The organism is Pseudoalteromonas rubra (assembly GCF_000238295.3).
In the GTDB taxonomy this organism is placed as follows: Bacteria; Pseudomonadota; Gammaproteobacteria; order Enterobacterales; family Alteromonadaceae; genus Pseudoalteromonas; species Pseudoalteromonas rubra.
This window is the reverse complement of record NZ_AHCD03000044.1, coordinates 1,095,757-1,153,427: the sequence shown is the minus strand read 5'-3', so window position 1 is coordinate 1,153,427 and position 57,671 is coordinate 1,095,757. Positions and strand designations below refer to the sequence as shown.

The window sequence follows — 57,671 nt, the reverse complement described above, 5'->3', positions numbered from 1 at the left end:
CACTGGCTGCCAGCTCATTGGTGCCATTTCGCCAGAGAATTTCAGCGTGCGGGATCTCACCACTGCGAAAATCGTAGCGCTTGGTCGTTAGCTGATCAGAGCCCAGTACCAGCGTGCCTTCGCTACCCAGGCCGGCGTCTGCACCATTGTCGGTTTCACTTTGAGAATCGTGATAGTCCAGGCTCAGACTCAGAGCATCACTGGCTTGCCATTGAATATTAAAACCGACTGAGCGCTCTTTCACTTCGGTGGTTGAACGTGAGGCGCTGAAAGACCCGTCGTTACCGCTGATATCGGCATACACAACGGTGCCGTTCTCATCCAGTTCATAGCCGTTGATATTACCGCCGTAGTCGTTCCACATACCCCAGGAAATCGCATTCTTACCGGTAACAGACTTGGTCCCGGTATAATCCAGCGTCATCACTATGTCATCGTTGGGCGCATACTGGAAAACAACCTGACCATTGGTTCGCTCACGCTGTAAATCGCTTATTTGATAATTCATATCCCGAGGGAAAAAATAGTCACCTGCGGGCACCCCTTGATCGTTTAAAGGGCGATTGTCAGTGACGCTGTCTGCTTCGAGGTTAGTTGGTAAATCAACATTCGCCTGCCACCCCTGAATATTGGCACTTTGCTGCTGAAAATCACGGCGATGGTGGTTGACGGTAAAGCCAAACCCGACGGTGTCATCCAAAAAAGCATTGGAGTACAAGGCTGAGATCTCTGGCGTAACGTCATCGCCGGCGACATTTGAAGAATCGTGGATTGCTTTCGCTGAAAACGACATTTTCTCAGCACCACTATCCAGAGGACGAGCGGTGACAATATTCACCGTCGCACCTAACCCGCCTGTCGGATTGTCAGCGCGCGCTGTTTTATAGACTTCGAGCGCCGAAACCCCATCGGATGACAGGTTTTCAAAATTATAAGAACGGCTGTTACCCGTTCCCGGCATTTGTCTGCCATTAAGCGTTACCAGATTAAAGTCCGGGCCGAAGCCCCGTACTGTGATCTGACTGCCTTCACCATTGCTTCGACTCACTGCTACACCGGTAATGCGCTGCAGAGACTCCGCCAGGTTGGTGTCTGGGAATTTGCCCATTTCTTCTGCTGAAATCGCATCCACCACGCCTGACATATCTCGTTTGACGTTCATAGAGCGGATCAAACTGCCCTTGATACCACGAATCTCTATGACCTCGGGCGTTTCTTCAGCAACCTGCGACACGGCTTCCTCAGCCTGCACTATAGAAGTACCAAGTACCGCACCGATCAGAATCGCGACATGTGAGAGTTTATAATTTACTGTATTCATAATGACCTGCTTGAATAATTTTCGCTGTCTGGGCGTGACAATGCCACGCCATCGGTTTGGTTTTATTGCGCTGCTACCATCACATTATCGAGCCGATATACAGCTCCTTCGCCCTGCCCCCAGGCCGGGTAAATCATGATGATGTCAATGCCGCTGATATTCACCCCACCATCCTGCAGTGTCTGAAGTGGGAAAGTATAGGTCTGCCACTGGCCAACCTGGGGCGCCACAGCCTCCAGGCTGTCGGTCAGATTAAGCTCCAATGCAAAACTGGCATCCAGCGCTTCTATCTTAAACTTCCAGGGTGCGCTGCTATCATTGGGCGCTGTCACTACTTTAAGATCAAACTGAACCGAGCCCTTTTCCAGATAGGGTGATGCATCAAGATAATGCCCGTCTTCGGCAAACAGCCCCATCACAGTAGGCTCGGCGCCAACTTTAAATTCCGCTACCATGCCCTGAGTCATATCATCATTTTCAAGCGTAGGAGTAGAGCCACCACAGCAATCCCACAGCGACCATTTGGCTTTAACGTCATCGGCAAATAGCACTTCACCGACAAAGTCATCCGCCTGATTCGGATCGTAAATTTTCACGTTATCTATGCGGTATACTGCGCCAGCCCCCTGGCCCCAGCTGGGAAAAACCATTAAGACGTCAATCGCACTGATGTCCAGGCCAGCTGCTACCAAGTCCGTTAAAGTAAATGTATAGGTTTGCCACTGGCCGACCTCGGGAGCTGTTTGCTGGATACTCTTATCCAGGGTCAGTTCAGCAGCACTTTCTGCGCCCACTGATTCAGCTTTGAAGAACCAAGCTGCAGTGGCGTCTTGTGGTGCACTCACCACCTTCATATCAAACTCAATCACGCCGTTTGACAGGATAGAGGAGGCATCAAATGGTGCCGCGCTAACCCCTTCAGCTGAAATAAACTCTTGCCGTGAAATAAAGCCCATCACCGTTGCTGTATCAACGATCACAAACTCTGCAACATTGCCGTGCGCATCATCGTCCAGCTCAACCGTAGGTAAAGAACCGCCACAGCAATCCCACATTGGCCAGGCAGGATTTTCGCTCTCTTCAAATACCACCAATGCAGTGGCTGTGTCTGGTGTCATAATCGCAACATCTGTGACGCGATAAACTGCGCCTTCGCCACTGCCCCATGCCGGGAAAATAAGCAATGCATCAATACTACTGATGTCCAGCCCCTGCTCTGCCAACATCTGTAACGAGAACGTGAAGGTTTGCCATTGTCCAACCGCTGGCATTACCCCTTCTGCGCTTTCAGACAACGCAAGTTCAACTGCTTTTTCTCCGTTTGCGCTTTCTATTTTTAACATCCAGGGTGCCTCTGTATTCGCGGGCGCAGAAGTCACTTTCAAATCGAAACGCACAACGCCGGACTCAATCAACGAAGAGGCATCGAACGGGCTGGGACTACCACCAGCATCAGACGCCATCGGATCTCGAGAAATAAACCCATTGACCGTAGGCTCACTGCCCACGCTAAATTCGACCGCCATGCCAGCAGTGTCATCTTCGACTAAAGCAGGAACGCTGCCGCCACAACAATCCCACGCTGGCCAGTCTTTATTAAGCTCACCGTCAAAGATTTGCAGACTATCCCCTGAAGTCGCAGGCGGCGGTGGGCTGGGCGCTTTACCCTCAACCAGTGCATCATCCAGTGAATCCCATCCGGCGCGGATCGTTTCGCAGCCTTTGCCTGTTTGCGGGTTTTGCTGACACTGGTAAACCCGGACATAATCCACTTCGAAGGTTTGCCCGTTTGCAAAGGCTTCAGCATCGACGCCCGTTTCATTAACCGCTTCCGGCCAATTGCCACCAACAGCCAGGTTCAGGATAAGATAAAAGTTTTGATCAAATGGTGCACTGTCCCAGTGTGTTACCAGCTCACCACTTCCCTGATCATGGTACTCGGCGAACCACCCTCGGTGTTTCAGACTAAATACGTTGCCGCTACTGTCATACAGGGGCTCTGACTGGCGCTGCGTGGCATAAAGGTAATCATCAACATACCAGCGTATCTCTCCCTCTTGCCATTCCACCGCATAGGTATGAAAGTCATCGGCCGGGTTAACACCATCCGGTAAGCTATGCGCTTTACCAGAGTGAACGTTGTCAGGCCAATCCTTACCATAATGTAAGGTCCCGTAGACATGGGCCTCAGGCATACCATCCGCATCTTGTGCTTTGAGGTTCACCGCCTCAACGATGTCAATCTCACCAGATTTGGGCCAGCCACCATAGACTTCGTCAGTTGGCAACATCCAAAATGCCGGCCAGCTGCCCTGTCCGCTGGGTAGTTTTGCCCGCATTTCAAAGCGACCATATTTAAAATCCGCTTTGTGTTTTGTAATAAGGCGCGCAGATGTATAGGGCTGTTCAGCATCTTCCGCAGCGCGAAGCGCAACTATTTTTAGTGTTCCATCGCTAACATACGAATTGACTGCATCATCGGTGTAGCATTGACGCTCTTCATTTCCGCCACCCAGGCAGTTCACTTCATGCGTCCAGTTTTGAGTATTGATTTGTGTCTCATCAAACTCATCTTGCCAGACGAGTTGCCAGTCAGAGACCGGTGTCTGAGGATCCGTTTTGCTCAGATCAGTGTTGGTTTTAGCATCGCCGCCACAGCCAGTTAAACCAGCTATCGCAAGTAAGACACCAAGACAGGTGAAGGATTTTGCAACTTTTATCATAATGTGTGTTCCAACTAATCGAACCGATTGTTGTGTAGCGCGGACGTGTTCTTTTTACAGTCTGGCACAGAGCCGCTGTACTTGTTATTCGCAATCAATCGCACCCAGGTGCAGCCAGTTGCAATGTCCGTACTACAAAGAATGAGCAGCGAACCGGAGACCAATTCGGTCTGCTCCTGAGGCTATCCTGTTAAATTAACCTGAATGTTACAATGGAAACGCGCCATCACGGGCGGCTGTTGCGACACAAGAACGTGGGCCACAATAGTGCACGACAAGACGATACAAAAATAAGATGAAAGGTTAGCCTTTTGTTTTCCTTGGCTTTTGGAGGGTATCGGGTACATACATATTGCACCAAAACTTGTAGTCGTTGCACCAGAAGAGGTAATACTTCTGGCCGCCGACTGATGTTTCTTGTTTGTACTTACGCGAACTAACTAGCTCAACGTTTTCTTTTTAGCAACAAACTGATGCAATGCCTGACTATAATTACGACTGACTTTGAGTTCTACCTGCCCCTTAAGCGTCACCAGGCTTTCGTTATTTCGCATGGGTTTTATCGCAGTGACATAACTTAAGTTAACTATGGTCGATTTATGGATCCGGGCAAACAGGGTTTCATCCAGCAAAGTCTGCAACTTTTTCATGGTAATGCGCAGGACATGGGTTTCTGACTCAGTGTGCACGCACATGTAATCGCCGGCAGCGTCAATCCAGCGGATGATGTCCATCGGAACAAAGACCTGCTCATTATCACTGTTTTTAATAACCAGTTCCCTGTCCTGCATAGCCGGCAACGGGCTGTCTGTTTCCAGCCAGGATTCTAACTCAGCCACATCCAACCCGGAAGTTTTAGTCAATGCCTGTAACAGGCGGTATTTTTCCTGCTCGGCCTGACGAGGCTGTCGACGCTCCAGGATCCGGGTCACCGTTTTTTGCAACCGACCCAGGTTCGCGGGCTTCAAAACATAGTCAATGGCATTAAGCTCAAAGGCTTCGAGGGCGTAATCACTATAAGCACTGACAAAAACCACCATAGGCAAGACATCAGCCTGTATCGCCTGAACCACTTCAATGCCATTAAGCCCGGGCAACTGTAAGTCCAAAAACAGCACGTCCGGACTCAATTCATGGCACAAACGGATCGCATCATCGCCATTTTCGGCCTGACCAATCACTTCTATTTCAGGGATTTTAGCCAGCCTGAGACTCAGCCCCTCCAGCGCAAGGGGTTCATCATCCACTATGATGGCGCTCAGTGGTTTTGTCATGGTCATTCAACCTCGTATGGTAGCACTAAGGTCACGGTATTACCTCCGGCTGTATTTTTATTCAAAGACACGGTGAAATCACCGTTATACATCACATCCAGTCTGGTTTTAGCATTGTTTAGTCCTATGCCAAACCCTTTATCGGCGCCCTCATCCGAGCCAGTGCCGCAGTCTGAAATTTCTATAATGAGTTGCTGTAAATGCTGCTTTGCCGAGATGGTAACCTCTCCTCCCTGTTTACTTGGCTCAATAGCATACTTAATGGCATTCTCAACTACAGGCTGGCATAGCATGTTTGGCACCAATGCCCTCAGCGTTTGCGGTTCAATCTCATAGCGCACCGACAGGCGGTGTCCAAAACGGACTTTTTCTATCGCCAGATACAATTCAATCAACTGAATTTCTTCTTTTAACGGGATCCTGCTGCCTTGCGTGGCCTCAAGTGAGTGACGGAAAAAGTCACACAGCTTATCGAGCATTTCTGATGCCGCGTCGTTATCCTGTTTCAGGATCAGCGTTGAGATAGCATTCATCGTATTAAACATAAAGTGCGGATTAAGCTGATAACGCAGCATCTGTAGCTGTGCATCCTTTGCCTGGGTCTGCGCTCTTAACAGACGTTCATGCTCTTTTTGTAATCGACTGTTATACAGCATGATAAAAAATATCGAAGTCCAGACGAACATAGTGGTCAAAGAGAACAGCAGCCAGCCACCAAACTCAAGCATGGTCCAGGCCTCATTCCAGCGTTGATCATGTACGATAACTTTATAGCTGGCGAGTTTAATGATGTTATAAATGAGTCCCAGCAAGGCTGCAAAGAGAAAACTGATAATCAGAGTGCGCTGCAAAGGCTGATGAATGATTTTGCGAATAAAAAGCCACTGCAACAGGGAGAGCATGAAGCCGCTGAGACTTTCGACCCCCAGGTTTATGATCTGTCCTGGCAGATTAAAACCGGGCGCGTCAAACTGAGGCTGAATGATTGCCAGAAACACCACAGCTGCATAACCAAGCCACCCGGCAATTTGCAAACTCCAGAACTGTTTCGATAAATGTGGCAATGCTGATGATTCGGGTTCAAGCGGTGCCAATTCAGATTGTTGAGGTGAAAACACAGACAAAATGGTACTCAGAATAAGGGCCTAACCTCCGATACTCTAAGACTTTTTAAAATTATAGCAACCGAGCCTGTCAGTTTTCCCTGTTTAGAAACGCGAAAAAAGGGCCACAATGGCCCTTTCTTTAGTTTGACATGAGTCAGAATAAATTACGACGCGTACCGCTGCTCTAGATACGCAAAGGTCGCTCTGAGGCCAAGCCCTTCGCCGCCAACAGGTCGGCCAGGTAAGGCGCGTATGTTCCACGCCATCACATCAAAGTGCACCCAAGGAGTCTGTTCAGGCTCGACAAACTCTTTCAGATACAATGCTGCGGTGATTGACCCACCAAATGGTGTAGAACCACAGTTTGCCATATCTGCAACGTCGCTCTTAAACAGGGCTTTGTATTGATCGAACAAAGGCAGCTGCCAGATCGGATCCTGAAGCGCATTACCTTGAGCGATCATGCCATTGGCCACTTCCTGATCTGTACTATAGAAGCCCGGCAATTCTGTTCCCAGCGCTATCCGGCAAGCGCCTGTCAAAGTAGCGAAATCAATCAACAGATCCGGTCCATCCGCTTGTGCTTCTGCCAGTGCATCACACAACACAAGGCGACCCTCTGCATCTGTGTTGTCAATTTCAACTGTCAGACCCTTGCGCGTCTGGATAACATCACCCGGACGAAATGCATTACGCGACACGGCATTCTCAACCGCCGGGATCAATACCCGCAGACGTACAGGCAAACCGGCCGCCATAATCATATGCGCCAGGCCCAGCACGTGAGCAGCCCCACCCATGTCTTTTTTCATGTTACGCATGCCGGAGGCCGGTTTGAGATCCAGACCACCCGAGTCAAAACAGACACCTTTACCGACCAAAGTCAGTTTGGGTGCATGTTCATCACCCCAACTCAAATCCAGCAGGCGTGGCTTATTTTCACTTGCTCTGCCAACCATATGAATCGTTGGATAGTTGTGTTCCAGTAATTCATCACCGACGATTTGAGTAAGCTGTGCACCAAATTGCGCAGCCAGCTCTGTACAGATCTCTGCCATATGTTGCGGCATCATGTCCGCCGCAGGCGTGTTGACCAAATCTCTTACTAAATAGATGGCATCAGCTTGATCCTGCAATTTCTTCAACATCGTTTCTGACTCAATCGCCAATTTTGCACTCGGCGCAGATGCCTTCTTGTATGCATCAAACGTATAGGCACCTAACAGGTAACCAAGCGCAGCCTGTTCAACAAATGCCTCATCACCTTGCAGTTGATAAGTGCCTTGCGGTAACTGAGCAGGTAAATCGCCAGCCAGCCACATATCATCCAGTGAATCGACCAGGCTCAGTACGGCCTGAATGTCGCCATTTTGAAGGTCTGGGATAAGTAAAGTTTTTTGCGTTTTCTGTCTGGTGGCCAGCGTGATGCTTTTAGCTTGTGGCGCATTTTCCTCTAGCCATTCGCTAAGCTGGTTTTCCTTAATAAAATGTACCGGTATTCCTTGTGATGAGTGAACAAGTAAATTACTCATACGTGCCTCTTGAATTACATAAACCTGACAAGAGAATACCAAGGTGGGAAAAATATTTCACTCACTGGATGCACAAAGCACAGTAATAAAGTGGGAACAGCTATCTGCTGACTCTTAGTCAGCTGATTTGTCAGAATTTTTAGGCTTTTTGCCCAAAGAGAACGAACTGGGTAACACATCAACCCCTAACCACTGGCCGAGCTTCACAATCAGGGGAATGGTAATGGGCGCAAAAGGCAATAAAGCAAACACCCCGAGACCCAGTCCTTTTAAAATATCAAAAAACTGCTGATTTGCCGCTGCCAGCTCTTGCTTTGACACTCCCCCCTGAGGGTATCGCTTATAAATATCCAGCATCTCACGGGTTTCTTGCTTTTCCTGAGCCAACGCTATTTTCAATCCGACCAAAGCACGTCGAAGCCTGATTTGCTGACGCTTCTTGCTTATCCTTGCAACTCGTATGGGCGCTTTGTGTACTACTTTAATTAATCGCATTAACATACTTGGGAAATCTTAGTATTGCCAATACTAGCAGAAATAAAAACGAGGCGTTAGCCTACGTAAGTCTGACCTCCAATCTCTCACCAATTAGTCTAATACCCGCTTGGCAATAACAAATGAGCGAGTTAGATGAAGAATACAACAGTTCACATTTTAAACATCTCAACAAAAAAACGCGCTGGAGTGCGCAATAATGACATTTTGGTGAACATATTTCATGCTGAAATGTACCTTAAAAAACACCAAGAAAGACTGTTTTTTGTACCACAAACAAAAAGTTATTGAAAAATTTGACCTAGTAAAATTCACTGCTACCTTTAAAGGTGCAGTGAACATATTTGCAATTATCTTTAATAACTAGTACACATTAGGTTAATGCGAGATGTGCAACTTGTGTATATTGTAAGAAATGACAACATATAATAACTGGGGAAACAGGATGAAACTACAGACAAACGCGCTAAGTCGTGCGATTAAATTTGCATTAGCGTCAACAGCAACAATGGGGTTGGCGGTAACCAGCGTACAGGCAGAAGAGGCCGATGCTGGTGCCGAAAACAAAAAAATAGAAAAAATCGCGGTGGTGGGCTCACGTGCTGCACCACGCTCGGTTGGTGATTCTCCCGTGCCTATCGATATCATCGGTGGCGACGAGATAAGCAAAGCCGGTGGCGACGACATGCTGGAATTGTTGAAAGGGTCCGTTCCTTCTCTCAACGTTCACGCCAACCCTATCAGTGACGCAGCCAGCTTGGTTCGTCCAGCAAACCTGCGTGGCCTGCCAGCAGACTCAACTTTAATCTTACTCAACGGTAAGCGCCGTCACCGCTCTTCCGTTATCGCCTTCCTAGGCGGTGGTATTAATGATGGTGCACAGGGTCCGGATATTTCCGTAATCCCCAGCATTGCACTCAAACAAGTGGAAGTACTGCGTGATGGTGCTGCGGCACAATATGGTTCAGACGCCATTGCCGGTGTATTGAACTTTGTACTTAAGGATGCCTCTGAAGGTGGCAGTGTTTCCGTCAAGCAAGGCCAATATTATGAAGGCGACGGCGACACAACAACCATCGAAGGTAACATAGGTCTGCCCTTTACTGACCAAGGTTTCGCTAACCTAAGCTTCCAATATAAAGAAGCCGATCCAACCAGTCGTAGTGTTCAGCGCCCTGACGCGCAAGCATTTATAGATGCGGGTTTACAAGGTGTTAGAGACCCGGCTCAGGTTTGGGGTGCACCAGAAATCAAAGACGACATCACACTGTTTGGTAATGTCGGTCTTGAACTGACCAACGATTCTCAGTTTTACATGTTTGGTAACTACTCTGAACGCGATGTGAAGGGCGGGTTCTATTATCGTAATCCAACAACGCGTCCGGGTGTATACGGCGGTGTGATCCGTAATGTCGACGGTGCCCCTGCACGACGTCACCTGACAGACGAAGCGCAACAAGCAGCCTGGGATGCAGCAAACCCAACGGTACTAGTCGGTTCATTGGATGGCTATGACCAACAGCTGAACTGCCCAGTGGTTGAAATCCAGGCCAATGGTCTGCCGGATCAAGCGGCATTAGATTCACTTGCAGCTGCCAACTGTTTTGCATTTAATAACATCCTGCCAGCAGGCTTTACGCCGTTCTTTGGCGGCAACATAACTGATACTTCTTTGACCATTGGTACCAAAGGAGAATTCACTGATGGCTTCCTAAAAGGCGCATACTACGATTTCAGTGGCTCGGTTGGCCGCAATGAATCACGCTACTTTATTACTAACACGGTCAACGCGTCGTTGGGTCCGGACACACCCATGGAGTTTAGCCCGGGTAAGTATATTCAGCTCGAGAAGAACTTTAACGCCGACTTCTCTAAAGGGTATGACTTTGACCTGGCCTACGATGTTAACGTCGCGGTTGGTTTTGAATGGCACGAAGAAACCTTTGAAGTGATCCCGGGTGATGAAGCCTCATTCATCGCAGGACCATTAACGACCCAAGGGTTTGGTATCGGTTCAAATGGTTTCCCTGGCTTCCAGCCTTCAGCTGGTGGGGAATTCTCGCGTCGTAACTACGCCGCTTATGTCGACATTGAAACGCCATTCACCGAAGAGTTTTTAATGGGTTGGGCACTGCGCTTCGAAGATTATGACTCATTTGGCTCTACCACCAATTACAAAGTGACCTGGCAATATCATGTTACTGAAGACATTGCATTACGTGGCTCTGTTAGCTCGGGCTTCCGTGCACCAACAGTCGGCCAGGCAAACGTGAGTAACGTACAAACCAACCTGAGTAGTGGTGTATTGGTTGACTCGGCGCTGCTGCCACCTACTAACCCAGTTTCCCAGATCCTGGGTGGTACCGAACTTCAGCCTGAAGAGTCGCAAAGTTACACATTCGGTGGTGTTTATCAATCAGGTGACTGGTTCCTGACGATTGACTACTACAACATTCAGGTAGAGGACCGTCTGAGTCAATCGAATAAGATTGATTTGACCCAGGCACAAAAAGAAGCTTTGAAAGCAGATGGTGTACCTAACGTCGACAGCATTGCGCAGGTATCCTTCTTTACCAATGACTTCGATACCACAACTCAGGGTGTTGACGTTGTTGCTAACTACTCTATGGACCTGCTAGGCGGCTTTGCCACTTTCAGTGCTGCGTATAACTGGAATGAAACTGAAGTTGACGAGTTTTCTGTCATCACAGGTGATTTCAAGGTAGCCCGTCTTGAGAAAGACTTGCCACAGCACCGAGCAACCTATACCTGGACGCAACAATGGGAAGAATTCTCAGGCTTCCTGCGCTACAACTACTATGGCGAATATCAGGGTGTACACGTCGACTATGATGCTACCGCTATCATGGCTGACCCAACATTCACATTCGATGCCGAGTTAACTTACTTTGCAACTGAAAATATCAGCCTGACGGTCGGTGCTAACAACATCTTCGACCAGGATGCTGAGAAAGTGGTCGACTTCCTGGAAGATGGCAACACAGAGCTTACGCCGTCAAACACTTGGGGCGGTATCTACTACGAAACGTCTCCATTTGGCATCAACGGTGGCTTCTACTACGTAAAAGCAACATACACCTTTTAACGACTTACTGTAACCCAGAAACAAAGGGGGAAGTAGCTATAGCTATTTCCCCTTTTTATTTCTATCATGTATAAAAAACTATTTATAACCACATGTTACTGCTAGAAAGAGCCTCTGAATTACTCGAAGAAAACCGGCTTCGCGAAGCCGAATTTATGTTCAAACAAGTGCTTAAACAGAATCCAAAAAACGGCAAGGCCCTGTTTGGTCTTGGCAGGATCTGTATGCGGCTCGAACAATACGATAACGCCATCTACTATCTGAAACGCGCCTGCGAACACTTGCCTAAAATGCTCGACCCGCTCTATGCACTGGCTGATGCGTTTGTCGCGGTTGGCTCACCCGTTGATGCAAAAACAGTACTCGAATACACCCTGAGTGTTGCCAGGCATAATGCCCAGGCTCACTATCATTTAGGGCAGTTTTATCTCGACTATGGATTTATCGACAATGCACGAAATGTGTTTGATGCTGGCCTATCTTGCCCTCATTCCGCCATTACGGTTTTTATGCTCCACGAGTTAATCAAACTCACAGAAGGCGAAAAACTAACCGAGTATTTAGCACTGCTCGATACACTCGATGCAGACCTGGATAACCCCAGAATACACATTGTGATTCATTACGCTAAAGCACATGCTTATGAAAAGCTGACAGACATTGATGCGGCTTTTGCACATTACCAGCAAGCCAATGCGGCCCAGCATGCACTCTGTGACTTTCACACCTCAGCCATGCAGCCCTTTTTTGAGTATTTAAAAAGCAGTTTTGATGAGGCTTTTTTTTCAAGACCGCCAGATAAAGTCAGGGCCACGTTTACCCCCGTCTTTATTGTTGGCCTACCTCGCACGGGCTCCACTTTGCTGGAGCAGATGCTGATCCAGCACTCTCAGGTAGGCTCTATGGGTGAAAGTACGGTCATTAGTGACGATATTGTGCCTTACCTGAGCATGCGCAACGAAGCGCCCTTTCCGGATTGCACCAAAACACTGAGTACCTCGATGCTCGACCATTGCCGTAATTTATACGTCGATGAAATAAAACGCCATCGAGTAGCAGAAGAAGCCGTGATCAACAAATTGCCTGCCAATTTCCAGAATATTGGCCTGATCTACAAAATGTTCCCGGATGCCCGCTTTATCCACATGACCCGGGACTTTATGCCAAATGCCTGGTCAGTGTATAGCAATCATTTTGCAGAAGATGAGCCTTACTTCTGCTCTTTACAAGAGTATCAGTTATACAGCGATTTGACCGATGACGTGATGACGCACTTTAAGACGATGCTCCCACGCAACATCCACACTATGAGCTACGAAAAGCTGCTTGAGGAACCAGAGCGGGAGATCCGCAAAGCACTTAACTTTATGTATCAAAAGTACGAGCCTGAATGCATGGAGTTCTATAAAAGCCACAAGGTCGTGTCAACACTGAGTAAAGCTCAGGTGCGCAAGCCGCTGAATACGGCGCCCCTGGTGAACTGGAAAAAGTTCGAGGCACAGATGAAGAAAGAACTGGCTCTGCCCGACCCGCACTAATCAGGTCTGTCCGTAACGTTCGAACCAGGCCAGTAGATCGGAGAACTGGTCGTGGCGCGCGGCGCTGTGCGTTAGCATATTGATATGATCGTAATCATGCTGATGACCATAGCGCCGGCCATATACAGTTATTTCCATAATGCCTGTGCCCGACTCAGCCATAAACTGCCTGATGTCTACCGGCTGTGCCAGTGCTTTGTCTTTGACCCCCGCGATATGTAAAGTCGGTGGCAGTGCCTTGTTTTTTAATGCCGCAGCGTAATCAAAGCCGTCGTCGCTGTCTACCCAGGGTCGGCGTTTCGCCCACTGCACACTCTGTGCATGAGATTTACGCGTTTCATTATCAGAGCCCCATTTAAGCTGACGAGCAGGCAGGTAGCCATGCTTCCTCACCTGCCAGAATGCGAGCGTATACCAGATCAGATTGGCCTTTAGCAGCTTTTCCGGGTGTCGATTATAGAGGCTCCTTTTTGTGCCAAAGTAAACACACGCATTGATATGTTCAATCTCTTCAGGAAACCTGGCCAGAACACTATTCAATAACACCCCACCCCAGGAATGCGCTACCCAGAACTGAGGCCGTTTACCGGTCATTGCCGTGATGTGCGCCAGAATTGCGGGAATATCTTCAACAATTGATTCCGTCTGACCGTGTTTATCCCCTTTGCTGATGGCAGGTTTACTTCCCCCTCTGCCTCGTAAATCCGCCACAAAACACTGATAGCCCTGTTCGGCCAGAAAGGGGGCAAGGCCTTTATTGCTCTGAGTATAAAAGATTTTACCATTTTCAACTGCACCATGGATAAGCAGCACTGCAGGGCCCATTTTCTGTTGCTGATAAATATGGCGAAGATGCAGCTGATACCCTTCCCCAACTGGCACATAAAGCGAGTTTTGTATGATCATGTCAGATTTTTACGTCATTTTTTAAACTCATCGTACCAACGGCATTTTAACATCGCAAGCGGGCTCATTCGGTCTTTGCAGGGAAAGAGGCAGCGCAAAACACATAATTTCGATATAATGGTGTATCAATAAAGTAAGAAAACAATTATTTAATGCACCCCAGAAATAAACACCAACAGGGCTATGACTTCGCCCGTCTTTGCCAGGTCAATCCGGCACTCACGCAACACCTGCGCAACAACCCGCATGGTGACAACACCATAGACTTTAGCGATCGCATTGCAGTGGTTGCATTGAATCAGGCACTGCTTGCCAGCGACTATGGGGTCAAACTCTGGCAACTGCCAGAACCTTTTTTGTGCCCGCCCGTCCCAGGCCGGGCTGATTATATTCATGCGCTGGCAGATCTACTGGCCGATGACAATCAGGGCGAAATCCCAACAGGGAAGCAGATCCGCTGTCTCGATATTGGTACTGGTGCGAACCTGATTTACCCGCTGATTGGTCAGGCTGAATATGGCTGGCAGTTTACCGGCTCTGACATCAACCCTATGGCCGTTTCGGTGGCACAAACCATCGCGAAAGCGAATGGACTGGGGATTAAAATAAAGCAGCAAAAAGATCAGCAGGCCATTTTTCACGGGATCATTAACGCGAAAGAAACCTACCATCTGACGATGTGCAATCCGCCCTTCCATGAAAGTGAGCAGGCAGCCCAAGCAGGAACAGCGCGAAAATGGCGTAATCTGGGCAAATCTCAAAAACCCGGGCAACTGAATTTTGGTGGCCATGCACCAGAGCTATGGTGTCCGGGCGGTGAACTGACGTTCATTAAGTCCATGATCCACGAAAGTCAGGATTTTGCAGATCAGGTTGGCTGGTTCACTTCACTCGTATCGAAAAAAGACAATCTGCCGGCCTTGAAAAAAGCCCTGCAAGCGGTCAAAGCAAGTGAAGTAAAAGTCATTGATATGCAACAGGGTCAAAAAGTCAGCCGCTTTATCGCCTGGTGTTTTTAACTAAGTGTGAGCTCAAAGTCTATTGAGCTCAGCCTTATAGTGCTTTCTACAGACCGACACATAACGGTCATTTCCGCCAATCTCAACCTGGGCACCATCAGCAATTGCATTTCCAGCCGCATCCAGTCGCAGAACGTGGTTCGCCTTGCGACCACAATGGCAGACCGTTTTCAGTTCGATCAGTTTGTCTGCCCAGGCCAGCAAATACTGGGCACCTTCGAACAGCTCTCCACGGAAATCGGTTCTGAGCCCGTAGCACAAGACCGGGATCCCCAGTAAATCAACCACATCGGTTAACTGAGAGACTTGCTGTTTATTCAAAAACTGGCTCTCGTCGACCAAAATACAATCCAGCGCTTGCTTATCATGCGACTGATTGATTAGGTGCAACAGATCCGTTGCTGGCTCGTAAGTATGTGCATCTGCTTCAAGCCCGATACGAGAGGCAACCTTGCCAACGCCAGCACGGTCATCGAGTGCGGCAGTCAGGATAAACGGATTCATACCCCGCTCACGATAATTAAATGCAGATTGCAATAATGTGGTGGATTTTCCGGCGTTCATCGCCGAATAATAAAAATAGAGTTGCGCCATATGCTCGTATCTGCCGCTAAAAAATTCGCGATAGTCTACCCAAACTCTGACAATTAAGCCAGCCTAGTCAAATACCTGCCATGGTACTTTTGTGGGGGTTCGACTGCTGTCCTGCGTATCACCTGGATAGCTTTGGCGATTAATGTAAGCAATGTAGATATGGTGCAGTTCAGAGGTACTCAACGTAGACCATAACGCTTGCGCTGTTGGCGCATGCAGCGCTTTAAATTGCTTCGAAAACGTCAGATAACCAAAGCTAATATCGAGCGGCGGATAAACCGCAGCTAGCTGCTTTCGATAAGGAAAGGCTTCGACCGCTTTACCATCGACCTGACACAAGCCAAATGTGCCATGTACCTTGCCCTTGAGTACTAATTCAAACGCATCGCTTTGTGAATCTGTGTTCAGGATAGTGTATTTATCGCTACCGACAGCGTCAGCAACTGAATACCCTCTTGGCACAGCCAGATTGATGGGGTAACTACGTTCGTGAATGGCGGTTTTTAGTTGTGTCATGCCGACCAGACAAGTACCGAGTCGGCTGATAGAGCTCAGTGTGTCGGGGGAGCCGTCCTCATTAAGTGGATAGGACAAAAAGGCTTGCCGCGCTTGTCGGTAACTGGCAATCACAGCATCAACGCGATTACGTTTTATCTCGTACAAACATCGTTGCCAGGGCTTGCGTACAAACTGAAACTGTACGCCATCCACTTGGGTTTCAAGGTGTCTGAGTATCTCAATGGTTGCGCCCGGGTTTTCCTGCGGCACGTCAAACCCGTTACCCAGAAAAAATGGCGGAATATGTTTATCTTCGTAACACAGTCTGATGGATACTTTCGCAGCGGCCTGGCAGCAAACAAACAAAAATATCAACGACATTACAGTCAATCGCATTAAAACAGGACTTTAGGTCGGGCTTTCTCTTAGTATATAACTCACCTTAAAGCTTGGCTATGAACAGTCTACATTACTGGGTAATTTTTATCCCTTCGTGGGCTAAAAGCCAGGATTTACGTTCCAATCCGCCAGCATATCCGGTCAACTTGCCGTTTGCACCAATAATGCGATGACACGGAACGATAATGCTGATTGGGTTTTTACCATTGGCTGCCCCAACAGCGCGGACCGCTTTTGGATTGTCCAGCCTGTTTGCCATCCAACCATAGGTATTTGTTTCGCCATAAGGGATTTGTCGCAGCAGTTGCCACACCGCTTGTTGAAAAGGCGTGCCCTGGGTGTCCAGAGCAACATCAAACTCACTCCGTTGCCCTACAAAATACTCGGTTAACTGAGTGCAGGCGCGTTTAAGATGCTCATTGGTCCCCTCTGAGTACACAGATTTAGGCGCGAAGCCAACATAACTCAGCCCCTTATCAGTTGCCTGTAAAGTAATATCGCCAACCGGACTGGCCAGATAGGTTTGAATAGTCATAAATTACTCCCTGAACAAACGTGTCGTTATACCAATTTACTTAATTAAGTGTTTTATTTTGAGGCGAGAAAATAGGGTCGATAACCAGGCAAAAATTTCGCTATTTAGTTATTCTAAATGAGAAATTTTTAACGCAGTTAGCGTCATATTTGCTCCTTCAAATAGAACATGTATTAAGTGAAATTGGTATTATTTTATTTGCTGCCATAGCTGAAAAGTCAGATAGCTTCTAAATGGGGCACAGCCAGGCTCATCTATCTGCCCGACCTTATCGATGGCTTTTTGCACTCCGAGATCCCCGCCCAAATAAATATCCGGCGCACTCAGCCCCCGCATGCTTGCATAGTCCACAGTCCAGGGACCTATTCCTTTAATTGCCAGCCAGGATTCTGGTGTGCATTCTGGATCGTCCACATGATGCTGCGCCAAGGCTATTATTGCCTGCTTACGGCGTTCAGGCATTTTAAAAAATGACAGGTCAGATGACGCAATAACGTTTGCTGAGGGAAATTGATACGTGCCATTTTTCTGCTTTTCTCCCAGCTGTTCAACTAACTGGATCATTAGGTTTCTGGCAGCCGTAACACTAATTTGCTGCCCTAAAACAGCGCGTATTCCCGCTTCGAAAGGAGTCCAGATCCCGGGTAATCTCAGCCCGTCCTGAAGCGTAATGTCACTACAATGTTGCTGTAAATGCGTGTTGATAAACGCGGAGTCCGCATCTAAATCCAATACCCGGCGGATATTATTCACCACCAAAGGTAACCCTTTAAGATCGCTGATCTCAATCGTTACTCTGAAGCGGTTCTGAGACTCCTCATAATGCGCAGTAAAGCAACCTTGATAATCGCCCAATCTAAAATTACGTCCGTAAGATGTGTCATCTAACCACTCCAGAGGCGTTACCAAACGATGCGCCAAAAATTCGCACATCGCCTGCCAATTGTAAGGGGGACGAAAGGCCATCATTAATTCAATCTGCTGACTCACTTCAGCACCGTGACGTAAGCTCGATGGCGTAATCTGATAGAGCCGACTAAATGCGTCGTTAAAGCGACGCTGAGAATTAAACCCGCAAGCATACGCGACCTGAGTAACCGGTAAGGCTGTTTGCTGCAACAGCTGCTTTGCCAAGTCACACTGTTTAAACAGCGCATATTTTTTTGGCGCTATACCATAATATTGTTGAAACAGTTTGGTCAGATATCGTGTCGTGATCCCCAATTTGTCTGCCAATTGAGTTACACTTGCACTGCCCAGAAAACCACCATCAATTAACCTTTTCGCTCTGACTGCCGTGGTTTGAGTACCCAGCCAGGCATAACTACCAGGCGCACTGTCTGGTCGACAACGAATGCAAGGTCTAAAACCGGCTTGTGCAGCACAATGCGCATGCTGATAATACTGCACATTATGCTCTTTTGCCGCCGGCGCCGGACATATCGGACGACAATATATACCTGTGCTCTTCACCGCAACATAAAATAAACCATCAAACCGAGGATCCCGGCTCTGTCGTGCTCTGGCACAAACTTCTGAGGAAAACATATATCAACTCTTCTGTGTGACTCAGACTCAGTGTAAAACCAGTGTTGCAAAGGTACTGGCCATTTTCGGAACCCTATAAAAAATACCTGCGGGCTATACCTCTATTATGCGCGCATTAGCGTCACATGAGTAGAGATGACCGGATACAAAATCTCCCAGCCCTGTTACGAAAACTCACTATGGCACGACCAGCCCACTGGGCTATTGCACCTGATTGCTATTTAAAGTCCAAAAACTGAACTGAAATGAGAATAATAATCAGTTGTTAATATGTTGATTTATATAGATTTTTTATTGACATGAAATTATATACACGTACACTGGCGTCAATTTAGAACGAATTGAGGTGACACTTATGCAAGGCAAGCAACAGGTAATTGATGCATTTAACGCACTACTGGCTAATGAGCTCGCAGCCATTGATCAGTACTTTATTCATTCCCGCATGTATGACGACTGGGGTTTGAACAAACTTTATGAGCGTCTTAATCACGAAATGGAAGAAGAAACCACACACGCAGACTGGTTAATCAAGCGTATCTTGTTCCTTGAAGGTGTCCCTAACATGACTAAACGCCGCGATCTGCTTATAGGTAGCGACGTAAAATCCATGATGGAAAACGATCTTAAGCTAGAACTGGAAGTAGTAGAAAGCGTTAAACAGGCCATTAAGATCTGTGAACAGGAGCAGGACTACCAATCACGTGCTGTCCTCGAAAAGCTGCTGTTTGATACCGAAGAAGACCATGTTTACTGGCTAGAACAGCAAATCGGTCTTATCGACAAAATCGGTATCCAAAACTATCTGCAATCTCAGCTGGCGTAAGGAATCATTATGAAAGGCGACAAAGCGGTAATAACGGCACTGAACACCGTACTTGCAAATGAGCTGGTTGGTATTAACCAGTATTTCCTGCATGCCCGTATGTTTAAGGATTTTGGTTTTACCCAGCTGGATAAGGCGGATTACAAAACCTCTATCCAAAAAATGAAGAATGCGGATCGCCTGATTGAGCGAATTCTGTTTCTGGAAGGTTTGCCTAACCTCCAGGACCTGGGGCGACTCAAAATTGGTGAAAACAGCGAGGAAATGATTGCGGCCAATATGGCATTTGAGCAAGCGTCCTTGGGAGATCTGGTTGACGCGATTGCATTGTGTGAAGAAAAACAGGACTACATTAGTCGTGAAGCGCTCGACAATATCCTCAATGAACAGGAAGAACAAATCGACTGGCTTGAGACCCAGCAACACCTTATCAAAGTCACCGGTATCGAAAACTACCTGCAGACGCAGATGTAATACTAAAAAAGGGCTTTAAAGCCCTTTTTTGAGAAAATGGTTTGAACGAAAATTTGATCAGGCAACTTGCTCAGTCACATCCACGATGTCGATTAGCTTTTCGTTCAGTATTTTCTTAGCGCAGTTACAACACTTACCACACTGAGATCCCACACCTAACTCTTTGCTCAAATCGCGCATAGACCTTGCGCCATCATCTATAGATTCGGCGATTTTTTTGTCCGTCACACCGTGGCAAATGCAGATATACATAACTGAAAACCATTCTCAATAACCTTAACTGCGGATAAGTTTAATCTAAACAAAAATGGTTATCAACAACAAAAACAGAAATAATGAGAATAATTCGTAGTTGCATTGATTGTGTTTTTGATACACCTTTTAGTTCAACGGCTTAGGTTTTACCTAAACTAGCGTTTTTTACCTAAAAATTGGCCAGCTGAGTCATTTTTACGAATTCTCGTTCAGCTCAGCCTATAACTTGGTATAATTAGCATAATCTGAGCAATGTATGCCTCAGCGAATATGACAGCACAAAAGCGTAAAAGGACTGTTCACTGTTGTGCGCCTGGGAACGTGTGAATGAACAACTGGCTACAAGCAGCTTTATTGTCTTTTTTAATGATATATCACCACCTGGTGATTGCAGATCCTTATTATGCAAATCAGATCAGCCGCTTGTCGACACAGGAAGGACTTTCTCAGTCGAGTGTCACCGCGTTGGTACAGGACAAGCAGGGATACATCTGGATCGCGACCCATCAGGGCTTAAATCGACATGACGGTAACCAATTTAGTCCCTTCAAGGGACAGGCACTGTTCTCAGGCAGTGACATTTTGCTGCTCCAACTGCTAGACAATGATCAACTATTTATATCAACAGTACAATCAGGCGCATTTCTGCTAAACACCCGTACTTTATCGCTGGTGAAATTGTTTGACCAGGGAGGACGTCAGGGCATAGCGCCAGATGCTGCGGTGAATGCCATTGTGCAGTATCAAGATCAATACGTGATTGCAATTGAAAACGTACTATACAGCGTCGATGCACAGACACTTGCGTCGGAACGTTTGCTCACTCTGCCACGTAATGCCTATGTCCGCACCATGCTGGCGTGGCAGGATACTTTGCTCATTGGTTCTGAGTCTGGACTGTTTCAATTCAAAAATGAGCAACTCAGCTCACTAAATCACCAGGGCTCAGTAGACAAATCTGCACTCAATAATAATGTAAAACTGCTCAAACCAGACCCGGCGTTGGGGCTACTGGTGGGCACAGTAGAAGGCTTGTTTGTCATTCCAGGTGATGCCAGTCAGCTATCGGACCTGCAGGCTTATGAACTAGTTTCTCAACTCAATATCTGGGCCCATGAAATCGGGCCATATGGAGAATACCTGGCCACTGATTCGGGTCTATATCTGCTCGACCGCCGTAATCATAGCGCCAGTAAGCTATTTTCATTCAGCGAAAGCCGCTATTTGACACCGCAAAATACCATTCCTGTCATGTTATTAGACAAGCATGCAAACCTGTGGATGGGGTCCAATAATAATGGGACATTTGTTTGGCCAACTTCAGCGTACCGATTTAAACTGCTGGCCTCCCATAACAATAACTTTAATAACAATATCTGGGCTGTGCATCAAAAAAACGATGGCACACTTTGGCTTGGCAGCGATGATGGATTACACCGTTTTTCTGCCGGCCAAAAGGCAACCCTTCAACAGAGTTATTTTCGTAACCAAAGCCACAAACCGGCGTATGGCAGCCACGCTGTCTATAACATCTATAGCTCCCCCTATCTGACTGACAATATGCTCCTGCTTGATACCAAAGCCGGGCTAAAACAGTTTGACATCTCAACCGGAGAAGCCTCTGAGCTCAAAGTCACCAACGCGACCGTTGCCATGACGGGCGAAGACCATTTAGTCGGCTCTATGCTGGTAGATCAGCGCACCCTCTTGTTCCATACGCACCATAATATTTACCTTTATGACATTGCCTTACAAACGGTTACCACATTAAGTGAGCTGGAAACACAGCTAAATGACCTGCAAGCTCTATTATTTCTGCAAGCCAGACCTGAAAAGCCCAATGAGTTATTATTCAGCACCGCCAACGCGCTTGTGAGTTACGATCGCCTGAGCCACCAGGTCAATATTTTGTGGCAAGCAGAAGCCGCCCCTGATAGCGCCTACCCTATCGTGAATGACTGGATGAAGGATGGCCAGGGCCGACTTTGGCTGGCAACCAACACAATGGGGCTCATTGCACTCGAAACACACAGTTTCCAGCGCATCATACATATCACAAAGGAGCAGGGACTTGGCACCAACACCCTTTACGAACTGGAACGTGATCTACATAACCATCTTTGGATAAGTAGCCAAAATGGCCTTTATAAACTCAGTTTAGAAACACTACAGCTCGATCATTATGATCATCGCAATGGGTTGGTTACCAACGAATTTAACCTCGGAGCCAGTCAGCCTTTGCATTCAGGGGAAATACTGTTTGGTACCCCCAACGGCGCGATAAAGTTTGACCCAAGTGCCTTTACTGTGCCAGCAGAAACAGAGCAACTTGCCTTCTCCGGTGTGCAATTAATGTCCAGGCCCATACTCGCCTCACCTGCTCAACTCGAAGCACAGACTTTGCAGTTTGAATATGACGACATGGGGTTTCGCTTTGAATTTAGTCAGTTCAACATTTTTAATGTGCGGCGTAATTTTATCACGGCTCAACTGTCGGGCCCGACTTCTCTCGAAGTCAAAGATGTTAAGAATAACTATCTGTTTTTTAATACCTTAAAGCCGGGAAAATATACTCTGACGCTGTCTGAGTTTCGACCTGGTGGCGCTGCAAAACACGCACAAAGTCTGCTGCATTTTGAGGTCAAGCATGCCTGGTGGAATACACCGTTGGCTATCACCAGTTACCTGTTGCTGATTGCTGGATTTCTGGCCATGCTCTATCGCAGGCATCAGAGCAAGCAACTTGCTCTGCAACAAACCTATGACCAGCTAGTACATGCAAAAGCCCAGACCGATTTGGCACTGACGAAAACACAAAGCGGGCTGTGGAGCATGGATATGCAGACTCAGCAATTTACCTTGCTCAGCAATACCCAGGACACCAGCCAAAGTAAACAGCTCAGTCTGACTGTTTTTTTTGACAAAGTGCATCCACAAGATCAGGAAATGGTGCAGCGTCAATGGGCGCGCTTTATTGCCTCACCCGACAGTCAGCTCTCGATCACCTACCGGATTTATTCAAAGCAACAAGGCTGGCTCTGGTATCACGATATTGCCAAGGTCAGTGAATGGGATGCCAAAGGTGCGCCACTAAAGGCATCGGGTATCTACAGTAACATCACTGAGCAAAAAGCAAACCAACTGAATGCTGCGATGTTTGCCCAGGCCCTGTCTCAGATCCAGGACTGGTTATTGATCCTCGACAGCAACCTACAGCTTTTATCTGTCAACCAAAGTTTGTCTTCATCTTTGGGGTTGGACCCATACGAGCCTCAAAAACAACTGACACTCAGCGAACTCAAACAGCGACTTGGCCGACAACAGCTAATAAAACTACTTAACGCGCTGCGTAACATCCTGCCCAAAGAGAACATAAAACTAGAAATTGATGTGACATTTGATGATCAGCGCCAAAGTGCAGTTCAGCTCAGTATCAATGCCATCACAGATGAACAAGGTGAAATAGAATTTTTAGTCATCGTTGGTTCCGACTTATCTCAGCAAAAGCAAGCACAAAGTGAGTTACGTTATCTCGCAAACTTTGATGCCCTGACCGATTTACCTAATCGCAACTTAATGCTGCAACATATTGAATTTGCAATTTATAATGCCACTAAAAGTCATTCCGGATGCGCATTGTTGTTTATCGATCTGGACAAATTCAAACCAATCAATGACGCCTACGGCCACTCTGCAGGGGACCAGCTCCTGATTGCCGTAACGAAAAGGATAAACAGCACCTTAAACGCGCACTGCATTCTGGGCCGTCAGAGTGGAGATGAGTTCATTGTTCTGATAAAAACTTTCGAAGATGTCGCCCAGGTCACAGAGCTGGTGCAACAGATGATCACCTCGTTATGCAATAAATACGAAATAGATGGTATCTCTATGAGCATCTCTGCCAGCGTGGGCGTCGCGATTTTTCCATTTGACGAACAAACAGCGGAAGGCTTGTTGCGAAATGCAGATATCGCAATGCTGCATGCCAAACAAAGCGGCAGAAATAACTTTAAGTTTTTTACCAGTGAAATGAATGCGCACCTGAGCAGAAAGCTCAGCTTAGAAGCGGCGCTAAAGGAAGCGGTAGCTGACAATCAGTTTTACAATCATTATCAGCCTATTGTGAACACCACCAACCACACTTTAACAGGTGTAGAGCTGCTAATGCGCTGGCAGTTGGGAGCAAAACCTGTATCACCTGCAGAGTTTATCCCAATTGCTGAAGAAGTCGGCTTGATAGAGCAAATGACTACGCAGGCTTTACGTAATGCTCTTGAGGAACTTACGCCATTTTTCCATCAACAGGCCTCATTTTATTTGTCATTGAATCTCTCACCTCAACATATTATGCGTGATAACCTCGCTCCCTCTTTGGACAGTATCGTGGCGGAGTTTGGTTTGAGCAATCATCAGCTTAAGCTGGAAATCACCGAAACCAGCTTCCTGGCAGACCGGCATAAAGCCAGTAAAACACTGGCCCAGCTTAAGAAATTTGGCTTTACACTGTTGCTGGATGATTTTGGTACAGGCTACTCTTCGCTCACGTATCTAAGTCACTTCCCTATCGACATTATCAAAATTGATCAGAGCTTTATCCGCACATTGGAAACGCACCCCCATAATCGCTCCATCGTAAAGACCATCTATATGCTGGCACAAAACCTCAATATGGCATGCATCGCTGAAGGGGTAGAAACCGCCCAGCAGCTTAGTTTTCTTCGCGATCTGGGCTGCGAATACATGCAGGGATATTATTTTTCTAAACCTTTAAGTGCAGCGGGCTTGTTTGAGCAATACCCACCTGATGTGGCCAACGTGAGCTAATTACTTATTCGCTACGCCATCGTGCCAGACATTGATACAATGCGTCAGGCTCGATGGGCTTAGAGACAAAGTCATCCATTCCCACCTGCAAACATTTCACTTTATCCTCGTTAAAGGCATTTGCTGTGATAGCAATGATGTAGGGCGTACCGTATAAGTCAGGGTTTTGCCGGATCCGACGAGTACAATCAAACCCATCCATATTCGGCATCTGACAATCCATCAGGATAACGGGCATATGGCTGCCCTCTAAGACAGACAACGCATCCAGGCCATCATTTGCTTTAGTCAGATTGCAACCTGTGTGCTCCATTAATTTCGCCGCTACAATCTGATTGATTGGGTTATCTTCAACCAGCAAAACATTCACACCACTCAGGTCCGGTGCGCTAACATGCTGTTTCTCTTCTTGCTGTGCTTCGCCCTGAGTAGCAGGCAAAATCACCGTAAACGTGCTGCCCTTGCCGGCCTCACTCTCTAAACTAATTGTCCCACCCATTGCCTCTGCCAGACGTTTACATATTGTCAGGCCAAGCCCTGTTCCACCATATTTACGTGTTGTGGAGACATCTGCCTGAATAAACTCTCCGAACAGCTGCTTCTGTTTCTCTTTCGCAATCCCTACTCCGGTGTCCGAAATATCAATGTGCAGGGCTTCGTCGACGTAGCAGGCACTGAGCTTAATACTACCCTGCTCGGTAAACTTGCCAGCATTACTGAGCAAGTTGTTAATGATCTGCGTCACCCTCAACTCATCCAGCTTAAGGTACTCAGGGATCGTGTCGTTAACCTCATAGCTAAAAGTCACACCGGCCTTCACGCCGGTTTTGCAAAAGGACGTGGTCAGCGAATGTAGCATCTGACGAAAGGCAACATCGTGCCTGTCCAGCTCCAGAGCACCCGCTTCTATTTTGGAATAATCAAGAATGTCATTCAGTATCAGCAGAAGGTTATGCGCAGACTGGTAAATGATCTGCAAAGACTCAGCAACGTCTGTATCGTGGGTGTGCCGCTGCATATCCGCGGTCATGCCAATTATCCCATTGAGCGGAGTACGTATTTCATGACTCATATTGGCCAGAAACAAACTTTTTGCTGAACTCGCTTTATTTGCCCTGTCGAGCGCATCAATTAACTCTTCTGTTTTCTCCTGTACCTGGCTCTCTAATTGGGCATTAAAATTGGTGAGCTGAGCATTAAGCGACTGATTTTCCTGATTAGCTTTTTGCAACTTCTTGAAGCTCATGGACAGCTTAAACGCCAGCTGAGTAAACTGTTGCTGTAACGTAATTACTTCAAGAAAGGTGGCTTCTTCGCGAGGGGATAAATCATCATGACGACTGGCCGGGTCAAACCCATTCAGCCGACTACTAAGGTCATGCATTGGGTTGATCAGCATACGGGTTAGTTTGCTGACCAAAACACTGCTCAGTGCGATAATAAACAGGGCGAGGAAAAAAGACTGTCCCCATGCCGATGCGACCGCCATATTGACATACTTGCGCTCCACCAGACTGATGACCTGCCAGCTAAATTCCTCTGAACGCACACTGCGGCGGTAAAACACCTCTTCGGTCTTACCAACATACAGGTTTAAATCGTCGTTGGTCAGCGAATTTAACGTCGCTTCATCCAGCTCATCAAGTGTATTAAAGTCGGACTTAAGAGAACTAAATACCACTTTGTTTTCACTATCCAAGATCATCAGGTGCCCAAGGTGCGACAAAATGCGAGGAATAAATTGCTCAAATGTATTGAAAAATACAGATCCTTCCACAATCCCGGCAAAGTTGCCCCTATCATAGATAGGCGCCGAAATAGCCACTATCGAATCATCACCAAATCCCCTGCCCCGGAAAATGCCCGACACAAACCCATTCGGATAATACGGTGCCTGAATAAAATACTGACGATCTGAGACCGCCGGGACTTCGCCGGCCAGACTGGTTCTGAGCGTATCGGGGTAAAAGTGGGTAACCAGCCCGGATTCATCCGCGGTTATGGCAGTACGAATATTTGGATAAGATTCGACCAAACGTGTGATTGTATGCTGCTGATCCAATCCCGCTTCAATGTTGTGCGCAGCATCTGCCAAAGCACGGCGGTGATTGCCAAGAAAGCTGTCTATCCGTTGCGCCGTTGTGTTCGCAACATCACTCAGCTGTGCTCTCACCTCGTATTCTATGCGTTCATAGTGGCTATTCGTCAGCATAATGGTTGTCACCAGTACCACCAGAATAATGAGGTGACTGATCATATAATTCAAAATTCGATACAGTGGCTTGGCCTGCCACAATTGCTTGAATAAAAATAACGACAGCAAGTCGACAATAACCAGACAAATAGCCGCATTGATAAAGTACTTGGCCAGCGCGGTCATAATAACCAGTAAGTTGAGGTCAAGGGCAAACTTGCCGAACAGGAAGAGCAAGGGGATCCCAAACAACACCCAAAATGCCAGGCCCCGCATGAATAAAGGCTTGTTAGGTCTGACACAAAAGATCTGTAACCAGACTATCTCTAACAAAAACACCGTAGATGGCCAGCAATGGCCCCAGCGGTAAAATATAAAGGCCGCCCCAATCGCCACACACAACAAAGCATAGCGCCAACCCAGCGACATCAAAGCAAGAATAACGAACAGCTGACCAAGCAGAAACTCGGAACTATCCAGGAACCATAGGGGCAGAAGGTTAGCAAAACCACCTAACAACCCGAGCACAACCGCAATCGCGATCTTAGGTAATGCTGTTATTTTCCCGAACAATACTCAGGCTCCTCTTGAACTCAACACCCACAGGATCCTGCCCCTCATCTTATGAGTACTACGCAGGTCCTGAGTTTCGCACAGCTATGCAAGTTATTTCCGGCAACACGCAAACCTGTGTTGCTCATTTTGAATAGCTTGCAATTTTTTTACTGATACTGTTAAAAAGTAAAGGAAAAACTGACTTTTGCCAAGTTTAGTGATCCGGACAATCGTGGCTTTCTATTTGTAAAACGCATTGTTTAACCGCATAGGTGTTCATTAAAGCACGTTCTACTTCCAGACGACACGCTTCGTCGTGCATTTCAATCGTGCAGTGATGTTTAAGCACAATATGCGCCCCGACGGTTAACTGATTATCCAACATAGTGACGGTAATGTTGTGAACACTCTCAACGTGTTCAGTCGACAGGATCAGCTGTTCCAGTTTTTCGACAGCCGGTAGCATTTGCGTTTTTTCCGTCAGTCCCTGGATACACGCATAGATCACCTTAACACCGGTGAACAACACGAACACCGATATAAGCATGCTCGAGACAATATCAATAACCTGCCAGTTGGTCAGATGGATCAGTACACCTGCAACAAAGGTAGAAATGGTCGAAAGCAAATCGAAAAAGGAGTGCAGAAATACCGCATAAACATTGATGCTATCTTTGCGGCCCTTATATAACACCCAGGCCGAGGCACCATGAAACAAGAACCCAACAGCGGCTATGCTCGACATCGCAAAGGCATTCACATTTAGGTCATGCCCTTGTGCATGATGTCCAAGCCGATCGCCGCCTTCAAGCAAGATAATTGCAGCGATGGATAAATACAGCAGCCCATTAAACAGACCACCGGTATACTCCGCCTTTTTATATCCATCGTTATAGGTTTTCGCCAGCTTGATTGCGACTGACGAGGCGATTAGCGCAATGAGCAAAGAGCTATTGTGTACAAATAAATGCCCGGCATCGGCTAGCACAGCCAATGAATTGGCATAATACGCACCGACAACCTGAATAATCATAAAGGTACATGTGAGTGCAAGTGCGATAAGGAGTCGATTACGAGACGCTTGGTGTGTTGTCAGATCGGTCATTCGAGCAGTTTAATGCCTTATAAAATACAGCAGGGGAAATGATAAAGAGTCGCAATTGTACCCTGATTTCAACGCCCGCGCATCAAAAATGTCAGTAGTAATATCAATCTGAATAATTAATTGGCATCACCTGGCCTTGCAAACCTCGGTGACAACAGGGCTAAGATTGAGGAAATTCGACTTGATGTGCGATTTACAATCAAAATGATGTGTATTGGTGGCAGTGAACAACCCGCTTATTCATTCGCAAAAGTCCATACATCGGTGAGATTGCACAGATTTTCATTCACGCACTCAATCGCTTGTGGCGTTGTCCATAGCTTAACACAGCCTGCTCAAATAAACTGACTTGCTCATGGCTAAACTGACACCGGGTATACCTGAGTATATCCAGCGACACCTCACTGACCTTACAGCAATCTGTCGGCCGGGTTGGGCTAAACTCTGCATCATCGGGAAACACCGCCAGCCAGCGTACACCGAATGGCGTATTTAACACCCCGGCCAGTGTAGCAGCTCGTTGTGCCGCAGCTGTAAGCGGATTTGCCAGGTAATGGGTCTTGTTCTTGTACCGGCAGGGCCAAACCTGACTGTCCGTTTCGACCGCAATCAACCCACTTTGCTCAACTACCACCACCACAAAAACACCAAATGGTGACAACACAACACAATCTAAAGACAACGCCTCCAGCGGCTCCGGATACAGGTGACGCGTGAGGATGGTATAGTGTTTTGCGTCAAGCGATGTCGTCAGGCTGCGATAAACCTGCCATTTCAGCTTTTCAGCCTGTGTTTTATCGGCATCACGTTTACGCATATAAAGGTAACGCGCAGCAGTCCATACAAGATACACCAAAAAACACAATGCAATCAGGTTAAGCGCGGTGAACTGAGACTGAGATTGCACATCCGGTTGTGTCATAGCCAGATCCGACGCAGCATTGGTTATCTGTACACCAGCGCCTTTATCTGGCACTTTGCCAAAGGCTGGCTCCGCGCCCATCACATTGGCACTGACGATAAACAAGCAAACCAAAATCCATCTAACCATGCCGCCACCTTCTTTTTAGCGTTGAGCTAATGCGTTAAGCGTCCAGGCCTCTAAAATCCCGTCACTACTTAATGTCAGGAGGGTATGTCTGTCCGCCGCATACATATCCACTATGGTCGCCCCATCGTGAACAAAGTTAATTTGCCAGGTACCCAGCTCCTCGCCATTTTTCGCATTCCATATACTCAAATGCGATTTTGATGAGGATGTTGCGAGCAGCTCGCTGCCTTTGATAAACAGCGCTTTACGAAAGACTTTAAAACGTGACATATACTGAAGTTCACTAATGCTCTGCCCATCGGTCAATGAGGTAACAACCTGTTCATTCAAAGCATCAGACGCAAACAAGGCTGAAAAGTCATCACGCACTGCAACACTGGTAACCCGGTGATCAAACTCTTTCATAAAAATAGGCTCTGCCGAGCCAAATTTCCACAGCGCCAGCTTGCCATCCTGAGCACCAGTCACGAATAGTTCACCCTTGTCATCCCAAAACACATGCTGAACCGGCCGCGAGTGCGGTGCAAATCGGTTATTTATCTGGGTATGTAAATCGGCCATATTGATGGTGCCATCCGCCATTGCCACAATGGCTTTGTCATTTTTGGGCGATATAGCCATAGCTGTGATCACCGCACCGGGTGTCACACCACCAAATGCGACCTTGGTCACTAACTTACCTTTACTCAGTGACCAAAAAGCCAATTCTGACTCGCTGGCAATCACCAACATCTTTAAATCTTCAGACAAGGCTACATCTCGAACAAACTCAGGCGTCTTTTCTTTGGGCACTGTGAACTCAACCTGTTGAGTAGCCACATTCCAAACCTGAATTTGTTTTTGATTATCAAATGTGACGAGCTTAGTGCCATCCTTTGAGAAGTGCCCTATCGCAATACCACTGTCATTCAGTCTGCCAACATTCCCCTGACTTAGCTGGATTTCCTCATTGCATGCACTCAACATCACCACACACAATGCCGCCAGCAATACCTTTAACCACATAACTTTACTCGTGACACCACTAAAACCGCCATTATACGTGCATTAACTGAGAGTAAAAAGTACACCTGAAAACGTGTACCACTTTTAACAGCACAGATAGTAGACGAAACCTGTTCCTGTTACTATTACATCTCAATAACACAACACCTGCGCTATCACAGCAAGAAGCACACCAGCCCTCACTCACGATTTAGTAAGCTACTGATCTGCCACAACTCAACAAAACCGTCACTGCTGAGTGTGAGCAGTTCACCTTGCGAGTTAGTATACATATCTAGCACAGTGGCATCGCGACTCTGGGCCTGGATAGCATAAGCGCCAATTTCCTGACCGTTTTGAGCATCCCACAAAGTCCACCAGGCTTTTGACGACCCCGTTGCCAAATAACGTTGATCTGCACTAAACGCAGCTGCCCGAAACCATCTGAAACGCTCCGGGTAGCGCAAGTTAACGTCATAGTCAGCATCTGCGTACACGGAGAATATACGCTGCTCATTGAGTGCATCGGATGCAAACAGCTGGGTCTGATCAGCACTGTGCGCGATGCTGGTAATGCGGCGCCCAAAATCAAATCGCCGCTTAGTCATCATTGTACGTGCGTCGTATAATAGTACCTGGCCATCATGCCCTGCGCTCAGCACACTTTGGCCTTGTCCACTCATCGCCACATGCATCACTTTACTGTCGTGAAACCTCGCTGTTTTTACCAACTGGTTGTCCAAATCCAATAAGTTGACGGTGCCGTCATTTAACCCGACGAGCAACAAGTTAGGACGGCTATACAAGCGCAATACCGAAACCTTTGCCAGCTCAGATGAAGGGTGTACCGCAACCGAACCCAACTTTAGCCCACGCTCGATGTCCCATAGCTCCACTGATTTTTGGTAACCTATAGCAAGTCGCTTATTGTCTTCACTAAGGCTGAACGCCAGTATTTTGCCCCTGGCATTATCGAGCCTGGTTATGGGGTCCGCAACGGCAAATAAAAGGGTCTGAGTATCGATATGGAATACCGCAAGTTTATCACCCGGATTGTGTAACACGGCAAAGTGGCCATCCACAGAAAACTGGCCCTGAACCGCGTTTTGTTGCAGGCTAATTATTTGAGTTTCATTATTTTGAATTGGCGCATCACATCCGACTAGCCCCACAGCAGCCATTAGAATCAAACCGACTAAGAAATGCTTTGCCAATTGCGTCACCCGTGCCACCGCCTGTTTTCGTGTAATACAGTGTAATGTACAATTATCACCCAAATGTATACCTTTTGACCTGCTCGCCGTAAACTGGTTCATTAGGCAGCGTCTCTTATTTCCCCTGGCAGCGGAGTATGCTGCCAGTCTTCTCTATCTGGCGCTATACTTAACGTGAGGGGTTCGTTGGGGGAGGTTACTATGCCCAGTCCACCAAAACGCGCGGCCAAAGGTCATGTTTCAGACCATGGCGCGGCATTAAATAAAGCGCTAAGTCCTGAAAAGCGCAAAAAATTCGCAGAGAAAGCAAATCAGGCCTATGAGAAAAGGCATCCGGAAGGGACCAATATAAAAAAGGACATAGCCAAAAACAAAGCAGACAGGGAGACTCGTTCCGTCGTTTATAAGCTGGAGCTGGTATTGTTTGTTATCGTCATTGGCGCCATTATCGTGCGTGTTGCTTTTATGGACTAAGTGCTTTATCGCGCTTCGAAAGGTGGTCAATGTAAGAAGTTAAGTTGGCACCTCTGATGGTATTTGTTGGCTCTGTGAGCATATCAATACGTTTGCATCACCCGTATCACGGCTGACGCTTCGATGAATTAAAAATGTGAGGGCTACTGGGCTTTAGCAGCTCTCACATTCATTTGGGCCATCATATAGCGATATTAACTAACATCGTTATCGGCCCTCACCTGCTCGACGAGGCCTCTACTCTTCCAACAATTGATACAAGCGGCTGGTTACCCCATTCGTCCAGCCAAACCCTTGCTGCACCGTGTACTCCCCGCCTCCGGCACGCACACCCGGTTCAACCACATTGTATTTTTCGAGTAAGCAGCCTCGCTGCTCAAAATCACGCTCCAGCATCACTAACCAACGTCTGGCAACACTAGTTGCCAGCTTGCAATAACCGTAGTTCAGCATACCCTTAACGGCAAACCATTGTAACGGTGCCCAGCCATTTGGACTATCCCACTGCTGTGCGGTGTCGGTCAGCGTCGTCACTAACCCACCTGCGCGCAAAAAGTCTTGCTCCAGACGTTGTACCATAGCTTCAGCCTGGAACTGACTTGCCAGGCTAAGAAACATAGGCACGACACCGGCCAAAGACATCACCTGACTGCGCGTTTGCAAAGCAATGTGGTAATCCATAAACCAGCCTTGTTCTTTGTCCCACAGATAGGCCTGGATCAGGCGTTTTCTCTGCTGAACAAGATTCAGATAATGCGCACTTTGCTGACTATCTCCAAGCGCCGCATAGCATTCGCTAAGCTGCCACTCAAGCTGCTGCAACAGAGCATTTAAGTCAACAGGGATACGCTGTACCGTATTAATGCTGCACAACTGCGCAGGATCATCCAGCCAGCGACTACTGAAGTCCCAGCCTGACTCACAGGCCGCACGAATATTTCGATAAAACACTGCACGATGCTCTGGCTCCAGCATGCTGGCGGCCTCAATGTCTTCTTTATAGGATTCAGGACGCGGCTCTGCACTGTCATCCCAGAAACGGTTCATTACGCCACCACAGGGCATGCGCACAACACGCCGGCTTTCAGTCAGCTCATCATTCAGTTTTTCGCAATCCGCCATCCAGAATGCATGTTCTTTTTGCAGTGCATCAGTCACTTTGCTCAACCATGCCCGATCCTGGTGGTGCGTCTGCCATAACAAAGATACCATCAGTGCTGTTACAGGAGGTTGAGAACGGCTGGTATAATAACTGCGGTTGCCATTTGGAACATGGCCGATACGCGCTATCAGGCTCACAAAGTTATCAAGCATATTTGACACTTGTTCAGTGTGACCGGCGTCAAGCAAGCCTAGCGCGGTAAAATAGCTATCCCAGTAGTAAATTTCATTAAAACGCCCGCCTGGCACAGTATAGCTGGCTGGCAAATCCAACAGCGAGGAAGCATTTCCTGTTTGAGGCGCTCGCTCAAGACGCAACCACAGCTGGCTGATGTAGTCTTTGACCGACGTTGCACTCAGCGCCGCAAGTTCAGGTTGCGGTGCAAATTCAAAGTGCCGGGCAACGAAAGCGGCTAAGTCCTGTGGCGATTCATGATCATATAACGCGCAAGCCTGATCCCAGCTAATTTTTGGGATCGCATCCGCAAACTGTTTGCTGTCAGAAAAAATGCCCTGCGTTTGCACCGCTTTAAACAAGTTTGATTGTTCAAACTGCATCAATAACTCCTAAAGTGCGCAAGCGCTGGCCTGTGCCTGAGCGCGTCGCTTAAACAAAAATAACGTCATGGCAATGCCGCACATGGGGATCAAAGAGAGGTAAAACGCCTGTTGACCACCAATATATTCAAATACAAACCCTGTGATCAGTGAGCCTGTGGTTCCGCCCAGGGCAGAAAACACGACTATCAGGCCTGTCATAGGTGCGTGCTGTCGCTCATCCAGACTGCTCAGCATCACTGAGTTAATCACCGGATAAATCGGCGCCATCATCAGTCCAATCAGAGGCATTAAATAAGCAGCCAACGGCGCATCAAACAAGCTGTTTACTTGCTTGGGCTGCAGGTTTTCAGTCATAGGGAGCGTCAGTAGCACCAATGCCGCCATGCCAATCAGGCAGGCATTCAGTAAGCTGTACCAGTGAATATGCTTAAGCAATTGCCCTGCTAACAGACGACCTATTGCCAGACTGGCTGCGAAAATACTGGTTAGCTGAACCGCAATATCGACTGGCAGATTCAGCACCTGGTTGTTAAACGTTGGCAGCCAGGTGCCTACGCCTTGCTCAATCAGTACATATAAAAATGCAGACAATACAAACACCAGCACCAAAGGCTGATAAGCCAGTTTTAGCATGCCGAGAAACTCATCTTTTAGCGGCTGCTCTTTGCTGTAGTGTGGCTTTTTCATTGGTGCACTGACAACCAACAATGCCGTCACCAGCGTCAGCGCGCCCAGCAAATAGTAGACATTTAACCAGGCCAACGAATCAGCCTGCTCACCAATAAATGCCGCAAAGATCCAATACCCACTCAGTACCCCAACCATAAACAAACCTTCAATGGTGTTAAGCAAGCTTGAGTGTCCTTTCGCATCTTCGGTAACCTGGCCTATGAGGGCGTAAACAGTGACTTTAACGATCGCAAACGCGCAACCGACACTGGCAAACAAAGCTTTTAGCGCCCAGAAAGCCCCAAGCATGGGTGTCAGCAAGCACATGACTGCAATCAGGAACAACGCTCCCAGCAACGCTAGTCGATAACCAATGCGCGGGATAAAAGAGGCGACAAGAAAAGACACGATGGCGATAGGAATGTCTTTAAACCCTTCGAGACTGGCAGCCTGCGCTTTCGATACAGCAAAGGAGTTAATCGCCTGTAATATCACAGTGCCAACACTGTTAAGTAAGATCGCAAACAAAAAGTAGCAGGCCGCCATGGCCAGCACGACTCTGGTGTGCTTCATAAGGATACTCTGTAACCATTCAATAACAGTCAGTCTAGCCGCGACCATTTATTTTTGCAATCGTTTGCAATTCTAAAATTAAAAATTTGTGTGGTTTGTTTACAGAGCCGGAACGCACGTTGCAATAAATATGACTGAGATTAATTCGGCCTTAGTGACAATCTTTAGCTCGATTGACGCACAACCAGTTCCACGTCAAGGTGCGTGGAATCAGGCTTGTCACCTTTCAATTGCGCTAAAAGTTTATCAACCAGTACCTGCCCGGCCAGGCGGGTGTTCTGCTGTATGGAGGTCAACGACGGTGAGCTGATGTCCGCCATTGCAATATCATCAAATCCGACCATACGAACGTCGTTTGGGATACTGACATAACGCTCTTTGAGCGCCTTCATTGCCCCCAGAGCAACCATATCACTACATGCAAAGATACCATCAAAGCTGAGCCCTTCTTTCAATAAAGTCTGGTTGATAACCTCATAGGCAGCCTGGCTGGTGATGTCGATTTTCAATAAAGAAGCGCTTGCCTGTGGCTCTTTACTTACCTGTTCGCAAAAGCCCCGATACCGCTCTGCCAGCTCGGCATGCGCAGGATCGCCCATAAACAGCAAGCGACGAGCGCCCTGCTCCAGTAAATGCCGGGTTGCCATGCACCCGGCCAGATAGTTGTCACTTCCGACAATCGGGTAGTCACCATCCGTTTTTGGATCTCCCCACACCACCAACGGCGTGCCGGCACTGGCTGCGCGCTCAATACGCGCCTGCTGTTTACCCTGACCAACCACAATCACCCCATCGGCCCGGCGACCATCGATAAAGTAACCGTGCCAGTCATCACCTGCCATGTAAGAATTAGAGAGCAGCAGTTCATACCCCTGGCGATTAACCGCCAGATTAATATCGCTCACCACTTTGAGCAAAAACGGGTCATCGATGGATTGCTCGGTCTCAGCGTCGAAGTTAATCAGTACCGCTATCACATTGGTTTTTTGCAATCGTAATCGGCTGGCAGCGGCATTCAGGCTGAAATTGTGCTTTTTCGCCAGCGCCTGCAATTTTTTACGGGTTTCTTCCTTAATCAGCGGATTGTTATTCAGTGCCCGGGATGCGGTTGACGTAGATACGCCTGCTAATTTTGCCAGATCCGCGAGTTTCATTTTTTTTGACTGCATGTATAACGCACCACCAAAGAACCATTGTAACGAGTTGAATATATTAATTTTAAAGGCAATATCAATGCCCATTAACCGCATTATAGCGCAGCGTTTGCTAACCTGTCTTACCTTTTCTCTTTTTGATTTTTCACTCATCGGTCCAGTTACAGGTTTGCCATCAAGTGCCAAAAAAGTTGCAAACCGGCTATTGCAAACGTTTGCATAACGTTCTATTTTAAAATGACGCCGCGTGCAACCTGAGCGCTGATAAGTTCGAAAGAGCCATTATGAGCACAACAGAGCGGCGCATAACAATAGCAATGAGCACAGCCAAAGCTGTGCAGACACAGACAACACATATGACAACCAAGGGGGCAGTTCCTGTGAACCTAGGCAACAAATACTCTTTAATCGCATCCGCGGTGGCCGCAGCCATGGCCGTATCGGGCGCTGCACAGGCTGAACAACAAGCCACTAAACAAGACAAAAAAGTAGAAACCATCATTGTATCCGGTACTCCGGGTGGCGCTGGTATTCGTAAACTAGACGCCAGTTTCGCAGTAACCAACGTAGATGCAGTCCAAATTGAGCGTTTAGCGCCAAAGAGCACCGCAGATTTGCTTAAATCTGTACCTGGTATCTGGGTAGAGAGCTCAGGCGGCGAGTCCGGTGCTAACGTTTTTGTTCGCGGTTTTCCGGGCGGTGGAGATGCACCATTCCTGACCGTTAGCCTGCAAGGTTCACCCATTTACCCTGCTCCCACTTTATCGTTCCTGGAAAACTCTTCTATTTTCCGTCTTGATGAGACCATTGCCCGTATGGAAGGCCTTCGTGGCGGTCCTAACCCGGTGGTTTCGAACGGCCAACCGGGTTTGACAACCAACTTTCATCTAAAGCGCGGCTCAGAAGAGACCGAAGGCACAGTTAAATACACCACTTCAGATTATGGCTTACAGCGCATCGATGGCGTGCTGAGCGGTGAGCTGAGCGACGACTTCTATTATATGATTGGTGGCTATGCAAAACGCTCATCCGGGATCCGCGATGCAGGCTTCACCTCTGAAAAGGGCCACCAGTTCACCATAAATCTGACCAAAGAATTTGATAACGGTGAGTTCAATGTCTATACGCGCCAAACAGACGACACTGGCGCCTGGTACCTGCCGACCCCACTTAATGTAGACGGTGTCGACGCTGGTTTTACGCAATTAGGCACCTTAAATCGTCAGGCCGTGATCCATGTTGCTGGACAGGATATGGAAATTGATTTGGGAGAAGGCCGGGGCTGGAAAGGCCATGTCTCAGGCGGTAGTCTGAAACTCGAATTACCTAACGGCTGGCAGTTAATTGACCGTTTTAGCCTGACCAACGGTGACGCAAACACCTATGGTTTGGTGCCTGATGGCACAGCAAAAACCCTGGCAAGCGTAGCTGACAATGGCATCAGTGCAACAGGCGCTGTGACAGGTACAGTTTACGACGCTGATACCATGGTACAAAACTACGGCCGTTGGGTCGTACTTAAAGAAATTGAAGCCTTTACCAATGATTTAGCCATCAGCAAAGAGTTCTCGTCGGTGAACAGCGCCTTTGGTGTTTATACAGCCACCACCTCTGCAAAAGACTGGTGGAGCCTGGGCAACTCGGCCTATCACGTGCTCGCCGCAGGCGGTGAAATGCTCACAGGTGTCGAGTGTAACAACAGCGAAGACGGCTGTGGCTTTAATTTCGACATAAACAGTACCGGCGATGCAACCACATTGGCGTTCTATACTACGCATAGCTATCGCGCCACCGACGCGCTAACGTTAGATCTCGGCCTGCGTAGTGAAAAACACGAAGTAGACTATTCAGTTGATGAAGGCCTGGATGGCATCATCGACAAGTTTGTCACCTACGACGAGCGCAAGACGTCCTGGACTCTGGGAGCTGACTTTAAACTGGATGACCAAAGCGGTGTGTTCGCACGTATGAATAAAGGCTACAAAATGCCTTATTTCGACGATTTCCGCGACAATTACGGCGCCTACCAGAAAGGCGACCGCCTGCTCAAAGAAGTCACTCAAGCTGAGATTGGCTACAAATACATGGGTGAAAGCAGCGATGTATTCGCCACGCTCTTTGCCAATGAAGTGAAAGGTGATACTTTCGTTCCTAAACCGAACGACCCCGCTGAAATCCTGACCAACGAAGCCATGGGTATCGAAGTTGATTACAACTTTAACCACAGCTCTGGCTTTAGTGTCAATATGAATGCCACGTGGCAAAAAACAGAAATCACAGAAAGCCCCGAAAACAAAGGTAAAGAAGCCCAACGTCAGCCCAGCTGGCAGGTACGGGTGACGCCGAGTTACGAATTTGAACTCGGCGATATGTTTGCGACAGTATACGGCACAATTTCAGCCGTTGACGACCGTTTTGGCAACAATGCGAACACGGTAGTACTGGATGGCTACGAGAAGTTTGATCTGGGCTTTACCCTGGAGCCAACTGAGCAGGTGAAGCTAATGGTATCTGTGGATAACCTCACTGATGAGCAAGGCATTACCGAAGGTGATCCGCGTAATCCAGACGCGCCAAACGGACGCTACATTATGCCACGCAGCGTCAAGTTCAGTGTAAGCTACAGTTTCTAACTCCACTCCCTGAAAATAAGACAGCCCGGGCACTTTGCTTGGGCTTTTTCATTTTTATCACTAAACTCATTAATACAACAATATGATGATGACTCTTTGCGCCGTTTCACTAACAAATGGGGGAAATATCATGAATATTGAAGACGTCCGTGACGGAGAGTGGGTGGAGTATCACAAGCACCCGGTCGAAGTACTGAGTGTAGACAGGCAGCACAACATGGTATTGATTTACGATGCGCGCTCGCAAAGCAAAGTTGAAGTTCACATTGATGAGCTAAAAGACGACCCGCAGTGTCACTGCGACTCATATTTGTATTTTTAATTAACAGTATCCAGAGTGAGGCCTGCCATACACAGTCTTTGGCAGAGCCTGTTTTCTCGAATCAATGAGAACAGATAGCTAACCACAGCCACCATCTCCGCCACCGCCCTCTGCGCCGACACTAAAACCACTATCACTGTATGTGCTGCCAGCATATACAAGCAATGACTCAAAATTAAACCTAGGCCAGTCGTGAAAACAATGCCTGCCCACATCCGCTCGCAATTCAGCATAGCTCAGACCAGTCTGGAGTGCGTCAAAATCAGTCTGAGAACAAAACATTGCATACGCATAGGCCTGATTATGGTCGTGGCTAAAGACCTGACTAAAGATTTCTGAGACTTGCTCAACAGAGTAGTATTCTTGTCTGGTGAAGGACTCAACCAGTCGCAAAGGCAGCTGGCGTGCAATGGACTTAACCGAATTCTTCTTTTGCCAAAATGAAAACATCTGTGTACTCCTTATGATGTTCCTATTATGGACAGAGTATCAGAGAAATAGCAAAGAGTCGCCTTTATGGTGCCTGCTTACCAGGCACCATAAACGTCACAAGCCTGTATTACCTAGCGATATTCAATCGTCCACTTCGCGTTATTGTTGTTGGCTTTGCCATAACGGTTCAGGTGTAACTGTTGTGAGCTGGTGTCAAGCCAGACATACTGATCCCAGCGCGTGTTCTTGAGATTCCACACACCGCCTTGGTCTATCAGCGAGAACCCTGAATCCTGGGCAGAATCCCACAATTTTACGTAACCACTAAAGGAAGCACTGTAACTGAGGAACAGTTCAGCATTATATCGGCTACGAAAATACACTTGCTGGTCTTTACCTGTTACACCCACAAATGCCAAAGGGTGTGCACCGCTGGCTTTGAGCCTTGCGTTATTTTCTAACCCTGACTCACTCGATACAGCAAGGCCAGTTTCGGCGCTTTTCAGGATCATCGCCTGGCCGGCATCTGCTGGTAAATCTGGCGCTGTCCAACCATCTGGAGCCGTTTTCCAAAATGGCGACTTCCATTTCCAGTTGTATGGCATATCCATCAGCGGATCGTTAAGGTCTTCGTAACCTTCGACTGCCTCCACATTGTACAGACACTGGCGACGCTCTTCGTCTAACTGGGCAACACGCTCAAGCTGACTAACCGTACCAACATTCAGCTCGGCCATACATTGCTCCAGGCTCTTGCCCTTACCAGATTCACCAGGTGCCAGCACATACGTGTGATCACGGCGGCTTTCATCGTCATACCATTGACGCATGGCCGTTTCATCGAAAGATAGCCAGGCGTTAACCAGCATTTGTGCCTGTGCTCGTGCATAGCTTTCTCTTTGCTCAACCGGGGTCGCCATAGTGCGAATAAACGCAGCCCACAGATCTTTACTGGCTTCCAGGGCCACCAGCGCAACCGGCTTCATATTGCTTGGGCGATATCCCTCCCAGCTGCCATCTGTGCGCGTACCCGGATGCCAAATCACGTCGCCACTTTCATAGCTAATTGCATCGCCAGTCGCATGGGTGTGCTGCTCCGCGCCTTCAGAGCATAAATAAGCCTTTACCTGCCAGACTGTTTCATAGTTATCTTCAGGCAACCGTACGGTGTGCTCCGGACTGAATGAGTCCTGGAACAGATGTACTGCACGGCCAAACAAGAAATAGTTATGGTCTACGGTGACAGCACTGGCGTACCCGCCACCATCCCACACTTTGATCTGCTTACTTTGTGCCATTGCAGCATTAACAAAATGATCAATAAAACGTGCCTGTCCACGCTTAGCCGCATCGACGCCACCCTCGCCTCCTACATCATCATAACGACGCATAAAGTGATCCTGCTGTAAGTCGGCAGGCTCCTGAGCCACGGCATTAAAACAATTTGGGCCGGTTGGATCTATGCTGGCATTAGTGACGTTAAAACCGGCGATATCAACCCAGCGCTCACCGACAATGGCTGCGAAAATTGCATCATATTCGGAATAGTAGGTGTTGTCATTGCGACGGTTGGCGAGAATTTTAGCAACTTCCGTTTGGGCAATATTCAATTCCGTTGATTTCGCGAGGCCCTGACCCCAGCTCAGACGAGGATCATTCGCATCTTCTACCTTAGTGTCTTGTGACAACAGCTCAAGGGCCGAGGTTCTGGTGAGCCATTCGTGACCAATGGGCATAACACCACTGCCGCCTAACTGGGTAAATGCGCTGACTTGAGTATTTGCTGCCATTGCAACAACACAGGCAAGATGTTTTAACTTCATAATTACTCCTTAACTAATTTTGCCCCAGCATTGTCACATAACTGAAATATGAAATCTTTAATAAAAGCATAAAAAATTCATAAAAATTAAGTGATTTAGAATGTTAAATGAGCAACCTTAGTTTAATTAGTATATAAATCCGACAGGCGGCGGTTTGATAAGCACCTAAAGCTTAAAATTTATAAACCAGGTAGATACCACTTTGCCGGAAGTTGCAAAGTTCAGCGGTTTACTGTCGGGGAGAGTAGTAAAAGAGGTAAAAACAACACAATGAAAGGGAAACACGGTTCCCTTTCCACCTGACTCAATGGGCAGTTTCAGTTATGTTGTGTCAGCGTAAATCCGCCGGTGTCGGGTAATCCGGGTGTTCAACATTACGATGCGACCAGACAGCGGGGATGGGTGATTCGCGCTTCTCTTCAATCATAGTGACCAAAGTTGGCAAGTCATGCTCCGGTTCACCATAATACTCCAGCCAGCCCGCGGGCACGTCCTGAGGATCTGCAGCCTTAATCACATGGGCCATCCATTGTTTTCTGAGTTCGGCCCATTGCGCTGTTTGCATAGCACTTTCGGCTATACCCTCAACCGGCCGCAGTTCAATGTAAATTGTGCGACGCGGGCCTTCACTTCTTTTTGGCTCAGAGCTGTGCAGTATCATCATATCCTGCACCAAAATATCACCCGCTTTGGCTGGTTGCTGCACAACACCCGGAATATCCCAGCCGTACTGGCTGGATAGCTCATAAATATCTAAAACCTCATGCTGAGTATCCGGCACATACCTTAAGCAACCATCGTCCAGATCGGCATCGTCCAGATACACTCCAACATTTAAATAGGGGTAGTTGCGCGGATGTGGCGCACCATGATGCCAGGCAATATGGGGATGTGGATGCGGATACTTGTACACCAAATCAAGCTGCATAGGCACACAGCCTAACCCCACCATCTGTTCGCAGATGGCCATCATGGTCGGGCTGGCCAGCAGTGCCAATACCAGCTCAGGGTCATCAAACAGCAGATCATTGTAGCGAAACAGCTTTGGTTCGTCAGACTCCGTCGACAAAAAATACTGATTGCGCAGCGCACCGTTTGCCAGATCCGCCTTTGCCGAGTCTTCTAACCTGACCGATAAGTCTCTCAGGCGCGCTAACAAATCTTGCGACAATGCCTGTTCAAAGCGCACAAACCCATTTTGCTCATAAAAGCTCAGCTTTTCCTTTTTTATTGATACCATAACCAAACTCTTTCTTTATTAATAACCAATAAGTTAGATTGGCTCAATATAATAAAAATAGCAATTACGCGTTGTTACGCAACAGGGCCTGTACCGCTATTTTAACGACGCTTCCAAAGCGGATTGTACGTGGATGCGAGTCGTATCATAAACCGGTATGTCCGTATCTGAGTCACGAATGAGTAAGGCTATTTCGGTGCACCCCAGAATCACTGCCTCGGCCCCAGACTCCTGCAATGAAGCAATGATCCGTAAATAATCTTCACGAGATTTATCCAGTACTTTACCCAGACATAACTCCTGATAAATCACGTCATGCACCTTTTGCTGATCAGACTCGTTGGGTAAGCACACTTCAAGGCCAAATTTTTCCTCCAGACGGGTTCGATAAAAGGCTTCCTGCATCGTAAAGCGTGTCCCGAGCAGCCCCACTTTTTTGACCTTGTCCCGCACCAGCACCTGACCAGTCGCATCCGCAATGTGCAAAAGTGGAATACTGATGGCCTGTTGTACTTCATCTGCTACTTTATGCATGGTATTGGTGCAGATCAGCACAAACTCCGCGCCCGCCGCTTCAACAGATTGCGCTGCACTTGCCAGCAAGTCGGCAGCAGCTTGCCAGTCGCCTCTGTGCTGCTGCGCCTCAACCTCTGCAAAATCAACACTAACCAAAACAATTTTCGCAGAGTGCAATCCTCCCAGCTGAGCTTTGACTCCTTCATTCAGTAAGGAATAATAACTTACAGTTGACTCCCAACTCATGCCACCGATCAGGCCGATTGTCTTCATTTTTTCTGTCCTGCTGTTCTCATACTTGTTACCTCAGACTCTCACAAGTAGCGGATAAATTGCAGCTTTTTTATTACCTAAATCAGCATATTCAAACAGGCGACAACAACCAACGGACAGTGTCATCATTTCGTTATTGTACCCGTTTAGATTAGTCCTCGCAGTTTTCATGCTTAACCAGCCAGAACCCGCTGGCCTTCCCCGCGTGCTCTGGCCACAATAATTAGAAAGGATCGAACAATGAAATGTGGTACTAAAAGTCTGCTGGCATTATCTGTGATATTCGCTCTGACAGCCTGTGATGGCGATGACGGGAAAGACGGACAGGCAGGGACCAATGGCACAGACGGCCTAAATGGCAGCACCGGACAAACAGGTAGCAAAGGAGCAGATGGTGCTAATGGGCTGACCAGTCTGGTGAACCAGGCAAACTTATCTATGGGCAATGAACACTGCTATTTTGGCGGCGTTGCGCTGCAATCAGGTATCGATAAGGACAATAATGGCGCGCTGAGCGAGTCTGAGATCAGCCAGACCAACTACGTATGCCAACCCTCTCCTGTGACAAGTCAGGGGTCACCACTGCCCTATACAGCAATGCGCAGCGACCTGCAAAATGGTGATATTGCAGGCAGCATCTTTGAAGTACGCAACGGCGGCTATGGGTCTGACATGGTTGCTCACCCCACCAATAATACGCAATTCTATGCACTCACCGATCGTGGCCCCAATGCCACATACACAGGCGACTACGGCAAAGGTAAAAAGTTTCCGACTCCAGACTACACGCCTCGTATCGGCTTATTTGAGCTACAAAACAATGGCCAGATAGTGAGACTAAAAGAGATCCTGCTCAAACGTCCAGATGGCACGCCAATCACAGGCCTGCCAAACAGCTCAGATCTCGGCGGTACTGGTGAAACCCCTTACGATGCAGAAGGTGCCCCCATTTTGGTTGATAACTCACAACCTTATGATGCACAAAACAACCCGCTCAAACTCGACGACTATGGGCTGGATGGCGAAGGTCTGGTCGCCTTAAAGGATGGTAGTTTCTGGATCAGTGATGAATATGGCCCACATATCGTCCATTACGATGCCAACGGTGTTGAACTATCTCGTATTAATGCATTTGCAGAAGATGACCGCGTAGCGCTGCACCTGCCTGCTGAGTTTGCCAATCGCCGTGCAAACCGGGGCATGGAAGGTCTGGCCATTACACCTGACGAAAAAACCCTGGTCGGTGTGATGCAATCGACTTTATATAATCCGTCAAAAGCCGTGAAAGACCTGGATATTGTTCGTATTGTGACGATTAACCTGGAAACCAAAGCGGTAGGACAATACCTATATAAGCAGGAAAAGAATCAAAACTCAAATTCAGGGATCGTCGCCCTGTCAGCGACGGAGTTTCTGGTCATTGAGCGTGATGGCGCATTTTACAACACAACGCCAGACGCGATGAAGCGCATTTATAAAATCAACCTGAGCGATGCCACTAACCTGGAAGAGGTCGTCTCCTCACCACAAATGGTGCAGGATGAACAGCTCGGGTTAGTGATGAACGGCAAGACACTGGAAGAAGTGGTCATGGAACAAGGCTGGGACGCTTTAAACGACGCTGGGATCGTGCCCGTGAGCAAATCTCTGGTGCTCGATCTGGTTGAGCAGGTTAGCTATCCGCACGATAAGCTTGAAGGTATGTGGTTAATTGATCACACAAGACTGGGCGTACTGAACGATGATGATTTTGCCACCTGGTCCACCAATGGCATGCTTGAGCAGAAATATCTGGATGCAGGCAAAACACAAGTAGACAGTAATCGGCTGTATTTATTCGAAAACCTGATCCTGACTAACTAACTTTATACCAGGGTTAAATCACCGCAATCGGGTTAAAAGCCAGGGGTCTCCTGGCTTTTTATTGTTACGGCTTGACCCAGTCAGGTGCCTGGGTCGGAGCAGTTTACAAACTCACAGACATAGCACTGACCATGGATCGAACAACAATAATAAACCGCCGCAGTACAATGCGGTTGCATAGTTGGGCCAGACAAAAACACCAAACCAGTCGGATAGTAGTCCGCTACTTTTGGTGTCATATTGTTTGGCAACGACTTGTTGTCAGCTTCAGGGCTAATTGTCCTTATCCTGCGAACTGAGTTTATGCCGGAACCCGACAGTTACGATCTCCATACGCGGTATAGCACTCACCGTTAGTTGGACAGCCTTTTTGTATGTCGGTATTACAAGCTGGGTCTATAGTGGGAAAGCATAGGATAGGATGGTTCGTATACGCACCACCCGCAACCTGAGGTGTCATTGCACCTGGCAAGACCTTACTGTCAGCCGTCAGGCCTTTAAGCTTTTTCTTGTTAAGTGTCAGTTTCATTGTAATGTTCCTTATATAAAAACTTATTGTTAACACAGTTATAATAACTGGTCAACAAAACACTATACAATAACCCAGTGCCTGAAGGCTATTGTGCTTTGAGCGCTTCAATTAGGGTATCTATGTCTGCACGACTAACACCCAGATGAGTGACCAGTCTCATACCCTGATAGCCAGGTGTGATCTGGATCCCCTGTTCGAGTAAGTTCTTGGCCACCCGCTGCATATCGACTTCTTGGCCAACATCCACATACACCAGGTTAGTTTGAACCGGGTAAGCAGACGCATCAAATCCGTTCACTTCGTTGAGCCGCTGTGCCAGATAGCGCGCATTGTCATGATCTTCACGCAAGCGCTCGACGTTGTTTTCCAATGCATACTGGCCCGCAGCCGCCAGAATACCTGCCTGACGCATGCCACCACCGAGCATTTTTCTCAGCCGTCTTGCCTTGCTAATCAGTGTCTTGCTACCCAATAGCAAGGAACCAATGGGGGCGCCCAAGCCTTTAGATAAGCAAATCGTCATCGAATCAAAATGCGCTGCAATAGCCCGAATGTCGACTTCCAGTGCCACTGCCGCGTTATAGACCCGGGCACCATCAAGATGCAGCTGCAAACTGTGCTGATCGCAAAATGCGCGTGCCTGAGCCAAATAGTCCAAACTTAACACTTTGCCACCAATGGTGTTTTCCAGGCTCAACAACCGAGTGCGAGCAAAGTGAAAGTCATCGGGCTTGATATAAGTGGCCAGCTTTTGCAAATCCAGACTGCCGTCGGGTTCATTCTCTACCGGCTGCGGCTGAACCGAGCCCAGGACTGCCGCACCACCGGCCTCATACCGATAGTTATGTGCATTTTGCCCGCATAAATACTCATCTCCACGCTCGCAATGCGCCAGTATCGCCAGTAAATTAGCTTGAGTGCCTGAGCTGACAAACACCGCCGCCTCAAACCCATGACGCTGCGCCGCAAACTGCTCCAAATGGTTAACCGTAGGGTCATCCCCGTAGACATCATCGCCTACTTCTGCCTCAACCATAGCCTGAAGCATGGATTTACACGGTTTGGTAACGGTATCGGATCTGAAATCTATCATTGTTGTTCTTCCTGTTTACGGCGATATTGAACCGCCAGTAGAAAACATTTTTTGCTTTTACACAAGCAAGATACGGCGACTTGTGTTACTCACCTGCATAACGCTTTTCTACCCGCCAGGGCGGGTTAAGGCGATTCTCACCGGCCCAGTATAACTTGATTTTGTTACCGGACGGATCGGCCACCACGGCCTCTCGCCACAGGTAAGGTTCGTCAGTTGGCGCTTGTAATAAACGGATGCCGCGCGATTCTATCATCGCAATCCAGTCCTCCAGCGCTTCATGCTCAAAATAAATCGTCGTGTTGTGAAGAATATCGTCCTCACACAGAGACAGTGAAAAAGTCGCCTCTCCTTGCGGGCAAACAAAACGTGCATAGTGGGGCGTATCGACTATTTGGGTAAAGCCCAGTTTAAGATAAAACTCGACGGCCTGCTCCATATTATGGACGCTCATCGTTACCTGATTTAAATTCATGTTCTCTCCTTTTTGGTCGTTACAACGCGATATCGCGCTGAGTGAAAACCGAAGATAAAACCTCAATATAACTTTAGGTCAACACTTTGATATAAACTTTTGAATGAAGGCATTACCTGACCAGCGCCATGCCGAAAGATGAGCTTCTTTTCACCCCGGCCACCGATCCCGTATCGCGCATTGAATGGCGGAGTTAGAGAGCTACCTGTATTAAAGATGCGGAATGAAAAGATGGCTGATAGGTTCTGCTTATCAGCCATATAAAGGAGTTCTATTGCCGTGTACCCCAAAACACAGCTTCAGGGCGTCTGGTCGGTCTAAGTCTTGGCCTGTAACTCATTCAGATGATGTTGAGCCGCCAAACCTCTGTCTTCGAGGATCACATACAGACACGGCAAGATAAACAGCACCAGAAAAGATGACGCTGCAATACCAAACAGCAAACTCACCACCAGAGGCTGTAAGATCTGTGCCTGCAAACTGGTTTCAAGCAGTAGTGGCAACATACCCGCAACGGTCGTCGCTGTGGTAATAAACACCGCCCTAAAACGTTCCCGCGCCGCCTGCACCGCAGCCTGGTGCGCATCCAGTCCTTGTTTTTGGTGTTCCTTGATATAAGTCACCAGCAAGATGGAATCATTAACCACGATCCCTGCCAGCGAGACAAACCCCATCATGCTTGGAATGGTAAAGTCATATCCCAGCAATACATGTCCCCAGAGTGCCCCAATCAACGCCAGTGGTATAGCCAGCATAACCATCACAGGCTCCATGTAACTTCTGAACTGAAAACTCAGAATAATAAAGACCCCCACCAGCCCCATTAGAAACTTTTTACCAATTGACGCCCCTGTGCTGCCGCCCTCTTTCACTTCGCCTTCGTAACTCACAGATAGTGAAGGGTACTCAATCAGCAACGGGGCAACCACAGCTTTGTCGACCGCCGCAATGATCTCTCCGGTATTGGCAATCGCAGCATCCACATCGCCAATAATGGTGACTGATCGCTGACCATCGACCCGGTTAATGCGGGCATAGCCTCGCGCCGGAATAAGCTCCGCGACGGCTGATAATGGCAGTTGTCTGCCATCAGCGAGGGTGATGGGGTAATTCTGTAACTGCCACCAGGATGATTTATCTTCTTTTCTGAGTCTTACGTCCAGTTCTATGGTTTCATCACCGCGCTGAAACTCATCCGCTTTTTGACCAAAAAAAGCGGTTCTTAATTGATTGGCTATGGTTGCGCCATCTACGCCCAGCGACATTGCTCCGGGTAGCAGACGCACCAGCCATTCCTCTTTACCCGGACGCAGATCATCCATCAGGTTCTGTACACCGTCATATTCGGCCAGTGCCTGCTGAATAGCGAACGACGCGCTCGATAACATGGCCAGATCATTGCCGTACAGACGAATTTCAATGGCTCGACCGGCAGGACCCACAGCTGGTTGCTTAAATGCCAGTGCCAACGCGCCGGGGATCTCGCCAACCGCATTGCGCCAGCGGTCCTGTAACTCAAGCAGGCTGGTATTACGGGTTTCGGCCGTAAGCAAATCAGCTCGCACGGTGGCAACATGTGTTCCCTCTTCACCGGCATCCTGGTTGCTGTTGTATTCAACTATGACGTTTTGAACCAGCGCCTGTTGTTGTGGCTGTGCAGGTGTAAACTCCTGGTTTAATTCGTTCAGTTCATGCACTGCACGGGTAACCAGCTGCTCTGTTTCATACAATGGAGTGCCCTGCGGCATCAGCAGCCGCATTTCAAGAATATCTCCTTCCAATTCAGGAAATGCCTTAAACTTCAGAAAACCACCGGCCATCAATGAGATGCTCAGGAAAAACACGGCCAGCACCGCTCCGACTGTGGCATAGCGATAAGTGACGGCCCGCTCAACCCATTCAACCAGCACCTCAGTGCGAAAACGTTCAAACCTCTGGTTAAAGCGCACTTTGAAGCCAGAGGCCATTTCCTCCTGCTTGTTGTGCAGAGAATGTAACAGGTGATTAGGCAGAATAAGGAAAGCTTCGACCAGACTCACAACCAATACAGCCAGTAACATCTGTGGGAACACTTTCATGATTTGGCCAATATCACCCGCAATAAATGCCAGGCCGACGAACACCGAGGCCGTAGTTAAAAAGGAAGACAAAACACCCGGCGCAACCTGCTTAACACCTTTAATAACCCCCTCATCAATGTCTTCCCCTCGTTCAACATGACTGGCAATGCTCTCAGCAATCACGATCGCATCATCCATCAATATCCCGATGGCCATCAACATACCAACCATAGAGATCATATTGATGCTGACGCCGAGCACTGTCATCAGCCAAAATGCACCAAGAAAAGAAATAGGCAGTCCCATCGATACCCAGAATGAATAACGCCAGGTAAAGAACAGCCACATTACGGCGAACACCAGCAAAAAGCCCTGCCATGAGTTGGTGCTGAGCATAGTCAAACGATCAGAGACAATTTTGGCCTGATCTGAGGTCAGTGCCATCTCAATCCCGGCAGGAATTTGCTGCCGTTCCCGCTCAACAAACTGATAAACCTGCTCCACCAAATCGAGCGCATCCTGCGCTTTGGTTTTCTTGATTTTAAGCAACGCTGCGGGTTTGCCATTAAACTCAACTTTCGCCTCGTCCAGTTCAAAACGCTCTATCACTTGTCCAAGGTCTTTAAGCTTAAGCTGACCGCCCGACTGAGTACTGGCTATCACCAATTCACCTAACTCTTTGGCGGTCACGCCTTGCTGGTCAAAGCGAATTTGCAGCGTTTTGCCTTTGGTCTCTAAATTACCAGCGGGCAGTTTGATATTTTGTCGCTCTATATGACTAACCACATCGTTTATCGACAACCCATACTGGCGCAACAGTGACAAAGACAGTTCAACTCTCAGCTGACGATCTGAAAAGCCATGGATCTCAACCAAAGAAATATCTGGCAATCGCTGGAGTTTGCGCTTTACCGACTCAGCGTAATCTTTGAGCTCTGCTGCCGGCAGGTCCGCACTGATGGCTAAGGTAATGAGCGACTCAGTCCGGCCAAGTTCTTTGATAACCGGGCTTTCGGCCTTATCCGGAAAGGTATCTATGGCATCGACCTCGGTTTTTACATCCGACATCAGCCGGGTAATATCACCGCCTTCTTGTATTTCGACAACCATTTTGGCCATGCTTTCGCGCGCTTCACAGCTGATCTGTTCTATATCGCTCAGTCCATCCATGGCCTCTTCCAGCGGCACACACAAAGCGAGCTCAGACTCTTCCGGGTTAGCACCCGGGTACGGCACGCTGACCTGAATCTGGCTGGGCGCTATTTCGGGAAAGGTTTCTCGCTTTAGCTGCGGGAGTGCACTCAGCCCAAGCACTATGATGGCCAGCATCAACAGATTGGCCGCGGTCGGGTGACGGGCAAAATAAGCAATCATAATGCCTGCTCCTGGGTACGCAGCGCACGGCCAGGCACTGCCGGGATCACATCACTCAGCACCACCACATCACCTTCACTGACACCGCTTCTGATCACGGTACGGCCATTGGATTCAAATGCCACTTCGACGTTGCGGATCACCAACTTTCCGTCTTCAAGCAAATAGAGCCTGTCGCCATGTAATGCCTCGGATGGCACCGATAACAAAGGCCGTGGAGCACCTTTTACTTTTACCTGTACGTACATATCACTGATCAAAGGTGGGCGCTTTCCGGGTTCGAACGCTTTGTAATCGAATGCCACATCAACTATCAAGGTGACAGTGTTGCCCTCTGGGTCGATACTTTCACCGACACTGGTCAACTTGCCCTGCCAGCTAAACTGCTTATTACCTATATATAAGCTGGCCTCAGCGTTCAGGTCCCAGGTTTGTACATCCGGGAATTCTCCCTGGATCAGCTTAGGCGCAATATACTGTCCAAAATAACGCATGTCGCTCAACGCAACCTGTACAGGGATCTCCATTAAGTCAGTCCGATGCGCTGTCACCAGACTCTCACGTTCTGCAACGACCTGTTGCATCTCAACGCTCACGGCTGCTATTTGGGCATCAAACGGCAAAGTGATGGTGGTTTTTGCCAGTTTACGCTCAGCCTCACTTAACCTGGCCTGCGCCAGTTTTACTTTGGCTTCTGCTACCGCCATGTTGTCAGGGTGTTGATCTACAGCATTACGAACATCCAGCACTTTTTGTTCCTGAGCCCAGACATTCGCCTGCTCGGCATCCACTGTAGAAGCAGACACTGAACCAGATTTAAGCAAACCTTGCTTACGCTTGAGCTCTTTTTGCAACACACTCAGGCGCTGCTCTTCCAAGCGTAAAGATAAAGACAGTTTTTCGTCATTAAGCTGAGTACGGGATAATTCCGCTTTAGCAGAATTGAGATCTGAACGGGCTTGTGCCAACTTAAGTTCATAATCAATGGGGTCGATTTTGAGTAACACAGTGCCAGCATTAAGGGCTTTACCCTTTTCAAGATTGGGGTGGCGATAAATAACCCGGCCAGTCACTTCTGACAGCGCCTGCCAACGCTCCTTAGGCCGTGCGCGCCCAAAGCCCGTCACATAGGGTTCGATAAGGGTTTTCCTAACCTCTACCGTTTCGACCAATAAGGCAGTTGCACCTTTGTTGTGCTTTTGCGGCGGCTTTTTCCCCGAAGCCAGGGCAATTAAAATCGCAATACCTAACAAAGGTAATACAAGCAACCAGCGTTTTTGTAGCCAATTAATTTTCATTTTTATCTCGCTCTTTGAAACAGCCATACTTGAACATATTGGCGTTATGGGTTGCCATCTTTGACAGCTGCTCATCGTTAAACTCTATGCCCATCTGAGTCGCCATACTCTCTCGCATATACCAGGGAAATATCATCAAACCCATCAGGTTCAACATCAGCAACCGCTCATCCAGCTCTTCTTTGATCAGCCCTTGCTGCTTAAGCTGGCTCAACATATTGAAGAAAAGTGGCTTTCGGGTATTCTCGATTCTCTCTATCAAATAATCTCGGCAGATCCCTTGTTCAAGCACAATTTCTTTAAACATCAGAATTGGAAACGCCGGCGACTGTTTGATAACGCCATAGAAAATATGAAAGATATCTTCCAGATCAAACGCCTCACCATTACCTAGTGCTTTTTCAATACCTGACATCACCTCGCCAGTGACCTCCATAAACATCGCCTTGTACAGGCCTTCTTTATTTTCGAAGTAATAGCGGATCAGCGCCGCGTCCACACCGGCCTCTTGTGCCAGCATACGCGTGGTTACCTGCGAATAAGGTGCAGTGGTAAAACAGCGCCTGGCAGCCAGCACCAGACGTGCTCTGCCATCTTCATCGTTTTTATCGGGACGACCTCGGGTTTTCATATTGCTCCTGTCTGCGCCTGCTCATATCCCAAAAGCGAAACATGAAGGAGGCGATTAATTCAACACCTGATGAATAAACCAATTCTAGGGCACTGATAATTTTTGACCACAGAAACAATTCTCCAAATCACGCTGCTTTGATGAATAGTAAACAAAGTGAGGTACGCGGTCTTTGCTCCAGCCTCTTCAACACTGTGGTGTTTTACAATCAAACAACGCTAACCCACGTAATTCATTCGTTTTATGTTTCAGCAAAACTAAATCCTTTCGTCACCGATCCCTCCGAGCCGGGAACGACTCAAACACCAATCAGTTGTCTAAGTACCGTAACTAAAAAAATACATACCATTAATGTCGTAAGTGAGTAGATCACGTGTCGAGCACGGGATGACGGAGAAAAGGGTATAGCCAATGGTAGGAATGAGAGATAGAGTACAGGCTACAAGTTTCAAGTGTGCAGTTACACCAACGTATAAAGTGCCATAAGGCGCTGAAGCCATAATGGAGTCCATAATATATACAACAGCTTGCATAAAGAAGTCCTTTCCTTCGTCTGTCTGTAAAACTCTAGCATAGTAAAAAACACTGCCGCTTTTTCAGAGCGCCTAAATGTCAAGTTCAGACCTCAGGCTCACTCTTTAACAACGCTGTTCAACTGACCAGAAATCCACCAAGAGAAAATAAACAATTTGATAACCTGGATTACGCACTTCTCTACCCCACCCAAATGGGTAGTAATTTTACCGTTAATTAAGTTAAAAATAATGAACACATTAATATTTAACTGCGCTATTATTTAACATGATAACAACAGGTGCATGCACTTACCTGAATGAAGGTAAGACCAAAGGAAGTTGCAGCTTGTACAGATAACTTATTGAATAATAACACTTGAAGGAGCCAAGACATGTTTGAACAATTTAAGTCGTGGGCTACGTCTGCTCATAAATCCGGCACGGATATGTTTACTTCAAACTTAGTCCCATTGAGCGACGTAACAATTAAAACCGTGTTTAATCAGGGTGTTCATGATATTGCCAAGTACTCTCGCAATGGTCGCTCAGTATATATCAAGCATGTTTATCTCAATCGTCTCAACGAAACGGTAAAGCCAAACATCAGCGCCAGCGACATCGACTTCTTCCGTTCATTGGACCAAATATTTCAATATTGCTATGTACTGGTTTATGTCAAATGCAGTCGTTCCAGTAAATACGATAGTGCCTTTTTTCTGGATGATTATGAAGCCATTAAAGGGATCAGCAAAAGTGAAGCCATGCAGCGCCAGACAGACCTGACTTCCATCGCACGGATAATTAGAAGTGAGTTGCTCTGACGTACAGCCTGAGTGTTACAAGCTACAAGGTCTGCCACAGTTTTAAGCGTCCGTTGTTTAGCTGAAATAACAACCAGTGTGCTTGTTTACATCATTAATCCGATCCTTGTCATGGACCACAGAGTATCCCTCTAACCTATTCCTGACTCTCAACATGACGCTTCACGATACGTGATGAAGTGTTTTTGAAACCATCAACAGTCATTAGCACAAGACTCCCTCACCACACTCTTTCAAGCTATGGCACTAAAAGCGGTGTACGGTTAACTTTTGCTGCGTTACCTCAGCATAACTGTTAGCAAACTGGCCTTCGCGGGTTTCAAAGATAAACTGGATCTGAGTAAAACTAAGCAGATCGCAAGGGTCTTCCTGCTCAAGACGCATATAATGTTTGAGCTGTGAGCGACCGCGCTGTGAACTCATCAGATAATAAACAAACGCCCAGCTACTTCTGTACATCATGCTCTGCGCTTTGCCTTGCCATGAACCAGCAGCTTCAAACAGGCTATTCGGATGGAGCAGGCCTCCCACCAAATAATCATTACGAACCCAGGCTCCGTTAGGCTTTAACTGGCTAAGATTCATAGACGTTTCGATATATTCAAAATATTCAGCGGTGCCTTCGTTAAACCAGCGCGGTGTGTTGCCAAGCACAGCCTGATTAATAGCATGAACCGCTTCATGAATGGCTGTGCGCATAGCTTGTGCTTCACTACGAAATTCGACCACGGCAATGTTATGGGCGGTTTTGTAAATGCCCTGATTACCTGCCGCACTGGAGCCCAGAACATCCAGCATTTTTTTATAAGCGCGGCGATTATTGGCAATCACAATACGCAGCTTCACCTTACGCATTGCCTCCAGGCCAATGATCCCAGTGTAAGTGCGAAAGACGGCATTCAATCTGGCTTCCAGGCGGTTTCGAAACGCCTGCCCCAGGACACCATAATCCAGTTCCAGATCAAAATAATCCAGTGCATGGTTCGATTTAAACTGGTATTCACTTGCTCCCTGTTGCGCGGGCCTGTCACTAAAGTGCGTAATACCTCTGTCATCCTGCCAGGTATAAATGCCATCTGCACTTTGTATCTTCACTCTACCCAGCGAAGCGCTGTTACAACGATACTGGGTTGGCGCACCACATGTGCTGTGTTCCATCTCAAGGTTAACGGCCTGCTCTGATTCAGGGCCTGCGCTTTGTAACCTGGCCGTATTGCGTTGCTCCTGCTCGGTGACATCCGGTACAACGTACCTTTCAAGCCCCAATCGGTCAGCAATCGTTTCCCGATTAAGATAAAGAGCCAGTAAAACAAGCGCTGAAAGTATCAGGTTCGATGTCCAGTCTCTCATTGTTCGCCTCCTTGGCGACTGAAGTATCAAAATTGATGGTTGATATCATAGCAGTCATAACTGCCAAATCCGCGTTATTGGTTTTTGTTTGTGGTCGCCCAGTGGTCTCTGATTTTCTGATAGCGGCCAGTCTGAACCAGTTGTTTCAGGCTGCTATTGAATTCGTCTCTGAGTTGTTTGTCTGTAAACGCAACATAAAACCAGAGCGGGTTATTCTCAAAAGGTAACAATACTTTACCCCACTGATTGTTAATGTGCACCGAAGATGACTGGTTAAGTTCAGACAAATGCCAGCGCAGCAAAGTATCATCAATGAGGATCACGTCACATTTGCCATTCAACCATTCAATCACTTGCTCCCGTTGCTTTGAAAATTCCAGATAGTCTTCTTTACCTGCCACAATTTTAGTGAGCTCAAGGTGTTCTGACGCATTTTGCCACGCACAGATGCTGTGCCTGGCGAGTTCCTGCATTGAGGTCAGAGTGAATCCTGGATCGCGGCTGTGAATGGCATAGTTACTATAAGAGATAAATGGCACGGAATAATACAAGCCAGGTTGAGCACGAGACATTTCGACCGCGACATCTATGTCACCCCGTTCGAGTAAACGCTGCATCCGTTTAATAGATACAAACGAGGTTTTGTATTGCCAGCCTAAAGGCGCCGCTGCCTGTTTAAATAGCTCAACACTGATACCAGAGCCACTGCGTTCATCCACATAGGGTGGACGACTCAGGCCAAACCCCACCACTAACTCTTTGGAAAATGCAGTATGACTAACCAGCAACAGATATAAAATGACGGCTATACCAGTCAGAGACTTACAGCGCTCCAGCATACAACAATCGAACCTTTTCAATAACTCAATCCAAATTTGAGTCTAGCATAAATTTACACACCTCCCTTTCAACCCAACTATTCTGGTTATCGGGTACGGCGGTTAAAGCCCGTTCTGCCACCAAATTAACGCCGCCAAATTAACGCCACAAATAACACTGCCCACGGTCATCCCCTACCCTGACACACGGTCATCCCGTGCCTAGACACGGGCACTGTTTACAGACAACTCAGCAGCTGAGTATACCGTGATTGTTCAGGCACAGATGTTTATCAGAGGGTGATGTGAAATGTTATCAATTAGGAAAGGCTGACAAATAAACCGGGTCGCTGAAGTCATGAGTGATTGGGCAGCCAGCGTTCGCACTCAAAACCTTCCTGCAAGCAAACCAAAAATAACTAGGGTTGATTATTGGGATCTGCACGCCATTCGTAGTTACGGGCATTACTCAAGCCTGGATTCGGCGCTGTTTGCACATGCCCAATGGTCAAGGTACCCGCTTCATGCAGTGTGAGCATGGGATCGCCTTTTTCTAAAGGCCCTTTTTTTATACAGGGAGCGCTAAATAACTCTGTGCGCACCACTTGCTCAAAAGGCTGCTCTGCCCAACGCTTTGGCTTAAACACATTGACCAGTGCAGTCATAAATGGAGTGAGCATCAGACGATTACTTCTGTCGCAGCCAGAATAAGCTTCCCTCTACACTCAGCCAGGCTTTTTTACCGCCCGCCTCAAGGTAATAATCGACCTCTTCTTCACTACCCGGCGTGTAAGTATCAAGACAAGGTTTTGCCTTTTTCTGCCCGGTCGCTATCATCTGAAAATGACTGTTGCGATCCTTAAGGGCTTTTTTGGCTTCGCGGCTGTGGGATGTATCTCCCTCTGTGGCATACAACATCAGGGCGTGTGCCGCC

General features: G+C 47.7%; 45 protein-coding genes (2 of these 45 only partly in view). 11 read left to right on the top strand and 34 right to left on the bottom strand.

Going from position 1 to position 57,671, the window contains the following annotated elements:
* The 6 genes from PRUB_RS25445 to PRUB_RS25420 form a co-directional block, all read right to left on the bottom strand.
* Positions 1 to 1,321, bottom strand: the 5' portion of a protein-coding gene (locus tag PRUB_RS25445; protein ID WP_010381004.1) for a TonB-dependent receptor. 1,637 nt of this gene lie to the left of the window's left edge; only the first 1,321 of its 2,958 coding nucleotides appear in the window; it begins with the start codon at positions 1,319 to 1,321; its stop codon lies off the left edge, out of view.
* A gap of 62 nt (positions 1,322 to 1,383) precedes the next feature.
* A complete protein-coding gene (locus PRUB_RS25440; protein WP_010381003.1) occupies positions 1,384 to 4,044 on the bottom strand; it encodes a glycoside hydrolase family 16 protein in 2,661 nt (886 codons plus the stop codon).
* A 440-nt stretch (positions 4,045 to 4,484) separates the two neighbouring features.
* Complete coding sequence (locus tag PRUB_RS25435; RefSeq protein WP_010381002.1) at positions 4,485 to 5,324, bottom strand: LytR/AlgR family response regulator transcription factor; 840 nt, start codon at positions 5,322 to 5,324, stop codon at positions 4,485 to 4,487.
* Positions 5,321 to 6,436 carry a sensor histidine kinase gene (locus PRUB_RS25430; protein ID WP_010381001.1) on the bottom strand — a complete coding sequence of 372 codons (1,116 nt, stop codon included), beginning with the start codon at positions 6,434 to 6,436 and terminating at the stop codon, positions 5,321 to 5,323. Before PRUB_RS25430 ends, PRUB_RS25435 begins: the two co-directional genes overlap by 4 nt.
* A gap of 152 nt (positions 6,437 to 6,588) precedes the next feature.
* A complete protein-coding gene (locus tag PRUB_RS25425; RefSeq protein WP_010380998.1) occupies positions 6,589 to 7,956 on the bottom strand; it encodes a leucyl aminopeptidase family protein in 1,368 nt (455 codons plus the stop codon).
* 114 nt (positions 7,957 to 8,070) lie between these two features.
* Positions 8,071 to 8,451 (bottom strand): hypothetical protein, encoded by a 381-nt coding sequence (locus tag PRUB_RS25420; protein WP_040645637.1) that lies wholly within the window; start codon positions 8,449 to 8,451, stop codon positions 8,071 to 8,073.
* Positions 8,452 to 8,896: 445 nt separating this feature from the next.
* Here PRUB_RS25420 and PRUB_RS25415 point away from each other — a divergent pair, with 445 nt between their 5' ends.
* Together PRUB_RS25415 and PRUB_RS25410 are read left to right on the top strand one after the other, a co-directional pair.
* Entirely contained in the window at positions 8,897 to 11,557 is a 2,661-nt protein-coding gene (locus tag PRUB_RS25415) for a TonB-dependent receptor plug domain-containing protein (protein WP_010380992.1), read from the top strand.
* A 92-nt stretch (positions 11,558 to 11,649) separates the two neighbouring features.
* Positions 11,650 to 13,095, top strand: a complete 1,446-nt coding sequence (locus tag PRUB_RS25410; protein ID WP_010380991.1) for a tetratricopeptide repeat-containing sulfotransferase family protein — start codon at positions 11,650 to 11,652, stop codon at positions 13,093 to 13,095.
* Here PRUB_RS25410 and PRUB_RS25405 read toward each other — a convergent pair whose 3' ends face one another.
* Positions 13,096 to 14,001 (bottom strand): alpha/beta fold hydrolase, encoded by a 906-nt coding sequence (locus PRUB_RS25405; RefSeq protein ID WP_010380990.1) that lies wholly within the window; start codon positions 13,999 to 14,001, stop codon positions 13,096 to 13,098.
* A 152-nt stretch (positions 14,002 to 14,153) separates the two neighbouring features.
* On the opposite strand from PRUB_RS25405, the gene rlmF reads away from it, so the two are divergent.
* Positions 14,154 to 15,020: a 23S rRNA (adenine(1618)-N(6))-methyltransferase RlmF gene (rlmF, locus tag PRUB_RS25400; protein ID WP_010380988.1), complete on the top strand. Its 867-nt coding sequence runs from the start codon at positions 14,154 to 14,156 to the stop codon at positions 15,018 to 15,020.
* Positions 15,021 to 15,032: 12 nt separating this feature from the next.
* Here rlmF and PRUB_RS25395 read toward each other — a convergent pair whose 3' ends face one another.
* The 4 genes from PRUB_RS25395 to PRUB_RS25380 all read right to left on the bottom strand — a co-directional run bounded on the left by PRUB_RS25395 (position 15,033) and on the right by PRUB_RS25380 (position 18,594).
* Positions 15,033 to 15,614 (bottom strand): thymidine kinase, encoded by a 582-nt coding sequence (locus tag PRUB_RS25395; protein WP_010380985.1) that lies wholly within the window; start codon positions 15,612 to 15,614, stop codon positions 15,033 to 15,035.
* A gap of 63 nt (positions 15,615 to 15,677) precedes the next feature.
* Positions 15,678 to 16,508, bottom strand: a complete 831-nt coding sequence (locus PRUB_RS25390) for a type 2 periplasmic-binding domain-containing protein (protein WP_052026474.1) — start codon at positions 16,506 to 16,508, stop codon at positions 15,678 to 15,680.
* Positions 16,509 to 16,581: 73 nt separating this feature from the next.
* Entirely contained in the window at positions 16,582 to 17,046 is a 465-nt protein-coding gene (locus PRUB_RS25385) for a methylated-DNA--[protein]-cysteine S-methyltransferase (protein ID WP_010380981.1), read from the bottom strand.
* A gap of 189 nt (positions 17,047 to 17,235) precedes the next feature.
* Positions 17,236 to 18,594 carry an AlkA N-terminal domain-containing protein gene (locus PRUB_RS25380; protein ID WP_010380980.1) on the bottom strand — a complete coding sequence of 453 codons (1,359 nt, stop codon included), beginning with the start codon at positions 18,592 to 18,594 and terminating at the stop codon, positions 17,236 to 17,238.
* Between the two features lie 355 nt (positions 18,595 to 18,949).
* Here PRUB_RS25380 and bfr (PRUB_RS25375) point away from each other — a divergent pair, with 355 nt between their 5' ends.
* Entirely contained in the window at positions 18,950 to 19,420 is a 471-nt protein-coding gene (gene bfr, locus PRUB_RS25375) for a bacterioferritin (protein ID WP_010380979.1), read from the top strand.
* 9 nt (positions 19,421 to 19,429) lie between these two features.
* Positions 19,430 to 19,894 carry a bacterioferritin gene (gene bfr, locus PRUB_RS25370; RefSeq protein ID WP_010380977.1) on the top strand — a complete coding sequence of 155 codons (465 nt, stop codon included), beginning with the start codon at positions 19,430 to 19,432 and terminating at the stop codon, positions 19,892 to 19,894.
* Positions 19,895 to 19,951: 57 nt separating this feature from the next.
* Here bfr (PRUB_RS25370) and PRUB_RS25365 read toward each other — a convergent pair whose 3' ends face one another.
* Positions 19,952 to 20,146, bottom strand: coding sequence for a (2Fe-2S)-binding protein (locus tag PRUB_RS25365; protein ID WP_010380974.1), 195 nt, complete (start codon positions 20,144 to 20,146; stop codon positions 19,952 to 19,954).
* Between the two features lie 330 nt (positions 20,147 to 20,476).
* On the opposite strand from PRUB_RS25365, the gene PRUB_RS25360 reads away from it, so the two are divergent.
* Positions 20,477 to 24,973, top strand: coding sequence for an EAL domain-containing protein (locus PRUB_RS25360; protein WP_010380971.1), 4,497 nt, complete (start codon positions 20,477 to 20,479; stop codon positions 24,971 to 24,973).
* Between the two features lie 4 nt (positions 24,974 to 24,977).
* Here the strand turns inward: PRUB_RS25360 and PRUB_RS25355 are convergent, their stop codons facing one another.
* From PRUB_RS25355 to PRUB_RS25335, 5 genes are all read right to left on the bottom strand, one after another.
* Positions 24,978 to 27,740, bottom strand: a complete 2,763-nt coding sequence (locus PRUB_RS25355) for an ATP-binding protein (protein ID WP_010380968.1) — start codon at positions 27,738 to 27,740, stop codon at positions 24,978 to 24,980.
* Between the two features lie 196 nt (positions 27,741 to 27,936).
* The gene (locus tag PRUB_RS25350; RefSeq protein ID WP_010380964.1) at positions 27,937 to 28,827 is read right to left on the bottom strand and encodes a cation diffusion facilitator family transporter; all 891 of its coding nucleotides are present in this window, start codon (positions 28,825 to 28,827) and stop codon (positions 27,937 to 27,939) included.
* 286 nt (positions 28,828 to 29,113) lie between these two features.
* On the bottom strand, positions 29,114 to 29,878 hold the full coding sequence (locus tag PRUB_RS25345) for an NERD domain-containing protein (RefSeq protein WP_010380962.1): 765 nt from the start codon (positions 29,876 to 29,878) through the stop codon (positions 29,114 to 29,116).
* A 15-nt stretch (positions 29,879 to 29,893) separates the two neighbouring features.
* Positions 29,894 to 30,883, bottom strand: a complete 990-nt coding sequence (locus tag PRUB_RS25340; protein ID WP_010380960.1) for a WD40 repeat domain-containing protein — start codon at positions 30,881 to 30,883, stop codon at positions 29,894 to 29,896.
* A gap of 179 nt (positions 30,884 to 31,062) precedes the next feature.
* Positions 31,063 to 32,076 (bottom strand): WD40 repeat domain-containing protein, encoded by a 1,014-nt coding sequence (locus PRUB_RS25335; RefSeq protein WP_162144662.1) that lies wholly within the window; start codon positions 32,074 to 32,076, stop codon positions 31,063 to 31,065.
* 201 nt (positions 32,077 to 32,277) lie between these two features.
* On the opposite strand from PRUB_RS25335, the gene PRUB_RS25330 reads away from it, so the two are divergent.
* Complete coding sequence (locus PRUB_RS25330; RefSeq protein ID WP_010380956.1) at positions 32,278 to 32,550, top strand: hypothetical protein; 273 nt, start codon at positions 32,278 to 32,280, stop codon at positions 32,548 to 32,550.
* Positions 32,551 to 32,787: 237 nt separating this feature from the next.
* Here the strand turns inward: PRUB_RS25330 and PRUB_RS25325 are convergent, their stop codons facing one another.
* The 3 genes from PRUB_RS25325 to PRUB_RS25315 form a co-directional block, all read right to left on the bottom strand.
* Positions 32,788 to 34,269, bottom strand: a complete 1,482-nt coding sequence (locus PRUB_RS25325) for a trehalase family glycosidase (RefSeq protein ID WP_010380953.1) — start codon at positions 34,267 to 34,269, stop codon at positions 32,788 to 32,790.
* 9 nt (positions 34,270 to 34,278) lie between these two features.
* On the bottom strand, positions 34,279 to 35,514 hold the full coding sequence (locus tag PRUB_RS25320; RefSeq protein ID WP_040645634.1) for an MFS transporter: 1,236 nt from the start codon (positions 35,512 to 35,514) through the stop codon (positions 34,279 to 34,281).
* Between the two features lie 164 nt (positions 35,515 to 35,678).
* Complete coding sequence (locus PRUB_RS25315; protein WP_040645676.1) at positions 35,679 to 36,683, bottom strand: LacI family DNA-binding transcriptional regulator; 1,005 nt, start codon at positions 36,681 to 36,683, stop codon at positions 35,679 to 35,681.
* Positions 36,684 to 37,099: 416 nt separating this feature from the next.
* Between PRUB_RS25315 and PRUB_RS25310 the strand changes: the two genes are divergently transcribed.
* Both PRUB_RS25310 and PRUB_RS25305 read left to right on the top strand, forming a co-directional pair.
* Positions 37,100 to 39,301, top strand: coding sequence for a TonB-dependent receptor (locus PRUB_RS25310; RefSeq protein ID WP_422624875.1), 2,202 nt, complete (start codon positions 37,100 to 37,102; stop codon positions 39,299 to 39,301).
* Between the two features lie 130 nt (positions 39,302 to 39,431).
* Positions 39,432 to 39,623, top strand: coding sequence for a hypothetical protein (locus PRUB_RS25305; protein WP_010380942.1), 192 nt, complete (start codon positions 39,432 to 39,434; stop codon positions 39,621 to 39,623).
* Between the two features lie 78 nt (positions 39,624 to 39,701).
* Here PRUB_RS25305 and PRUB_RS25300 read toward each other — a convergent pair whose 3' ends face one another.
* The 4 genes from PRUB_RS25300 to PRUB_RS25285 form a co-directional block, all read right to left on the bottom strand.
* Positions 39,702 to 40,073, bottom strand: a complete 372-nt coding sequence (locus tag PRUB_RS25300) for a DUF6559 family protein (RefSeq protein ID WP_010380938.1) — start codon at positions 40,071 to 40,073, stop codon at positions 39,702 to 39,704.
* Between the two features lie 113 nt (positions 40,074 to 40,186).
* Positions 40,187 to 41,878: a phospholipase C/P1 nuclease family protein gene (locus PRUB_RS25295; protein ID WP_010380936.1), complete on the bottom strand. Its 1,692-nt coding sequence runs from the start codon at positions 41,876 to 41,878 to the stop codon at positions 40,187 to 40,189.
* 331 nt (positions 41,879 to 42,209) lie between these two features.
* On the bottom strand, positions 42,210 to 43,118 hold the full coding sequence (locus PRUB_RS25290; RefSeq protein WP_010380935.1) for a phytanoyl-CoA dioxygenase family protein: 909 nt from the start codon (positions 43,116 to 43,118) through the stop codon (positions 42,210 to 42,212).
* A gap of 96 nt (positions 43,119 to 43,214) precedes the next feature.
* Entirely contained in the window at positions 43,215 to 43,907 is a 693-nt protein-coding gene (locus PRUB_RS25285) for an aspartate/glutamate racemase family protein (protein ID WP_010380932.1), read from the bottom strand.
* A gap of 240 nt (positions 43,908 to 44,147) precedes the next feature.
* Between PRUB_RS25285 and PRUB_RS25280 the strand changes: the two genes are divergently transcribed.
* Positions 44,148 to 45,770, top strand: coding sequence for an esterase-like activity of phytase family protein (locus PRUB_RS25280; RefSeq protein ID WP_010380930.1), 1,623 nt, complete (start codon positions 44,148 to 44,150; stop codon positions 45,768 to 45,770).
* A gap of 301 nt (positions 45,771 to 46,071) precedes the next feature.
* Here the strand turns inward: PRUB_RS25280 and PRUB_RS25275 are convergent, their stop codons facing one another.
* The 6 genes from PRUB_RS25275 to PRUB_RS25250 form a co-directional block, all read right to left on the bottom strand.
* Positions 46,072 to 46,299 carry a hypothetical protein gene (locus PRUB_RS25275; RefSeq protein WP_010380928.1) on the bottom strand — a complete coding sequence of 76 codons (228 nt, stop codon included), beginning with the start codon at positions 46,297 to 46,299 and terminating at the stop codon, positions 46,072 to 46,074.
* 88 nt (positions 46,300 to 46,387) lie between these two features.
* On the bottom strand, positions 46,388 to 47,395 hold the full coding sequence (gene ltaE / locus PRUB_RS25270; protein WP_010380926.1) for a low-specificity L-threonine aldolase: 1,008 nt from the start codon (positions 47,393 to 47,395) through the stop codon (positions 46,388 to 46,390).
* A gap of 85 nt (positions 47,396 to 47,480) precedes the next feature.
* Positions 47,481 to 47,870: a VOC family protein gene (locus PRUB_RS25265; RefSeq protein ID WP_010380923.1), complete on the bottom strand. Its 390-nt coding sequence runs from the start codon at positions 47,868 to 47,870 to the stop codon at positions 47,481 to 47,483.
* A gap of 317 nt (positions 47,871 to 48,187) precedes the next feature.
* Positions 48,188 to 51,304: an efflux RND transporter permease subunit gene (locus PRUB_RS25260; protein ID WP_010380919.1), complete on the bottom strand. Its 3,117-nt coding sequence runs from the start codon at positions 51,302 to 51,304 to the stop codon at positions 48,188 to 48,190.
* Entirely contained in the window at positions 51,301 to 52,602 is a 1,302-nt protein-coding gene (locus PRUB_RS25255) for an efflux RND transporter periplasmic adaptor subunit (protein ID WP_010380916.1), read from the bottom strand. The genes PRUB_RS25260 and PRUB_RS25255 overlap by 4 nt, the downstream gene beginning before the upstream one ends.
* Positions 52,592 to 53,233: a TetR/AcrR family transcriptional regulator gene (locus PRUB_RS25250; RefSeq protein ID WP_010380914.1), complete on the bottom strand. Its 642-nt coding sequence runs from the start codon at positions 53,231 to 53,233 to the stop codon at positions 52,592 to 52,594. The genes PRUB_RS25255 and PRUB_RS25250 overlap by 11 nt, the downstream gene beginning before the upstream one ends.
* Positions 53,234 to 54,140: 907 nt before the next feature.
* Here PRUB_RS25250 and PRUB_RS25245 point away from each other — a divergent pair.
* The gene (locus PRUB_RS25245) at positions 54,141 to 54,569 is read left to right on the top strand and encodes a hypothetical protein (protein ID WP_010380912.1); all 429 of its coding nucleotides are present in this window, start codon (positions 54,141 to 54,143) and stop codon (positions 54,567 to 54,569) included.
* Between the two features lie 246 nt (positions 54,570 to 54,815).
* On the opposite strand, the gene PRUB_RS25240 is transcribed toward PRUB_RS25245, so the two are convergent.
* From PRUB_RS25240 to PRUB_RS25225, 4 genes are all read right to left on the bottom strand, one after another.
* On the bottom strand, positions 54,816 to 55,919 hold the full coding sequence (locus PRUB_RS25240) for a DUF4124 domain-containing protein (protein ID WP_010380909.1): 1,104 nt from the start codon (positions 55,917 to 55,919) through the stop codon (positions 54,816 to 54,818).
* Between the two features lie 74 nt (positions 55,920 to 55,993).
* Complete coding sequence (locus tag PRUB_RS25235; protein WP_010380906.1) at positions 55,994 to 56,758, bottom strand: substrate-binding periplasmic protein; 765 nt, start codon at positions 56,756 to 56,758, stop codon at positions 55,994 to 55,996.
* A 398-nt stretch (positions 56,759 to 57,156) separates the two neighbouring features.
* Positions 57,157 to 57,417 carry a hypothetical protein gene (locus tag PRUB_RS25230; protein ID WP_010380905.1) on the bottom strand — a complete coding sequence of 87 codons (261 nt, stop codon included), beginning with the start codon at positions 57,415 to 57,417 and terminating at the stop codon, positions 57,157 to 57,159.
* Between the two features lie 7 nt (positions 57,418 to 57,424).
* Positions 57,425 to 57,671, bottom strand: the 3' end of a protein-coding gene (locus tag PRUB_RS25225) for a UPF0149 family protein (protein WP_010380903.1). 986 nt of this gene lie beyond the right edge of the window; the window shows 247 of its 1,233 coding nt (coding positions 987–1,233); its start codon lies off the right edge, out of view; its stop codon occupies positions 57,425 to 57,427.

What these genes read in the sequence shown, in the direction of transcription:
- ltaE (WP_010380926.1), bottom strand. Translation starts at nt 47,395, where the DNA reads ATGATAGATTTCAGATCCGATACCGTTACCAAACCGTGTAAATCCATG.
- PRUB_RS25260 (WP_010380919.1), bottom strand. Translation starts at nt 51,304, where the DNA reads ATGATTGCTTATTTTGCCCGTCACCCGACCGCGGCCAATCTGTTGATG.
- PRUB_RS25305 (WP_010380942.1), top strand. Translation starts at nt 39,432, where the DNA reads ATGAATATTGAAGACGTCCGTGACGGAGAGTGGGTGGAGTATCACAAG.
- PRUB_RS25420 (WP_040645637.1), bottom strand. Translation starts at nt 8,451, where the DNA reads ATGCGATTAATTAAAGTAGTACACAAAGCGCCCATACGAGTTGCAAGG.
- PRUB_RS25280 (WP_010380930.1), top strand. Translation starts at nt 44,148, where the DNA reads ATGAAATGTGGTACTAAAAGTCTGCTGGCATTATCTGTGATATTCGCT.
- PRUB_RS25360 (WP_010380971.1), top strand. Translation starts at nt 20,477, where the DNA reads ATGAACAACTGGCTACAAGCAGCTTTATTGTCTTTTTTAATGATATAT.
- PRUB_RS25435 (WP_010381002.1), bottom strand. Translation starts at nt 5,324, where the DNA reads ATGACCATGACAAAACCACTGAGCGCCATCATAGTGGATGATGAACCC.
- PRUB_RS25255 (WP_010380916.1), bottom strand. Translation starts at nt 52,602, where the DNA reads ATGAAAATTAATTGGCTACAAAAACGCTGGTTGCTTGTATTACCTTTG.
- bfr (WP_010380977.1), top strand. Translation starts at nt 19,430, where the DNA reads ATGAAAGGCGACAAAGCGGTAATAACGGCACTGAACACCGTACTTGCA.
- PRUB_RS25325 (WP_010380953.1), bottom strand. Translation starts at nt 34,269, where the DNA reads ATGCAGTTTGAACAATCAAACTTGTTTAAAGCGGTGCAAACGCAGGGC.
- PRUB_RS25295 (WP_010380936.1), bottom strand. Translation starts at nt 41,878, where the DNA reads ATGAAGTTAAAACATCTTGCCTGTGTTGTTGCAATGGCAGCAAATACT.
- PRUB_RS25345 (WP_010380962.1), bottom strand. Translation starts at nt 29,878, where the DNA reads ATGGTTAGATGGATTTTGGTTTGCTTGTTTATCGTCAGTGCCAATGTG.
- PRUB_RS25300 (WP_010380938.1), bottom strand. Translation starts at nt 40,073, where the DNA reads ATGTTTTCATTTTGGCAAAAGAAGAATTCGGTTAAGTCCATTGCACGC.
- PRUB_RS25365 (WP_010380974.1), bottom strand. Translation starts at nt 20,146, where the DNA reads ATGTATATCTGCATTTGCCACGGTGTGACGGACAAAAAAATCGCCGAA.
- PRUB_RS25380 (WP_010380980.1), bottom strand. Translation starts at nt 18,594, where the DNA reads ATGTTTTCCTCAGAAGTTTGTGCCAGAGCACGACAGAGCCGGGATCCT.
- PRUB_RS25245 (WP_010380912.1), top strand. Translation starts at nt 54,141, where the DNA reads ATGTTTGAACAATTTAAGTCGTGGGCTACGTCTGCTCATAAATCCGGC.
- bfr (WP_010380979.1), top strand. Translation starts at nt 18,950, where the DNA reads ATGCAAGGCAAGCAACAGGTAATTGATGCATTTAACGCACTACTGGCT.
- PRUB_RS25340 (WP_010380960.1), bottom strand. Translation starts at nt 30,883, where the DNA reads ATGTGGTTAAAGGTATTGCTGGCGGCATTGTGTGTGGTGATGTTGAGT.
- PRUB_RS25415 (WP_010380992.1), top strand. Translation starts at nt 8,897, where the DNA reads ATGAAACTACAGACAAACGCGCTAAGTCGTGCGATTAAATTTGCATTA.
- PRUB_RS25405 (WP_010380990.1), bottom strand. Translation starts at nt 14,001, where the DNA reads ATGATCATACAAAACTCGCTTTATGTGCCAGTTGGGGAAGGGTATCAG.
- PRUB_RS25320 (WP_040645634.1), bottom strand. Translation starts at nt 35,514, where the DNA reads ATGAAGCACACCAGAGTCGTGCTGGCCATGGCGGCCTGCTACTTTTTG.
- PRUB_RS25330 (WP_010380956.1), top strand. Translation starts at nt 32,278, where the DNA reads ATGCCCAGTCCACCAAAACGCGCGGCCAAAGGTCATGTTTCAGACCAT.
- PRUB_RS25240 (WP_010380909.1), bottom strand. Translation starts at nt 55,919, where the DNA reads ATGAGAGACTGGACATCGAACCTGATACTTTCAGCGCTTGTTTTACTG.
- PRUB_RS25235 (WP_010380906.1), bottom strand. Translation starts at nt 56,758, where the DNA reads ATGCTGGAGCGCTGTAAGTCTCTGACTGGTATAGCCGTCATTTTATAT.
- PRUB_RS25440 (WP_010381003.1), bottom strand. Translation starts at nt 4,044, where the DNA reads ATGATAAAAGTTGCAAAATCCTTCACCTGTCTTGGTGTCTTACTTGCG.
- PRUB_RS25390 (WP_052026474.1), bottom strand. Translation starts at nt 16,508, where the DNA reads ATGCGATTGACTGTAATGTCGTTGATATTTTTGTTTGTTTGCTGCCAG.
- PRUB_RS25310 (WP_422624875.1), top strand. Translation starts at nt 37,100, where the DNA reads ATGGCCGTATCGGGCGCTGCACAGGCTGAACAACAAGCCACTAAACAA.
- PRUB_RS25395 (WP_010380985.1), bottom strand. Translation starts at nt 15,614, where the DNA reads ATGGCGCAACTCTATTTTTATTATTCGGCGATGAACGCCGGAAAATCC.
- PRUB_RS25315 (WP_040645676.1), bottom strand. Translation starts at nt 36,683, where the DNA reads ATGCAGTCAAAAAAAATGAAACTCGCGGATCTGGCAAAATTAGCAGGC.
- PRUB_RS25265 (WP_010380923.1), bottom strand. Translation starts at nt 47,870, where the DNA reads ATGAATTTAAATCAGGTAACGATGAGCGTCCATAATATGGAGCAGGCC.
- PRUB_RS25275 (WP_010380928.1), bottom strand. Translation starts at nt 46,299, where the DNA reads ATGAAACTGACACTTAACAAGAAAAAGCTTAAAGGCCTGACGGCTGAC.
- PRUB_RS25230 (WP_010380905.1), bottom strand. Translation starts at nt 57,417, where the DNA reads ATGCTCACTCCATTTATGACTGCACTGGTCAATGTGTTTAAGCCAAAG.
- PRUB_RS25250 (WP_010380914.1), bottom strand. Translation starts at nt 53,233, where the DNA reads ATGAAAACCCGAGGTCGTCCCGATAAAAACGATGAAGATGGCAGAGCA.
- PRUB_RS25350 (WP_010380964.1), bottom strand. Translation starts at nt 28,827, where the DNA reads ATGACCGATCTGACAACACACCAAGCGTCTCGTAATCGACTCCTTATC.
- PRUB_RS25425 (WP_010380998.1), bottom strand. Translation starts at nt 7,956, where the DNA reads ATGAGTAATTTACTTGTTCACTCATCACAAGGAATACCGGTACATTTT.
- rlmF (WP_010380988.1), top strand. Translation starts at nt 14,154, where the DNA reads ATGCACCCCAGAAATAAACACCAACAGGGCTATGACTTCGCCCGTCTT.
- PRUB_RS25385 (WP_010380981.1), bottom strand. Translation starts at nt 17,046, where the DNA reads ATGACTATTCAAACCTATCTGGCCAGTCCGGTTGGCGATATTACTTTA.
- PRUB_RS25285 (WP_010380932.1), bottom strand. Translation starts at nt 43,907, where the DNA reads ATGAAGACAATCGGCCTGATCGGTGGCATGAGTTGGGAGTCAACTGTA.
- PRUB_RS25410 (WP_010380991.1), top strand. Translation starts at nt 11,650, where the DNA reads ATGTTACTGCTAGAAAGAGCCTCTGAATTACTCGAAGAAAACCGGCTT.
- PRUB_RS25290 (WP_010380935.1), bottom strand. Translation starts at nt 43,118, where the DNA reads ATGGTATCAATAAAAAAGGAAAAGCTGAGCTTTTATGAGCAAAATGGG.